The 57,671-nt window shown below is 64.4% G+C and carries 18 protein-coding genes (2 of these 18 cut by a window edge); 5 read left to right on the plus strand and 13 right to left on the minus strand.

All coding sequences use genetic code 11. From position 1 onward, the window contains the following. The 3 genes from QNJ43_RS23490 to QNJ43_RS23500 all read left to right on the plus strand — a co-directional run. Positions 1–197, plus strand: partial view of a ParA family protein gene (locus QNJ43_RS23490; protein WP_300473715.1) — the 3' end only. It extends 406 nt beyond the left edge of the window; 197 of the gene's 603 nt are visible here — the last part of the coding sequence; its start codon lies off the left edge, out of view; its stop codon occupies positions 195–197. Positions 198–518: 321 nt separating this feature from the next. Continuing rightward, complete coding sequence (locus QNJ43_RS23495) at positions 519–953, plus strand: DUF697 domain-containing protein (protein ID WP_300473718.1); 435 nt, start codon at positions 519–521, stop codon at positions 951–953. Positions 954–1,112: 159 nt separating this feature from the next. Then, a complete protein-coding gene (locus QNJ43_RS23500; protein WP_300473721.1) occupies positions 1,113–1,697 on the plus strand; it encodes a DUF697 domain-containing protein in 585 nt (194 codons plus the stop codon). 501 nt (positions 1,698–2,198) lie between these two features. Here QNJ43_RS23500 and QNJ43_RS23505 read toward each other — a convergent pair. The 9 genes from QNJ43_RS23505 to QNJ43_RS23545 all read right to left on the minus strand — a co-directional run bounded on the left by QNJ43_RS23505 (position 2,199) and on the right by QNJ43_RS23545 (position 52,004). Then, on the minus strand, positions 2,199–2,405 hold the full coding sequence (locus QNJ43_RS23505; RefSeq protein ID WP_300473724.1) for a hypothetical protein: 207 nt from the start codon (positions 2,403–2,405) through the stop codon (positions 2,199–2,201). Then, positions 2,402–3,802: an ABC transporter substrate-binding protein gene (locus tag QNJ43_RS23510; RefSeq protein WP_300473727.1), complete on the minus strand. Its 1,401-nt coding sequence runs from the start codon at positions 3,800–3,802 to the stop codon at positions 2,402–2,404. The genes QNJ43_RS23505 and QNJ43_RS23510 overlap by 4 nt, the downstream gene beginning before the upstream one ends. Before the next feature lie 5 nt (positions 3,803–3,807). Then, positions 3,808–4,674 (minus strand): prohibitin family protein, encoded by an 867-nt coding sequence (locus QNJ43_RS23515; RefSeq protein ID WP_300473730.1) that lies wholly within the window; start codon positions 4,672–4,674, stop codon positions 3,808–3,810. Between the two features lie 168 nt (positions 4,675–4,842). After that, on the minus strand, positions 4,843–24,495 hold the full coding sequence (locus tag QNJ43_RS23520) for a non-ribosomal peptide synthetase (RefSeq protein WP_300473732.1): 19,653 nt from the start codon (positions 24,493–24,495) through the stop codon (positions 4,843–4,845). Then, the gene (locus QNJ43_RS23525; protein WP_300473733.1) at positions 24,492–25,826 is read right to left on the minus strand and encodes an NAD(P)-binding domain-containing protein; all 1,335 of its coding nucleotides are present in this window, start codon (positions 25,824–25,826) and stop codon (positions 24,492–24,494) included. Before QNJ43_RS23525 ends, QNJ43_RS23520 begins: the two co-directional genes overlap by 4 nt. Further along, positions 25,823–46,369: an SDR family NAD(P)-dependent oxidoreductase gene (locus tag QNJ43_RS23530; protein ID WP_300473735.1), complete on the minus strand. Its 20,547-nt coding sequence runs from the start codon at positions 46,367–46,369 to the stop codon at positions 25,823–25,825. The genes QNJ43_RS23525 and QNJ43_RS23530 overlap by 4 nt, the downstream gene beginning before the upstream one ends. A 12-nt stretch (positions 46,370–46,381) precedes the next feature. Then, positions 46,382–48,706 carry an ACP S-malonyltransferase gene (fabD, locus tag QNJ43_RS23535; protein ID WP_300473737.1) on the minus strand — a complete coding sequence of 775 codons (2,325 nt, stop codon included), beginning with the start codon at positions 48,704–48,706 and terminating at the stop codon, positions 46,382–46,384. 8 nt (positions 48,707–48,714) lie between these two features. After that, complete coding sequence (locus QNJ43_RS23540; protein ID WP_300473740.1) at positions 48,715–50,364, minus strand: ATP-binding cassette domain-containing protein; 1,650 nt, start codon at positions 50,362–50,364, stop codon at positions 48,715–48,717. Positions 50,365–50,366: 2 nt separating this feature from the next. After that, a complete protein-coding gene (locus QNJ43_RS23545) occupies positions 50,367–52,004 on the minus strand; it encodes a cyclic peptide export ABC transporter (RefSeq protein WP_300473743.1) in 1,638 nt (545 codons plus the stop codon). 460 nt (positions 52,005–52,464) lie between these two features. Here QNJ43_RS23545 and QNJ43_RS23550 point away from each other — a divergent pair, with 460 nt between their 5' ends. Next, on the plus strand, positions 52,465–52,713 hold the full coding sequence (locus tag QNJ43_RS23550) for a phosphopantetheine-binding protein (RefSeq protein ID WP_300473746.1): 249 nt from the start codon (positions 52,465–52,467) through the stop codon (positions 52,711–52,713). A gap of 54 nt (positions 52,714–52,767) precedes the next feature. Then, positions 52,768–54,768 (plus strand): asparagine synthase (glutamine-hydrolyzing), encoded by a 2,001-nt coding sequence (asnB, locus tag QNJ43_RS23555; RefSeq protein ID WP_300473749.1) that lies wholly within the window; start codon positions 52,768–52,770, stop codon positions 54,766–54,768. Here the strand turns inward: asnB and QNJ43_RS23560 are convergent. The 4 genes in view from QNJ43_RS23560 to QNJ43_RS23575 are tightly spaced (at most 39 nt apart) and all read right to left on the minus strand, a layout consistent with a single transcriptional unit that may run on beyond the window. Beyond that, complete coding sequence (locus tag QNJ43_RS23560) at positions 54,732–55,502, minus strand: enoyl-CoA hydratase/isomerase (protein ID WP_300473752.1); 771 nt, start codon at positions 55,500–55,502, stop codon at positions 54,732–54,734. The two genes, asnB and QNJ43_RS23560, sit on opposite strands and share 37 nt — an antisense overlap. Then, positions 55,499–56,731, minus strand: coding sequence for a beta-ketoacyl synthase N-terminal-like domain-containing protein (locus QNJ43_RS23565; RefSeq protein ID WP_300473755.1), 1,233 nt, complete (start codon positions 56,729–56,731; stop codon positions 55,499–55,501). The genes QNJ43_RS23560 and QNJ43_RS23565 overlap by 4 nt, the downstream gene beginning before the upstream one ends. A 4-nt stretch (positions 56,732–56,735) precedes the next feature. Next, a complete protein-coding gene (locus tag QNJ43_RS23570; RefSeq protein WP_300473757.1) occupies positions 56,736–56,981 on the minus strand; it encodes a phosphopantetheine-binding protein in 246 nt (81 codons plus the stop codon). A gap of 39 nt (positions 56,982–57,020) precedes the next feature. Then, a protein-coding gene (locus tag QNJ43_RS23575) for a hydroxymethylglutaryl-CoA synthase (RefSeq protein ID WP_300473759.1) crosses the window boundary here: on the minus strand, positions 57,021–57,671 show its 3' portion. 606 nt of this gene lie beyond the right edge of the window; the window shows 651 of its 1,257 coding nt (coding positions 607–1,257); the start codon falls outside the window, past its right edge; it ends in the stop codon at positions 57,021–57,023.

A 57,671-nucleotide genomic window follows, 5' to 3' on the forward strand; every position in this document is an offset into this window, starting at 1 on the left:
GTGCTGACGCAGACGATGCGGGGCAGCGTGGTCTCCCGTCATGTGCGCGCCGAGTTGAAGGAAAGCGGCTTTCCGCGGCTCGCCACCGAGATGCCGAGCCGCGTCGCCTATGCGGAGGCGGGCCTGTTCGGCGCAACGCCGAGCCTGATGGCGCCGGAGGGGGCTGCTGCGCGCGATATCGCGGAAATAGCAGATGAGGCCGAAACATTGCTTTTGACCAAGAAAGAAATGAGCGCATGAGCAAGAGACTGCCGAGGACATCGCAGCAGACATTGAACGATCTGCGCAATACCGCAAGAGACACGCTGGAGGAGGAAAAGGCGACAGCTCTCGCATCGGCGGAAAATTCAGGCTCGGAGGCAGCAGCGGCGGGGACGAATGCCGATGGCCCGAAGCGCCGAAACCCGACAGAACCGGATCCGGCTGGACACCAGAACGAGGCCGCTGCGACGTCTGGCCCTGACAGCGAGGGGGCCGCGCGGAAGGCGGTGGCCCCTCGCACAGAGGGTGCTCTCACAATGCCGAACCATGCCGCCGTCAGTGACAATCCGATCGTGATGAACAAGGCCGCCTTCCTGACGTCGGCGGGGCAGCTGATCGTCGAACGTCATGCAAATTTCGCCACCGTCGCCGGGCTGATCCCGCTGCCGTGGGTCGACCTTGCCGCGATTACGGCCATTGTCGACCGGATGCTGCGCAAGCTGGCGCGCCTCCACGGCAAGCGTCTCGACGGCGAGCGCAGCAAGCAGCTTGCGGCCGCGATGCTGACGGGCATGGCCGCGCCGGGGATTGCCAGCTTCACCACGACCGGACTTTTCCGCGTAACGATCGGGCAGCATTTCATTGGCAGCACCATCACTTCCATTTCCGCTGCCGTACTCGTGCGCGTTGTCGGAAAAATCTATCTCACGCATCTGCGAGAAGAGGACAGTAGCCCGGTTATTAATGCGTAATTTTCCCTAATTACAGCGGTTAAAACGTGTTAACTCTTTTCATTTACCACCAGAAATAGTATATTCTTCTGTGAGCTGTATGCCTTTCGGAAATGCAGGCACCTTCACTCTGATCGGGCCGTTAATAGATCTGGCCCGAGTTGATCTCAGGAGATTTCTATGGCGAGCAAAGCTACCGCGAGCACTGCCGAAAAGCCCATCGAAGAAGCGGTCGATGAGGCTGCGATCGAGCAGGGTCTCGAATTCGACACCACGCGTGGCCTCACGGCCGACAACCTCATCAAGGATTACGTGATCGCGTCGGTTGCCGCGAGCATCGTTCCAGTTGCCTTCCTCGATATCGCGGCGGTCATCGGAATTCAGCTCCGCATGATCCAGAAGCTTTCCCAGCTCTACGGCAAGCCGTTTTCCGAGCGGCTCGGCCGCAAGGCGATCTACGCGCTTGCAGGCGGCGTGCTCGGCTACGGCGCCGGATACGTGGTGGCCGCCAGCGCGACCAAGATGATCCCCGGCATCGGCTGGATGGTCGGAATGGTGTCCCTGCCCGTGGTGGTGGGCGCTTCGACCTACGCCGTCGGCCGCTCCATCATGCAGCATTACGAGAACGGCGGCACGCTGCGGAACTTCAGCGCGGGCAAGATGCGCGCGTTCTACAAGGAGCAGTTCGAGAAGGGCAAGGATCTCGCCCGCAAAACCAAGGCCGCGGCGAAAGCCGAGAGCGTGGCAGAGGAAGCCGCGTCCTGATCTTTCGAACAGCACCGGGAATGCGAAATACGCCGCTTCGTGAAAATGGGGCGGCGTTTTTGTTTGTCGGAGATGGATGGGTCGTGGTGGGGTTCGGTCGGGAGGTCCATCCTTTCGATATGGCGCTGCGCGCCTCCTCAGGATGACGTTGTGGGGATGTTGCCCACCCCCCCCACACTCGGACACGTCATCCGGAAAGGCAGGCACGGAAGAGCCCCTTGCTCATGGCTGTCATCCCTGCGCAGGCGGGGATCCAGTAACCACAGGATCGGCTTTCGAGCATGATCGGCTGCGTCTCTGGAATGCTGGGTTCCCGCCCTACGCGGGGATGACAATCGTGCTTGTGTCAGCTTGGCGACGTTGGACGCGAAGATCAAAAGCGAATGGGGTGAGCACGCCCTCGAGCTAGGCTCTGAAGGTGGCCCAAAGCGCCGTCTCGAAGGGATGGGCCACGCAATCGAACCACGCGCATAACAAGCACAACAGCGCCAATGACCGCCGTCAGATCCGGCGTTTCTTGCAGCCGCAGATGGGGCGGCACCATTGGTCGCCGGCCAGCAGGACGATGATCCCCACCACCGGGCTGAAGACAAAGGCGATCAGGAAGTTGCCGATGAAGCCGAAGCGCGTGTTGCGGCCCAGCACGCCGATAATCCAGCTCGCCAGAACCCAGAGCAGGAATATCCAGGGGTTCACGATTATGGTCATTGGCCATTCCTCTCCATGTCCAAGGAATGTTCCCCATAGTCGGCCCCGGCTTGCACGGCGGATGGGGCGGCGGGGTCGCTTCCCTCGACTTTGCGCGAATAGCTGCCGGAGCCGAAATTCCGCTCCAACGGGATCTTGATGGCCGAGACCGTGTGAAAAGCGGTCCCGTCGTGCCGTACGATATAGATTTCAGTATCGGTAATCAGGCCGTTGCGGTCAAACACCAGCGGGCACGTCACGCCGACGAAGGGCCGCTTGTAACGCGCGATCTTCAACGTATCGGAGACACGATCCGCATCTATCGTCCGCGCCCGGTTCACGGCATCGCGCACCAGCATGGTTGAATCGTAGCCCAGCACCGCGTTCCGATCCGGCAGGCCGCCGAAGGCATCGCCGTATTGCTGGATGAAGGCCTTGGCGCGCTCGGAAACCGTGCTGTCGCGATCATAGAACGAAACGCCGAAGACGTCTCTCATCCCCTCCTTGCCGACCGTCTTCTCGATCACGTCGGAGAACATGTATTCCATGCCGAAGACGGGCACGTCGAGCCCGAGATTGCGCGCGCGCTTGATGAATTCCGCCGTTTCCGACAGAGATGAGGAGACGACGAAGAAGGCGTCGAAATCCGTTCGCTTGAACAACTTGTTGTCCAGAATGAACATCAGGAGATCGTCGATGGAGCGGCTCGTGCCCGACAGGTAGCTGCGGAAGACGACGGTGGCTCCGGCCCTGGTGATCGTCTCGGTGAAGAAGTTCGAGGATTCCTTCCCGTAGTCCGACTTGTCGGACAGGATGATGAAGCGGCTGTATCCGTGCTTCAGCGCGTAGGTGCCGATCAAGTTCGCATTCAGCTCGTTGTCTGGCCGTAGGGCGAAGACCGTTTCGAAAGAATGGTTGGTCAGCGAGGTCGCCGTGGCGTGGGTCGCCATGAACAGCACGTTGTTGCGCGCGTAGACCGAACTCGCGGTTATCGCCGTATCGGACTTTTCGTGCCCGACGACCGCCACGAGATTGCGGGAATGCGCGATGCCGTCGGACAGTTTCAGGGTCTTTGCGACCGTCGTTTCCAGCTCGGTCTTGGAGGTGATCTTGTCTTCGCACACGAGCCCCAGATCGAGCTCCTTGCCCAGAACCTTTTCGGGGCTGGCGTTGATATGTTCCACCGCCAGCTCCACCCCGTGCAGGAAGCTGCTCTCCTCGCGGTCGTCGGCATAGACGGCGATCAGCGAGTAGTTGTCGTCTTGCTTGCCGAAGAGACCGGCAAAGATCCGCTCCATGGCGGGCGCGAAAACGAAAAGCCCACCGGCCACGATCAAAAGCGGCAGGCCGAGCAAAAGCCGCCTCCGGGTGCGGGAGGCCTTTTTCTTTTCCTGATCTTTCGGCACGACCTCCACCATCACGGCTATCGGTCGCTGCCGAGAATGAGCGGCAGGCCGTCCTTGCCGGAGCCGATCACCACGGTCTTGGAATTGGGCGACGTCGCCAGTTCCTTGGTCGCCTGAACGCCCTGCCAGCGCAGTAGGTCCTCCGTCAGGCTCTTCTTGACGATGTCCTGGTACTTGCGGATGCCCTCCGCCTCGATCGCCTTGCGCTCGGCTTCCTTCTGCTCAATTTCCAGACGGTACCTGTAGGCCTTCTGTTCTTCTGACAGCGTGAGCTTGCGCTCGATCGCCAGCTTCACGGCCTGCGGCAGCTCCACGTTGCGCACCAGCACGTTGTCGACGATGACATAGCGCTCCTCGACGCCGGTCAGGCTGCTGATGACGACGGATTCAAGGAAGCCCAGCTGGCTGGTATAGACCTCCTCCGGGGTGTACTGGCCGACCACGCGACGCAGGACCGCCTCGGTTTCCGGAAAGACGACCTTGTCGAGATATTCCGGCCCGACGGTGACGTGCAGCAGGGGAAGGAGCCGCAGGTCCGGCTTGTAACGCACTGCGATCTGAAGCTCAATCGGCAGCCCGTCCTTGGTCAGCATCGTGTAGTTGCGTTCCTTGGTCTGCAGCCGGACGTTGTAGATGTACATCTGGTTCCACGGCCAGAGGATGTGCAGACCTTCGCCGTAGATCCGGCTCATCTCCGTGCCCGAGACCCAGCGGTAGAGAACGCCCGCCTCGCCGGAATGAACCGTAACGACGATCCTGTTCCACAACAGCGCCAGAGCGAGACCGATTGCGACGAGGAAAATGAGAAAATAGAGCTGAAACCGGCGTTGGCAATCACCTTTCAACGCGTTTTCGTATTCATCGAATTCGTCGTCATAAGCCATTCGGCCAGCTCACCTCATCAGATGCAGGGAGAACTTTGGCTATAAGATTAGTCCCGTCTGAAATCTAGTACGCAACTTGTTCGAATATAACCGTTTTACCGATCTTCCACCTTTAATACACGCAGCTATTTCGTCCCACCGACGAACGACCACGTAATTCACCGGACTTCAGACAGAACCAGTCCGGACCAGTTGCGGATCGCCGGTCAGGCTTTCGCAGATCTCCGGCACCCACGCATCCAGAGCCGGCGCTCTCAGCACCGAATAGTGATCGGCCTCAACGCGACAGACCTTCGGCGTAACGCAGGTGAGCGCCGCCCAACTCTCGGTAAAATCGCGTTTCAGGCCACCGAGCGCGCGCACCAACGTCAACGGAGCGCTGCAAGCTTGCGGCTCGTAGGCCCTGAGGAGTGCGAAATTCGCCGAGAACACCGCCAGCAGGCACCTGACGTCCTCCTCCCCGGCACCGGGAAACGCGACCTGGAATTGCGGCAGGGAACGCACGACCTCGACGACATCCTGATCGGGCGCGAGCACCATCTCGGCACCGAAGAGATCGCGGACAAAGGCCTGCCGGCAGCGCAGGTCGATATCGTCGTCGCCCGCCTCGGACGAGGCTTCAAGTTCCCGGATATCCGCCGGCGTATAGCTGTCGATGAGGCCGAGGAAGGACACCGCCTCGCCCGCCGCCTCCAGATGGCGCGCCATCTCGAAGGCGATGGCGCCGCCGAGCGACCAGCCGGCAAGCCGATAGGGGCCGTGGCCCTGCAGTTTCCGGATCTGGCCGCAATAGCGCGCGGCCATGGCCTCGATTCTGTCGGTGCGCACGCCCTCCCCCGGCTCAAGCCCCTCGGCACGCACGCCGTAGACGGGGATATCGACCGGAAGCGCATCGAGAAGCGGCCGGTAGCAGGTCAGGGTTCCGCCGATCGGATGGATCAGGAACAGCGGCGGAGCGACCCGTTCTCCCGAGGCCCGATCGGGCTGTCGGAGGGAGACAACGAGCGGGATCTCGTCCGGCGTTTTCGTCTCCGCGCCCGCACCGCTCACGCCGCGAGCACGCAGCAAACGGCCTTGCGCGGCGATCGTGGCCGCGCCGGAGAGATCGGAAACCGACAGGGCGCAGCCGAAGGCTTGCTGAATGCGGCTGAGGAGCCGGACTGTCAGCAAGCTGTGACCTCCGGCTTGCGCGAAGTCGTCATCGATCCCGAGCCCGGCTTCCTCCCGACCCAGAACCGCGCCCCAGATCTGCCGAAGCATGCGTTCCAGACCGTCGCGCGGCGGCCGAGCGGACTGAGCCTCTTGCGCATCCCCCGTTTCGTGGCGCCGCAGGGCAATGCGGTCGATCTTGCCGCTGACGGTTTTCGGCAGCCGGTCGAGCCGAACCCAGACGGAGGGCACCATGTGTGCGGGCAGGCTGTGCGCCAACTGTTCCTTCAGATCCAGATCGCCGAGGCTTCCGTCCATTCCCCCGAGAAAGGCCGTCAGAACCGGGTCCCCGACCCTGTTCCGCTCCACAAGCACCGCCGCCTCGCCAACACCGCAGGCACCAAGCGCCGCCTCGACTTCCCCCAGTTCGATCCGGTAGCCACGGATCTTGACCTGATCGTCGATGCGGCCGTGGAATTCCACCTGCCCGCCGCTATTGGGGCGGAAACAGGCCAGATCGCCCGTGGCGTAGAGGCGGATGTCACGGTCCGCGATGCGATGGGTGCAGAACTTCGCCGCCGTCAGATCCGGGCGACCGTGATAGCCCGGCGCAAGACGGTCGCCGCCCAGATACAACTCGCCGACGATCCCGTCGGGCACGAGGTTGCCGTCTCCATCGAGAATGTAGATTTCGACGCCCGGCAGCGGCCTGCCGATCGGGACGGCGTCGGTCGCTTTATTCGGTTTCACGTCATGGGTGAGCGCGGTGATCGTCGCTTCCGTCGGCCCGTAGGCGTTGACGAGCCGTATTCGCGCAAAAGCGCTCCTTCCCCAGAGATCGACAACCTCGCGCGACAGGGCCTCACCGCCGACGATCACCAACCTCAAGGGCAAGGCAGGCAGCGCGGCCTCCCGGCTTTGCCAGGCGCGCAGCAATTCGTGCAGGTAGACCGGCGGCAGGTCCGCGACCGTGATGGCCTTGTCGGCGAGCCAGGCGTGGAAAGCTTCCGGCGTCTGCAAGCCTTCCGGGCGAAGTTCCAGCGAGCCGCCGACGGTGAGGACGGGCAGGATCTGCTCAAGCGCCGTATCCACCGAGGCGGACGCGAATTGCAGTACGACGTCATCGACAGATAGCCCGTATTCGCGCGCAACGATCTGGCAATGGCGGGACAGCGCCTCGTGGGATATGACCACGCCCTTCGGCATGCCGGTCGAGCCGGAGGTATAGATGATATAGGCAGGGTCGTCCGGGCCAATTTCGACTGTGGGAAGCCTGGCGAAGCGGTCAAACAATCCGACGTTCTCGCGATCGAGATCGATGACGGGCACGTCTGCCAGCCCCTGAAGGCGGGCGGCATTTGCCCCCTTCGTCAGCACGAAGGAAGCTCCGGCGTCGCTCAGGATATGGGTCAGGCGCTCGTCGGGGAATTCCGGATCGAGCGGCACCCAGACGGCACCGCTTGCGAGCACCGCCAGAAGGGCGGCGATGGCATCGGGTTCGCGACCGAGCAGCACGGCGACCCGGTCGCCGTGCTTAACGCCGTGCCTTTGCAGCGACAGCGCAATCCTCCGGGTGCGAACGGCAAGGCGCTTGTAGGAGAGACGGCCCGCTTCCGCTGAAACGGCAACCGCACCGGGGGTTTTGCGCGCCCGGTCGAAAACCAGATCGTGCGCAAGGGTTGCGGAGGTCTCGACATCCCGCGTCCGGCTCCAATGATGAAGCGCCCGGTCGGTCTCGGACTTCGTCAGCATGGGAACGGAGAAGAGCGGTTCGGCTTGCCCCTTGGCAAGGGCCTCAAGCAGCAGGCGATAGTGATGCAACATGCGCTCCATAGTGCCGCGGGCAAACGAATTGGCATCGAAATTGGTGATGACAAGCGCACCATCGGGAGCGTTTTGCACCTCGATGCCGAACTCCGTGTCGCCGGCCTGCCGGATGGAGGGGAGCAGGCGGATATCGCCGCTCGCAACGCTCGAAAGTCCGGTCAGCTCAGCGCCGAAGCTCTGGTAGGCGAAGGTCACCTGATAGGGCGAGTCACCGGACGCCGTGCCACCGAGCTCGCGGGCGATGCGGGCAAAGGGATAGTCGGAATGGGCCAACCCCTCCGCGAGGTCGACATGGACGCGGGCCGCCCAGTCGCTCAAGCTCAAGTTCGGCTCAAGAGCGAGGCGCAGGGCGACCATGTTGGCGCAAAAACCAAGCGTTTCGGCAAAACGACGGGCGGGACGGCGCAGCGTCGGGATGCCGATCACCAGATCGCGTTCGCCGGTGTAGCGGTAAAGCAGGCCCGAGAAGGCACTCAGGTAAAGCGCGGCCTGGCTTATGCCAAGCGCTTTCGCCGTCTCGCAAAAACGGGCCGTCAGATCACGCGAGAGTTTCAGATCGAGGTTCTCTCCGGCAGTGATCGTCTTGCGGGTCGCGCCGCTGATCGTCGGCAGTCTGAGATCGGGCAAGGGATCCCGGAGCTTCTCCAGCCAGTAGGATTTCTGGGCGTCGCCTTCATCGGAGGTCGTGACCTGCTCCTCCCAGGCGACAAAATCGGCGTAGTCGGCCGCATCACCGTGCCCTCGCGGTGCGGGCTCGCCTCTCGCGAAACGCTCATAGGCCTGCCAGAGATCACGGCTCATCACGGCGGAGGAGACGCCGTCGGTGACGATGTGATGGGCCGTCAGGAGCACGACGCTCGTGTCCGGTTCGAGCCTGCCGCCGAAAACGAGATCGATACGGAAGACGCCCTTTGAGAGATCGAAGGGGATGGCGGCGCGACGGCGCAGGAAGGCTTCGCTCTCCAGTTCCTTGGGAAGCGCAACAGAGTTGATTTCAACCACGTCCGGACGCGGCACCAGCACCGGCTCGCCCGCCTCCTCTTCGAACCGGGTCGCCAAGATCGGGTATTCGCCGGTTAGCCAATCGACCGCCTTTGCCAGCGACGCGCGGTCGAGCGAGCGGCAGAGATAGGCCATCGGCACGTTGTAATCGCCGCTTTGCGGGTAAAGCGACTGGAGCACCCAGAGCCCCTTCTGGGCTTCTCCGAGCGGCCGCCGCGACGGGGTCTCGCGGGCTTGCGGTGCGAAGACGGCCGGAGCCACTGACGCACCAAGGCTTTCCAGTCGGGCGGCGAGGCTTTGCGGCGTCGGGTGGGCCTCCATGTCGGCCTGCGTCAGGGCCGCACCATATGCATCCTCGATGGAATAGACGAGCCGCATCCGCGCCATGGAATCGACGCCGAGGCTCTCGAAATCCGCATCGGCGGGAATGTCGTCCACCGGGCAGCCGAGTTCCGCCGCCAGTATCCGGCGGATAAAATCGAGCGCGCTCTCCTTGTCCCCGGCCTCGGGGGCCACATCTTCGATTTCCTCGCTGGGTGCAACGACGGGAACCGTTTTCAGCCAATGGCGTTCGCGCTTGAAGGGATAGCCGGGGAGCACGAGCATGGGACCGGAGCGCTCGTCGTCCTGGGGACTGAGGGCGGCGATTGCCTCGACAGGCTCGACGAAGGCCGGATCTTCCAGTTTGCGGATCAGGTCTTCGGTGCTTGAGGCCACGAACGTTACCTTGCAGTCGAAGCTTTCGCGCCCCAGACGCAGCGTTCGGGACAAGGCCGCAAGCGAAAGATCTTGGTTCGCGCGCAGATGACGGACCAATGCGGCCCGGAGATCGACCAGCTGGTCTTCGGTGCGCGCGGAGACGGGGAAAAGACGCGACTTCACGGCTTCCGGCGATGCCTTGGACGTCTCGACCTTCGGGGCTTCTTCCAGAATGAGATGGACGTTGGAGCCGCCCGCGCCGAAAGAACTGATCGTCGCGCGCCGTGGCTCCTGTCCGTTCGGCCCGACAGGCGCGGGCCACGGGGCAAGCTCCGTCTGCGGCCGGAAGACGGTTCCCCGGAAGGCCTCGGGCGCTCCGTTCTTGACGAAGGAGGGAAACAGTTCGCGGTGCTCGAATTGCAGCAGCACCTTGGCAAGCTGGGCAAGCCCGGAGGCACCTTCCGCGTGGCCCATGTTGGTCTTGACGGAACCGATGGCCGGACGTGCGCCCTCAGCCTTCGAGAAGGCTTCCGTGAGCGAGCGCAGTTCGATGGCATCGCCGATCTGCGAGCCGGTGGCCGCGACCTCCACATAGCCGATGGTTGCCGGGTCGATCCCGGCCCTCTCGAATGCGTCTTCGAGGAGGTGAACCTGTGCGTCCACGTTCGGCACGGCGTAACCGGCTGAATGACCGGCGTGATTGGCGAGGTTGCCCTTGATCACCGCAAGGATGCGGTCGCCGTCGACCATCGCATCCGCCTGAGGCTTCAGCAGCACCGCGCCAACGCCCTCGGCGGGCAGATACCCTGCTCCACCTGAAAAGGCGCGCGCATCCGGGTTGCCCGCAACGAGCCCGGCGCGGCTCAGGGCCTCGTATTTGCCGGGGTGAATGGAGAGATTGACCCCGCCCGCAACCGCCAGCCGACATTCGCCCAAACGCAGGCTCTGGCAGGCCTGATGCACCGCCTGAAGCCCCGACGAACACATGCTGTCGAGCGCAACGCTCGGGCCCTGCAGATCGAAGAAGAAGGACGTGCGGTTGGCAATCCCCGAATAGGAGGACAGCGCCAGAAGCGCGCGGGTTTCGAGTTCCGTGGCAAGGCCCGGATACTGGTTGTACATGGTACCGACGAAGACGCCGACGCGCTTGTCGTAATGCTCGGCAAGGTACGGCCGCGTGTGCCCGACACGCTCGAAAAGGTGCCAGGTCGTTTGAAGAAACAACCGTTCCTGCGGGTCGCTCAGATCCGCATCGCGGGGCGTGAAGCCGAAGAACCCGGCATCGAAGCAATCGACATCGGAGAGGAACGCGCCCCACTTGCAGTAGCTTGCCCCCGGCTCGCCCCTTCGCGGCGAATAGCGCGGCACGAGATCCTGACGGTCGGCGGGGATTTCGGTGACGCAATCGCGGCCCTCGCGCAGGAGGTCGGCGAAATCCTCAATCGTGTCAGCACCCGGAAAACGTCCGGCGACGGCGATGATGGCGATATCGCGCTCGTCCGGCTCAGGGGCAGGTTCGGTGCGGGCGACAGGTTCGGCGAGCGGCGGCGAGGTTTCATCGTTTTCCACCGTCGCGAACTTGTCCGTCAGTTCATCTGCTAGCCGGTTGATGGTCTGGAACTCGAACAGGATGGTCTGCGGCAGGGAGCCGAAGCTCGCCTCGAGCACCTCGACGACTTCGAGGCCTGAGACGGAATCCACGCCGAAGCGATCAATGGTGTCATCCGGCCCCAACCGATCCTCGGGAATGCCGAGACAGGTCGAGAAGGCGGCCTTGATCGCCGCGACGGTTTCCTTGCGCGTCGCCGACGCGGGCACCGGCTCGGAGCGCTTGACGGGGGCGGCCTGCGTTGCGGCCGCCATGGGCTGCGCGGGCGCATCGGCCGGTTTCATCAGACCGCGCAGACGACCGTGATCACCTTCGAGGACGAGGACCTGCGCCTCTTCGCTCGAGCCCAGAATGGTTTTCAGGGCGGCAAGGCCGGTGGCGGTTTCAAGCGGCAGCACGCCGGAGGTGCGCCTGATGGCGGAGATTGTGCGCTCGTCCATCGTCATGCCGCCGTCGCGCCAATAGGGCCAGTCGATGGAGACCGTGCGCCCGGCTCGTGTCCCGGCAGCAACTTGCGCATTGCGCCGGGCGGCGAAGGCATCGAGGAAGGCATTCGCGGCCGCATAATCCGATTGTCCGGGATTGCCGAGCGCGCCTGCGGCGGAGGCGAAGAGCACGAGGAAATCGAGCGGGCGGTCGCCGAGGGCCTCATCGAGAATGCAGGCGCCCGTCACCTTCGGGGCAAGGACTTCGTTGAAGGTCTCGTCCGTCTTGGCGAGAAGCAGCCCGTCGCGGGTGAGACCTGCACCATGGAAGATTCCGGTCAGGTGCCCATCGGTGCGCTCGATCTCGTCGAGAAGGGCCGAGACGGCAGCCGCATCAGTGACATCGACGCGTCTGTAGCGGGCGGATGCGCCGAAGGCTTCGAGCTTCTTCAGCGATTGCTCGATGGCAGGCGTCGGGCTTGAGCGCCCTGTGAGCCACAGCGACGGGCGGGTGCCGCTCGCAGCGATATCCTCGGCCACGTGAAGACCGATGCCGCCAGCCCCGCCGGTCAGGAGATAAACGCCGTTTTCCACCCACGGAGCGGCTGTTTGCGCAGAGGTGGGAGCGAGTTCGCGCCAGGTGCGGACGAGGCGACGGCCTTCCCTATAGCGGATCTCCGCCTGATCCTTTCCACACTCTGCGTCCTCGGCAAGACGGCCCGCCAGATCGGGAACGGCCCTATCCACTGCGATCAGCCTGCAGGTGAGGATCGGATGTTCGAGCGCGGCGCAACGCAACAGGCCGGAGAGCCCTTCAAACAGGCTGTCGTCGCCTGCAAGCGGCACGACGACCTGGACCACCCTCTCCTGCCGCGCCCGGGCCTGCTCCTTCAGACAATCCAGCAAACTGAGCGCGAGCGCGCCGTATCGCGCATCGAGGGCGCTCGTTTCAGGCAGATCCGGAACGACGACCTCCGCTCCCATCTCGCGCAGGGCATCGGCAAGTCCAGCATAGGCTGAGGGGAGATCGCACAGGACGTGGAGCGGCGGATTGGTCGGGAGCTGCCCCGTTGTCTCGGCCAGCCGATCCCGCCGGTCGAGGGCGAAGAGGAGCGGCAACCGGGTTTCGACGGCGGCGGGCGTCTCGGCGCCGTCGACGACAGGCAGCCAGCAATGATCCTCGGCAAAGGGATAGGTCGGCAGGCTGATCGGGCGCGGCTTCTCGTCCTCACGTAGAGCCCGCCAGTCAACCCGTGCGCCGTTGACCCAGCCCGCCGCGATATCCGAAAGCTCAGAAGAAGCTGCAATCGTCGTCGCCTGTGCGGAGGCACGGGCGCGGAAAACATGCTCCGAAGTTTCTCCGGCAAGCACCCGGTCGAGGCCCCTCTTCAGGTCGCCCATGCTCTGCGCGACGATTGCCAGCCGTTCTTCAAAGGCCTCGCGACCCTCCTGGAGGGTGTAGGTGATGCTCGGCAGATCGCTTTCGCTTAACGTGTCGAGATGGGAGCGGACCTGTCGAAGCAAGACCTCCAGCCGGTCGGGATCGCGGGCGGAGAAGGGATAGACCCTCGGGGCGACCGGCAGGAACGGCCGGGGAGCCTCAAGATGTTCGGCGATGATGAGATGCGCATTGGCCCCACCCGCGCCGAAGGAGGAAAGCCCGGCAATGCGCGGCAGGGCCTTCCCGTTGTCCATCGATTTCTGCCAGGGCGCAAGCACCCGCTGCACACGGAAGGGCGAACCCTCGAAATCGATATTCGGGTTCAATTCCTCAGCGTGGATCGAGGGAGCGAGCTGGCCGTGCTTCAGTTGCAGCAGGAGTTTCGTCAGCCCGGCCATTCCGGCCGCACTCTCCGCATGGCCGATATTCGATTTGACCGAGCCGATGGCGCAAGGTTGACCGCCCGCGCCCGCAAAAGCTTTGGTCAGGGCTGCAATCTCGATCGGATCGCCGAGATTGGTGCCGGTGCCGTGGGCCTCAATATAGCTCACCTCGCCGGGCGCAACGCCTGCCTTGTCGAGCGCCCGTTCGATCACCGCCGTCTGGGAGACGGGGTTGGGGACGGTGAAGCCGTTGGTCTTGCCGCCATGGTTGAGAGCGGAGCCGAGGATCACGCCGTAAATCCGGTCGCCATCAGCCTCCGCCTGGGCGAGCGGTTTCAGGAGGACTGCGCCGACGCCTTCAGCCGGAACATAGCCGTCGCCCTCCGCCCCGAAGGCAGCGCAATGGCCCCTGGCGGACAGGAAGCGGCCTTGAGAGAGAGCGAAATACTTGTTGGGATGGGGCGTGAGATTGACCCCGCCCGCAAGCGCCACCGAACAATCGCCGGAACGCAGGGCCTCGCAGGCCAGATGGATCGCCGTCAGCGACGAGGAACACATGGTGTCGAGCGCAATGCTGGGGCCATGGAAATTCAGGAAATAGGAAACCCGGTTGGCGATTGCCGCCGCACTGCCTGCTATCGCCGCCGGAATACCCCTGGCGTTCATCTCCGCGGCGTAGAGCTGGTACTCCTCCCACATGACGCCGACATAGACGCCCGCACCGCCGTGGCGCGCGCCATTGGAGGCGACTGCCTCGCGCGTGTAGCCCGCATCTTCCAGCGTTTCCCACGCCGTTTGCAGGAAGAGCCGTTCCTGCGGATCGAGATATTGCGCCTCACGCGGGGCGATGTTGAAGAACATCGGATCGAAGCGGTCATGGCCCTCGATGAAACCGCCGTACTTGCAGGTGGTCTTGCCGATCTTGCGTTCGGGATCGTAGTGACGCGCGTGGTCCCAGCGGGTCGGCGGGACTTCGGTGACGCTGCCGCGCCCGCTCGCGAGATTTTCCCAGAACTGATCGAGCGTGCGCGCGCCGGGATAGCGCCCGGCCAGACCGATGATCGCGATAGGCTCATTCGCCGCGACCGGCCCGCGCTTGACGGCATCAGACGTCTTCCGGGCAGGCATTTCGGGCGCCTGACGCGCCGCGCCGGTGATTTCGGCGAGCCTAACCCTATGCTTTTCGCGGAAATAGCCGATCAGCGCTTCAAGCGTCTGATATTCGAAGAACAGTGTCTTCGGCAGCGGCCCGAAATCGCGTTCCAACACGTCCATCAGCTGCATGATCAGGACGGAGTCAATACCGTAGACCTCAAGCGGGGCGGACAGCAAGACCGAAGCGGCATCCACCTCGGTCTCTCTGGCGATCAGGTCGACAAAATAGCGCTCCACCGCAGATGCATCGACGGTTCGGGGCGGAGCAGCTTCCGCCTCCGGAGGCTCCTTGCGCGGTCCCTCATCCGGCAGAAGGCGCACGGAGAAGCCTTCGATGCGAGCGGAGAGACGGCCGTCCTCATCGGCCAGATCGATATCCAGCTTGCGGACGGCTTCGCCCTGCGGACGAAGGCGCAGATGCGCCCACACGGTGTTGGCCGTGGGCGCGCAGACCTCCACCCGGTCGATGCCAAAGGGAAGTGCGAGCACGCCGTCTCCCTCAGACGAGAAAGCGACGAGTGCCGACTGGAAGGCGGCATCGAGCAGGCTCGGGTGGAGGATAAAGCCCTCGCTCGTCTCCGTCGCCGCCTGCGGTAGCCGCAGCCGGGCGAGCGCCCCGCCGTCACCGGAGGAGGACAGCTCGGCAACCGCGCGCATGGCGGGGCCGTAGTCGATGCCGAGTGCGGAATAGGTGGCGTAGAGCCAGTCGCGATCGTGCAAAACCGGGTAGGCCCGTTGCAGCGCCGCGATATCGAGGGAGGCGGGCCGGTCGGTGCCATCGGCAAGCTCGATCATGCCACGTACGAAATCGCTCCGGTCATCGCCCCGTGGCACCAAACGGAACCTTCGGCCACCGCGCACCGCCTCATCGAAGACGACGTCAAGCTCGATCTCGCCGGAATTCAGTTCGACGGGCCTGTGCCATGTCACACCGGAAAGGATCACCGGCAGCGATGTCGCGACCTTCTCTTCCAGCGCGGCCTTACAGACGATCTCGAGGCTCATGGCGCCGGGAAGAATGCGATTGCCACGAACGACGTGATCCCTCAGGTAGAAGGCATCGGCGCTCAGGCGGAACCGGAAGCCCTCGTCGGGTTGGGAACCGGGCACGGGTCCGGCGCGGTAGACGTCGCGGGCGAAGGGATAGGTCGGCAGATGCAACCGGCGGTGCGGGCCGGGATTTTGGGCCTGCCAGTCGACCTTGCCACCGCCGGTCCAGTGCCGCGCGATATCGGCGGCCTCCGCATCGGGCGGCAGATCGCCAGCGGCCGGGTCGGGTTTCCCCACACGCCCGGTGAAGATGGCCGATGCCTCGCGGCCTTCAAGAAAGCTTTCGAGAGAGGCGTGCAAATCCTCAAGACTATCGGCAACGACGGCGAGGCGCTCGGCCAGCTCCGACCGGCCGACCTGCAGGGTATGGGCGAGGTCCGGCAGATCGGCTTCGGCCAGGCGACCGCTATCGAGTTCGGCCAGGAGATTGCGCGCGCAGTCCTTCAGCCGATCTCCGTCGCGCGCCGACAGCGGCACGACCACGGGGCCGGACGGTGCGGACTGGTCGGAGGTGCGATCCTCTGCGGGGCAATACTCCTCGAGGATCACGTGGGCGTTGACGCCGCCGAAGCCGAAACTCGAAATACCTGCGCGCAATGGCAGCGCTTTGCCGTGTTCATTGCGTACCGGCTCCCAGGGCTCGGCCGCGTGCAGGATGCGGAACGGGCTGTCGGAGAGATCGATATAGGGGTTGATCGTCTCGCAATGGAGGTTCGGGGCGAGGCGACGGTGCTCGAACTGCTTCAGCACCTTGATGACGCCAGCGACACCGGCCGCCAGTTCCAGATGGCCGATATTGGTCTTGATCGAGGCGAGCGCGCAGCTTGCACTGTCCGGAGATCCCGGCATTGTCGGCAAGGCGCGGAAGGCGGATTTCAGGGCGTTGATCTCGACCGGGTCGCCCAGCGCGGTGCCGGTTCCGTGCGCCTCGATATAGCCGACGGTGCGCGGGTCGATGCCCGCATTCGTATAGGCGAAAATCAGCAGATCGGCCTGCGCGCTGGTATTGGGCGCGGTCAGGGAGTTAGCGTGGCCGCCGTGGTTGATCGCGGTTCCGCGCACTATGGCGAGGATCGGATCTCCGTCGCGTTCGGCATCCGACAAGCGGCGCACGAACAGCATGCCGACACCCTCGCCGCGCACATAGCCGTTGGCCTCGGCGGAGAAGGTCTTGCAGCGGCCGTCGGGCGAGAGCATGCCCGCCTTGGCGAAGTTGATATGCGCTTCCGGCGTGATGATGGTGTTGACGCCGCCGACCAACGCCATGTCGCAATCGCCCGCACGGATCGCCTGAACCGCGCGATGCAGCGCTACCAGCGAACTGGAACAGGCCGTTTCCACCGGCTCGCTCGGGCCGTGCAGATCGAGCAGATAACTGATCCGGTTCGGCCCGACCGACGGCACGGCACCGGTTGCGACATAGCCCTCGCCGCCGCTGTCGGCCCCGATCATTTCGCGATAGCCGCTCGACGAGGTGCCGACGAAAACGCCGACCTTTTGCCCGGCGAGGCTTTCGGGGGAATGGCCCGCATCCTCGACCGCCTTCCACGCATGGACCAGCATCAAGCGCTGCTGCGGGTCCATCAGCCGGGCCTCGCGCGGCGAGATACCGAAGAACAGCGGATCGAACTCGAACACCCCGTCGATGAAGCCACCCCAATGGATGTTGGTCTTCGTCGGTTCGCGGCGCGGATCGCCGTCGAGCGCCTGCCACGACCAGCGATCGGCGGGAATGCGGATGATGCAGTCGCGCGCGGAAATCAGGTTCGACCAGAATTCGTTCCCGTCCAAAGCCATCGGGAACCGACAACTCTGGCCGACGATGACGACGGGATCATCGTCGGGCACGGAGGTGCGCGACTGCGGATCGGGGGACGCCACTTTGGCGGAACCAACGGCAGGCGGGGCGACGGATGGCGAGATCGGTTTTACCTCAAGCCCCAATTGCGCGGCGCTCAGGTTCGGCGCGATGTGGCTCGCCAGTCGGAAAAGGGTCGCGAATTCGAAGAAGTCGGCGGGCGTCAGCGCGAGGCCCAGCCCGGCGTTTATCTCAGCCGCGAAGGTCGTCATGGTGATGGAGTCGAAACCGAAATCGCCAAGCTCGGTATCGACGTCCAGAATGGACGGGTCCACTTCCAGCGTGCGGGCCGCGATCTCGGCAACGACGGCCAATGTGCGTTCCAGCCGGTCGGCTGGCGTGATCTCTCGGACCTGAGGAACCGGGGCTTCGGAAATGGGGGCCGCCGCCTCCCGAGAGGAAACGGCGGGGGTCGTCGCAGGCATAATGAGGGCATTGGGACCCTGCCCGACCCAGTAATGGGTCTTGGCAAAAGGGTATCCGGGCAAGGGGATGCGTTTTCCAGGTCGTCCTTTTCGCACGGTGGCCCAGTCGATGCCGAAGCCGCCGACCCAGAGGGTCAGCAGATCCTCTCCCCTGCCCCGCTCGGCAAGCCCGGCGGCGGCTTCGCGCAAAGGCCCGTCGCTTTCCAGAACGGCGTTGGTCTTGCGGTTGGCCTTGACCCGGCCAGTATGGAGCGCATCGCCTTCCTCTCCCGCAAGATAGGCATTCAGGCGCTCTAGCATCTCCGCCATTGAGCCGGCGGCGAAGGCGAGGCGGAATTCCATCGGATCGCGAGTGATCTGCAGCGTGTGGGCGATATCACGAAGCTCCGCCGCCTGCCCCTCTCCGGACACGAAGTCCGCCAACCGGCGCACCGTCTCCGTCAGTTGAGCGTCCGAGCGGGCGGACAGGACGATGAGTTCGGGATCGTCATCAGCGGCGTCGGGCACGGCTGAGTCCGGGGCGCAATATTCCTCCAGAACGACATGGGCATTGGTGCCGCCGAAACCGAAGGAACTGACGCCCGCGCGGCGCGGCAGGCGGTTACCGTCGGCATCGCATACGCGGCTCCAGCGTTCCGCGGTCTGCGCCACATGGAAGGGGCTGCCCTTCAGTTTCATATAGGGGTTAAGATCCTCCGCATGGAGCGAGCGTGCGATCTTCCCGTGCCGCATCTGCAGCAGCACCTTGATGAGCCCGGCAATCCCGGCGGCCAGTTCCAGATGACCGATATTCGATTTGACCGAACCGATGGCACAAGCTTGCTCGGGGGCCGGTCCGAAGGTGATTTCGGCCTCACAGGCGAGATCGGAGAAGGCGGAGGTCAGCGCCTCAACCTCGATCGGATCGCCGAGCGGGGTTCCCGTGCCGTGTGCCTCGATATAGCCGACGGTGCGCGGATCGATGCCGGAGCGGGCATAGGCGGTGCGCAGGAGATCGGCTTGCGCCTTCGAGTTCGGCGCGGTGAGCGAGGCGGCATGGCCGCCGTGATTTTCGGCACTGGCGCGAATCACGCCGAGGATCCTGTCGCCATCGCGCTCAGCCTCTCGGAGCGGTTTCAGGAAGACGAGGCCGACGCCCTCCCCGCGCGCATAGCCGTCGGCCGTGGCGGAAAACGTCTTGCAGCGGCCCTCCGGCGACAGCATGCCCGCCTTGGCGAAGCCGACGAAGGCATCGGGCAGCAGCAGGGCGTTGATGCCGCCGGCAATCGCCGCGGTGCAGTGCCCTGCGCGGATGGCCTCCACCGCGCGGTGAACCGCGATCAGTGCGCTGGAACAGGCCGTCTCGACCGCGACGCTGGGACCATGGAAATCATAAACGTAGCTGATCCGGTTCGGCCCGAGCGAGGGCGCAAGGCCGGTCATCGAATAGCCCTCGACCGCAACGCCGCCTTGCGAGATCAGACGGCTGTAGCCTGTATCCGCCGTACCGATGAAAACTCCGGTCTTCGATCCCGCGAGCGCCGAGGGCGCATAGCCCGCATCTTCCATCACCCGCCAGCTTGCGGTGAGAAGAAGCCGCTGCTGCGGGTCCATCATCCGGGCTTCGGGCGCGGAGATGCCGAAGAAAGGCGCATCAAAAGCGGCCATGTCCTCGATGAAGCCGCCCCATTTGACGTTGCCCTTGCCCGGTTCCGACAGCGGATCGCCCCAATAGTCGCGCCAGTCCCATCGCTCGCCGGGGATTTCGCCGATGCAGTCACGGCCCTCCTTCAGCACCTGCCAGAAGGCGTCGACATCAGGCGCGCCGGGGAACTGCCCGCTCATGCCGATGATGGCGATGAGGCCATCCGTGCCGGTTGAGGGAGCCGGATGGCGCTCGGGCTCCGGGGCGATGGTCGGCCTTGCCGATGTGGGCTCTGGTGCGAACTCAGGCTCCGGCGCAGGCTCCCCTTCAACCGCACCTGCCACGCCCAGGGCCGCGGCCATTGCGGTGCTTTCCTGATCGGCCAGATATCCAGCCAGTCCGTCGAGCGTCGGATACTCGAAGAACAGCGTCGGGGTCAGTTCCAGATCAAAGCAATCGTTGAGGCGATTGGCGAACTGGGTGAAGCCGATGGAATCGAAGCCGTATTCGGTTAGTTCCTCATCCGGATCGAGATCGTCGGGCGAGACTTTAAGCTGTTCGCTCGCCTCCTCCGTCAGGCTTGCGAGAACGAGGCGGCGCAGGTGGGCGGAGTCGGAGCTCTTGCGGGATGCGGGGCCTGTCCGGGCAGGCGCTGCGGGTTGAGCAGGTGTGGTTTTCGGCTCGAAGGTGCGGCCAACGAAGCGGCGGATGCGGGCGGCATCGCCGGGCGCGATGCAGACGCGCGAGGCGTCCCCGGCCACGGCCGCGCAGAGCGCATCAATCCCGTCGCGGGTTTCCATCGGCGCAAGGCCGGTAGTGCGGCGCATCAGGTCTTCCTGAGCGCTGTCCAGCATCATGCCGCCGTCGCGCCACAGCGGCCAGGCGATCGAGCGCGTACGGCCGTGGCAGGCGCCAGCGCGCCGCCGGACCTCGCGGCTCTCGGCAAAAGCGTCGAGGAAGCCGTTGGCGGCCGCGTAATCGACCTGCCCAATATTGCCAACGACACCGGAAATCGAAGAATAGAAGACAAGGAAGTCGAGCGGCGCGGCGCCGATCGCCTTGTCGAGCGCCACCGCGCCCGTGACCTTCGGGCCGAAGGCGGCGGCAAGCTGATCCGGCGTCTTGCGAGCAAAAGCCTCGTCGTGGATCACACCGGCGGTATGAATGACGCCGTCGAGCCTGCCATGCGTCTCGCGGATCACCCGGATCAGCTCCGTGACAGAGGTCTCGACCGAGAAATCGGCACGCAGGTGATGGAGATCGGGCGTCGCCGCGATCCACTGCGCGGTGGCAGCATCCGGCGCACTGCGGCTCGCCGGAACGACGACGGCACCGGGGGCGGTTTCCAGAATTTCGCGCGCCAGAGCCTGGCCGAGCGTACCCGTGCCGCCGGTGATCAAATAGACGCCGCCCGCATACCACGGGAGGTTGGCCGGTTCTGCGGGCAAAGGAACCTCGTCCCAGGTCTCCATTGCAAGCGTATCGCCGTCCACCTCCAGGCAGGCTCCGGCCGGGGCGGTTTCCGCCTTGTGCAGGAGCGCGGCGAGATCGTCCGTTGCTTCGGGCACAAGGAGAACCTGGCCGCTGAGCTTTGGATGCTCGCGGCGCATGGTGCGGAACATGGAGCTAAGCGCGGAAAGTGGGACGCTCTCCGCATCGTCGGCCAGAACGAGCTGGATCAGGACGGGATCGCCGGAGAGCGCGGCCTGCCCGGTTTTCAGAAGCTGGTCGGCGAGGCGATGGAAGCGCCGGTCCAGCGGCGCGTTGCGATCGTCATCGAGCGTTCTGATTTCCGCATCGGGGAATGCCGATTTCAGAGCGCTCGCCTCGCCCGCACCGGCGGTCAGGAGCACGATCCGGCGGGACGAAGGCTCTGACGTCGCGGCGGATTCGAAGGGATGCCAATGCGGTTCGAAACGCAATGCGTCGGTCTCATCCGGCCTTTGCAGCGCGCGGGTGGTGAAGCCGCGTATGGCGACACGGACGGTGCCGTCCTCGCCGATGAGGTCGATATCCATACGCATGAGGCTGGAGCCGGTTTTCTCCGCCACGCGAATATCGGCCCACATGTGGGGTTCCAGGCTCCCGAGGATCTCAACAGCATCGATGGAGAACGGCAGGGCCGCTGTCTTCGGGGCGTCACCGCTTGCATCGAGCGCCAGACCGACGGCCGATTGCAGCGCGCCATCCATCAGGCCGGGATGGAGCACGAAATCGGCCAGAGTCGAGGTTTGCGCCTCAGATAATTCAAGCCGTGTGAGCACACGCGCTGCGCCGGTCGGATCGGCGGAGACGGCAAGGTCGGCGACCACGCGGTGGTTGGGACCGTAGATCAGCCCCATGCGATCGAAGGCGGCATAGATCTCGACGCGGTTGAAATGGCGTGACTCGTGGTTGCGCAGGGCTTCGAGATCGAGCGAACGGGAGGGCGAGGCTGGTTCGTCCGCGATCTTCATCTGCGCGTGAACGAGGCGCTCGCCGTCCTCCGACTGGCTGGAGATTTCGGCCCGCGCACTCCCGTCGGCGGCACGGGTGATCTCGCAGGCGATCCGCGTGGGGCTCTCCACCTTGCACGGGGCCATCCAGATGACCTGCCGCAAGACCGGGTTGGCAATGCCCTCCTTCACGGCAGCGGCGCGCGCGAGTTCCAGATAGGCGACGCCCGGCAGGACGGGAACGCCCGTCACCTTGTGATCGGCGAGGAACGGCTCGGTTCCCGTCACCGACAGGGCGTATTTGCCGGCCCCCTCGGACACCGGGCTGAGCGTGGCATGAGGCGCGGCGGTCGCCGTTTCGACCTCGGGCAGCCAGTAGCGTTTGCGCTGGAAGGGATAGGCGGGCAAGGCGATGCGGCGGGGATAGCTTTCACCGTAGAGCGCTGACCAGTCGACATCGCCGCCCGAGGCCCAGTGCCGGGCGATCTCGGGCGCCTCCTTACCGCGCGGATCGAGCGTCTCGGCCTTTTCCTTGTGCCCGTTGCGCACGATGCCTGAGACCGCGACATCCCTGTCGCCTGCAAGGTACCCTTCCATCTGCCCAAGCAGATCGTCCCGCCCTTCTGCCACGAAGGTCACGCGGTGGCGCATGGCGTCGCGGGCGATCTGGAGCGTGTAGGCGAGGTCGGAGAAATAGGCTTCTTTGGCGGCATCGCGCAATTGGGCAACGGCTGCGGTCAGAGCCTCTGCCGTCTTTGCCGAGATCGGCACCACGACGGGGCCTTGGCAGACGGCGGAGCGCGCCGCATCGTGTGGGATGTATTCCTCGATCACCAGATGGGCGTTCGTCCCGCCCGCGCCGAAGGAACTCAGCCCCGCCCGCCGGGGCAGTTCCTCGCCGTCGATGACGGGGCGGTCCCACGGGGCAGCAGCTTGCAGCAGGTAGAACGGACTGCCGGAAAGCTCCAGCAGCGGGTTGGGCTCGGCGCCATGAAGCGAGCGGTAGAGGGTCCGGCTCTTCATGGCGAGCAGGACCTTGATCAGCCCCGCGATGCCCGCCGCCGTCTCCGTGTGACCGATATTGGATTTGACCGAGCCGATGCCGGTCACGGCACGGTCGGGTGATTGAAAGCCCCAGTCCTCGTAAAGCTTACGAAAGGCCAGCTTCAGCCCTTTCGCCTCGATCGGATCGCCGAGCGAGGTGCCGGTGCCGTGGCATTCGATCATGCCGATCGAACGCGGATCGACGCCCGCCTGCCGGTGCGCCTCGACGATCAATGCGGCCTGCGCCTTTGGGTTCGGGGCGGTCAGAGAGGTTGCGCCGCCGCCGTGGTGCTCGACCGAGCCGCGAATGACGCCGAGGATAGGATCGCCGTCGCGCTCGGCCAGATCGAGGCGCTTCAGCAGCACGGCGCCGACGCCGTCGGAACGCGCATAACCGTTGGCATCCCTGGAGAAGCTCTTGCAGCGCCCGTCCGGCGCGATCATGCCGACCTTGGAGTACATGATGTGCTGCATGGGCGACAGCATCAGGTTCGAGCCGGCCGCAATCGCCATTTCGCAGCCCTCGTGACGGATACTCATGACGGCGCGGTGGATGGCGACCAGCGAACTGGAGCAGGCGGTATCGACCACCTCGCTCGGACCGTGAATATCGAGCAGGAAGGACAGCCGGTTCGGGCAGAAGGAATGTCCGAGCCCGGTCAGCTGCTGGACCTCCATGAGGCCCGCGGCATTCACCATGTTGGTGTAATCGAGCAGGTTGATACCGAGGAACAGAGAGACCTTGCGGCCCGCCAGCGCACCCGGCGCATAGCCGCCTTTCTCGATCAACGACCAGACGCATTCCATGAAGAGCCGGTGCTGCGGATCCATCAGCTCCGCTTCGCGCGGCGAGATGTTGAAGAAGCCCGCATCGAAGAGATCGGCGCCGGGAACGAAGCCGCCGTATTTGACGTCCGTGTAAGGCCCCTTCTTCGGATCGCCGTAGACGGCGCGCCAGTCCCAGCGGTCCGGCGGAATTTCCTCTATGCAGTCGTCGCCCGCAGCAAGATGGGCCGCGAAGGTTTCTAGATCCGGGCTTTTCGGGAACATGCCCTCGATCGACAGGATGGCGATGGGAGCTTCAAGCGCCGGACGCATCGGCGGCTCGAGTCGCACGCGCGGGGCCGCAGTTTTGGCCGGTTTCGGTGCGAAGGCGCGGTGGCGGCGGAGCCAGCTTTCCTCAAAGGTCCCATCGTCCGCATTGGCGGGCGGGGCGTCTTGTGCGACGGGGGCTTCTATGCGGACAGGGTCCGGCTGAGGCTCCTTGGCCGCCTCTTCCTTGGCGTAGTGCGCCTCGATGGGCTTGGCATAGCGCTCCAAGAGGATGTTGCTCAGATCGTCGAGATGGCGGGCCTCGAAGAAGGTCGTGGGGGCGACGGAGATCGCGAAATGGCGGGAGATCTGCACCATGATCTCGGTGATCGCGATGGAGTCGACGCCGAGATTGGCGAGGTTTTCCTGCGGGTCGAGTTGCTCCTCCGGCATGCGCAAGGCTTTGGCCGCGATCTGCCAGACATCGCGCGAAAGACGATCGGCGAGGCTCCGTTCGGCCTCGGGTTCGCGAGCGGCGGTTTCCGTCTTCGCATCTTCCGCCCTAGCACTGGATGCCACGCGCGCACCTGCCCGCTCGACCAATTCTTGGTCGAGGAGTTGCGCCATGCGGGCGCGCAGGTCGTCGCGGGGGGCGGAGGTCATTGGGCGGGCTCCCCTTCCCTCACCGGCGCGCCTTCAGCCAGCATTTCCCGATAGCGGCGCATGTGGGAGAGAAGCTTCCACAGATCCGCCTCCCATTGATGGCGGTAGCTGTCGATGAAATAGGTCTGGCCAAGATCGGGCACATCCTGCTTCTTGGCCGCGAGGAATTTCCGCAAGCCTGCCGTCTTGCCGAAGAAGGCGCGGGCGTAGCTCAGCACGAACAGGCCTTGCGTCTTCAGCCCGTCGCCCAATCCTCCGGCTGCGTTGATGAAGCCCATGAAGAGGATGTTGTCGAGATTGCGCGGGGTGGAGTGCAGGAAGAGATCCGGAATACTGCCCTTCCATTCCAGAAGCGCGGTGTCGAGGAAGGGAAAGTCGCGGCGGTAACCGGTGGCATAAAGGATCAGGTCGATCTCGGCCGATGTACCGTCCTTGAAATGCACGATCTTGCCCGCGAATTTCTCGATATCATCCTTGGGCGCAACGTCGCCGTGACCGATGTGATAGAGCAGCAGCGAGTTCATCACCGGGTGCGCGCCGTCGAGCGGGTAGTCCGGTTCCGGCAGGCCGTAATCGGTGCCGTCATAACCCGCCAGCCGGAAGACCTCCCGGATATAGGCGAACGTCTCCTCCTTGGTGGCGAACTTGTTGCCGAGCTCCATCATCCATTGCGGCGTCGGTTTTCCGGAGATGAATTTCGGCTGGTAGTAATAGCCGCGCCGGGTGCTGTGGGTGACGGAGGTGGCGGTACGGATCGCATCGACGGCGATATCGCAGCCCGAATTGCCGCCGCCAACCACAAGCACGTGCTTGCCGCAAAGTTGATCGGCGGATTTGTAATCGCGCGCGTGCAGCACCTCGCCGGTGAAGTCTCCCGGATAGGCGGGATCGGGATAGCGCGGCACCCGTTGCAAACCGTTGCAGACGATCACCAGCGGATAATAGACGTCGTGCCCGGCGCTCGTCTTCAGCCGCCAGCTCTCCCCTTCCTGCGTCAGGCTTTCCACGGCGGCGTTGAAATGCGCGCGCTTGTCGACGCCAAAGGCCTTTGCGTAGGAGCGGATATAGGCGAGCACCTGCCGGTGGTTGGGATAGGGCGGATAGTCCTCCGGCATCGAGAAGTCGGGCACCTGGGTGTTGAACTTCGGCGAGATGAGGTGGAGGGACTCGTAGGTCCGCCCGCAATCCGCATCCCCATTCCACACGCCACCGAAATCGGCCTCCGCCTCGTAGAGATCGACCTCGACGTCGCCGTCGATCAGTTCGCGCGCCACACCGATGCCGGTCGGACCGCCGCCGATGATCGCAACCTTGGGGGCCTCGTTGCTCATGAGCGCAGCTCCTCCTCGAACCGGATTTCCTGACCCTTTTCCGGGCCCGTCAGCCGCACGCCCTCAAGGCGGAGGGCTTCAGATCCGGTTGCATCGAACACATTGACGGTGAAATGGGACGGCGTGGGCGTGACGGGGTCGCCGGAAATCCTGACAAGCGCGCCATCGCCCAAAGGTGCAAACCCGGTGGCGGCCTCGATGGAGAGCGGAAAGCTCAGCGCATTGCCCTTCCCTGCATCCGGGACGCAGCCGGAGGCACGGAAGGTCAGCAGCCGCCAGACGGCATCGAGTACGAAGGGGTCGAACAGCATCGGCTGATGCGCGGCTGCACCTCTCGGCATGGTCAGGCGGGCCGTCAGGGTTTCGCCATCGCGGGTGACCTCCGTGACCTGCGCCATCTCAGGCGTGGGCGGGCCGGAATGAACGGCGCAACGCTCGGAGAAGGCACGGAAGGTTTCGGTGATCGCGGTTCCAGGCAGAGGACCGTCGGGGGCGGCGAATGTGCCTGGTTCACCGTGATCAGTACCCGCAACGCCCGAGCCCAGATGACAGGGAGCGCCGTCCTCACCGTCTGCCTCGATGCGGTAAAGCAAGCCCTCGGCATCCGCCATAACCGTGACGGTCAGATCGCGCGGGCGGCCATTGATCGCAACGGGACGGCCCCACAGCAATTGGCGCAAGCCCGAAACGGACCGCCCGGAAAGCCTCTCAAGGGCGTTTCTCGCAAATTCAAGCAGGAACAGGCCCGCCGCCAGCCGCTTTTCGCCGGTTACGTGGGTCGTCAGGAACGGTTCGTCGCCGTTGATGCGAAGCGTCATCCGGCCGATTTCGCCCTGGCTCGGAGGCGCTGCGAAGAGAGGCGAGAGAGCAACGCCGGAAGCCGCTGCGACTTCCTGCGGCGTATCGGCGGGCTCGATCCAATAACGGGTGCGGGCGAAGGGATAGCCCGGCGCATGAATGCGGGGGACCGCCGATTGCGGCCAATCGATATCGAGGCCCTTGGCCCAGAGGTCCGCCGTCTTCTCAAGGCGCGGGGTTTCGCCCGAACGCAGCCATTTCCCGACGAGGGTGCGGGCTTCATCGTCTGAGGTGAACACGGCAATCGCCGCCTCATCGCCCGACGAGAGATGGACGCCGTCGAGCGAGAGCCCGGCGGATACGGATAACAACTTGCGCAGGAGATCGCCGCGGCCCGAGAAGGTGAAGGCCAGACGCTCGGAGAAGGTTGCCCGACCGTGCTGGAGGGTAGCGGCGAGTGCGGTCAGGTCGAGATCGGTGGCGGCCGTCACGAAGCGTTCCATCTCCCCGGCATAATCGATCAGTTGCTCGCGGGTGCGGGCGGAGAGCACGAAGATCGGCGGGGTCGTCGTATCCGGCTCAAGCGGGGCGTGGCGGTATTCCTCCAGCACCAGATGGGCATTGGTGCCGGAAAAGCCGAAGGCGCTGACGCCTGCCCGGCGCGGCTGGCCGTTTGACGGTTCCGCCCAGTCCTCCAGCGCCGTCGTCACCGCGAAGGGCGTGCGCTCGAAGGGAATGTGGCTGTTGAGCGTCTCGACATGGACGGAGGGCGGCAATTGACGGTGCTCCAGCGCCAGCATCGCCTTCAGCGCCCCGGCAATTCCGGCGGAGGCCAGCAGGTGCCCGATATTGCTTTTGACTGAAGAGAGCGCGCAGCGCGCACCTTCGGGCACACCTTCGAAAGCCTCCGTCAGCCCTTCAACCTCGATCGGATCTCCGAGCGCTGTGCCGGTGCCGTGGCACTCGATCAGCCCGATGCTCGCCGGATCGATATCGAAGCGCTCGTGGGTGCTCTTCAGGAGGGCCGCCTGCGCCTTCGGGTTGGGAGCTGTGATGCCGTTGGTGCGGCCGTCCTGATTGACGCCCCAGCCCCGGATGACGGCATGGATCGGATCGCCGTCGCGCTCCGCATCCGACAGACGTTTCAGCACGAGTGCACCGATGCCCTCGCCGGGCACGAAGCCGTTGGCGCGTTCGTCAAACGTGAAGCAGCGCCCGTCGGCCGAGAGCATGGCGACCTTGGAAGTATCGATGAACATGTTCGGACCGACGAGCACGCAAGCTCCGCCCGCCAGCGCCATGTCGCAGGTGCCGGTGAGGAGCGCCTCACAGGCCTGCGCGATGGCGACGAGTGAGCTTGAGCACGCCGTATCGATGGAGAGACACGGGCCCCGCAGATCGAGCAAGTAGGAAATACGCGCGGCAAGGATGGAGCCGGAACTACCGAGCAGGCTGTAGGTGTTGCGCTCCTTAATCAGCTCCTCGTAACCGCTCGGACCCGACGAGACGTAGACGCCGCAACTCTTGCCCGAAAGGTCGGCAGGTTTGATCGCCGCATCCTCGATGGCGTGCCAAGCCGCTTCCAGGAACAGACGCTGCTGCGGATCCATCAATTCGGCTTCGAGCGGCGTGATGTTGAAGAAACGGGCGTCAAAGGCCGCCGGTTCATCGAGCGCGCCCATCCACTTGCAGTAGGATTTTCCCCGCGCCTGCGGGTCCGGATCGTAGAAGCGGGCGATATCCCAGCGCGATGACGGCACCTCGTCGATGCAATCGCGCGCGGAAGCGATGTTGCGCCAGAAGGCTTCGAGATCCTCCGCCTTCGGGAACTTGCCCGATGCCCCGATGATGGCGATGGGCTCCGGCCCCGACGTTTCTACGAGCGGCTGCGGTGCGGGCGAAGCCGGAATCTCAACGTGAGGTCCCGGAGTGGGGGGCGTTTCCGCCGCGGGCTTCTCGGCAGCAAGCACGAGCCCGGAGATATGGCCGATCAACGCGCCGACGCTCGGGTATGCATAGACGGCGGTTGCAGGCAGATCGATGCCGTATCGCTTGTTGAGGTTGCGGATCCAGGTCACCGCCAGGATGGAGTCGAGCCCCAGATCGAGGAACCCGGCATCCTCTGCGATATCGGCCGGATCGAGCATCAGATCTTCGGCCAGCGAGGCGATGATCTCGCGGCGCAGGTTTTCGCGCGGTGCAGGCGCAGCCGGCTTGGGCGGAGCGGCCGCTTCCGGTATGCGCGTGGGCTCGGCGACAGGTTGCTTTCTCGCGACCAGTTCCGCGACATGCGCCGTCAGGGCCTTGACCGTCGGATAGGCATAGACGGTGGTTGCGGGTAGATCGATCTCGAAGCGCTTGTTGAGGTTGCGGATCCAGGTGACGGCCAAAATGGAATCGAGACCGAGATCCAGAAAGCCATCCTCGGCACGAATATCGCCGACCTCGATCATCAGATCCTGCGCCAGCGAAGCGACGAGATCTACTTCGAGCGCAGCACTGTCGAAGGCGGGCGTCTTTTCCAGCTCAACCATATCGGCGGCCTCCTCCGCCGCGTCGAATTTCTCCGCGATCCGGGCCCGCACGCCTTCATTGCCGATGAAGGTCCTGTCGTGCATCGCAAGCTCACGTTCCAGCACGGTCTCGAGCCGTCCGCGCAACAAGGCGGCGGCCCGGTTCTTCGCCGCGACGAGATCCTCGCGCGTGGCGCAGGCAAGTTCTCGGGCCGCGGCCAGAGCGGTGCTCAGAACGTCTCGCCCCGGCCGGACCAGCACGCGCGACGACCGCTCCCCAAGCTCGCGCCCCCGGAATTCGCGGGCGGTGAAGAGGATCTCGCGGCCGAGATCATCGCCGAGGCGATAGGGGAAGATCAGCGTCGCACCGGCGCCAGGCGTAAAGCCGTACCAGAGGTAATTGCTGTGATAGACGGCCTCGGCGGCAAGGATCGTAAGATCGCAGTAGAGGCCAAGCGACCAGCCCGCGCCGATGCCATGGCCCTGCATGGCGGCGATGACCGGCAGCTCGCATTCGAGCGGCAGGGAATAGATGCGCCGGTCGGTGAAGTGGCTGTCGCCCTTCTGGAGATCGGCCAGCCCTTCCCGCGTGCCGCCGCAGGAGAAATAGCCGTCATGGCCCGTCAGGACGGCGACCTTCGCCTCCGCCAGGGCGGCGATTGTCGCGAAGGCTTCCTCCAGCCCGTCCATGAAGGCCGGGGTGAACATGTTGCGGCCTTCGCGCTCTTCCATCGTCAGCACCGCGATGCCGTCCTGATAGAGCGCAAGGCTCATGACGTCAGTTGTCAGCGGAATGGTGCGTGGCGAGCCGAGGATATCGCCGGGCCCGTCGGCAGGAAGCGCCAGCGGGCACGCGACCGGCCGGAAATCGGCCAGAAGCAGAGGCAATTCGCGGCGCATGTGCCGTTTCAACAAGACAAGCGCCTCGCGCGGGCCTTGGGCGATCTGACGGGCAAGAGCGATTGCGGCGTCTGGCACCTCGGCTGCGGGGACGCGCGGGGCGCCGGCATCGCCCGCCAGGCGCCTGTCGACGAGATGGGCGGTGAGCTTGCCGGAGGCGGCAGGGATATCCTCGAACCGCACCTCATCATCCGCGACGAGGAAATCGGCCAGCAGAGCCATCGCGCCAGGTTGGCCGGAGACGTGACCTCGCACAGCGACAACCACCGGAACCGCGCAAGTCAGAACGCAATCGGGCGCGAAACCGAGAACAGCTGTCGAGGCGGATTGCCAGAACGTTTCGCCGGTGAGGATGACGGCGCGAACCGTTTCATCAGCGCCTGCCGCTTCCAGCTCACGGGTGAGCCCGGTTGCCAGCGCCTTGCCCCATGATCCGGTGAGGGTAAGGACGCACACGCCCTCCTCATCCGCGCGACAAATGATCTCTCCGGCCTTTTCGACCTTCGCCGGTGTGGGGTCGAGAGGCGGCAGGATGACCTTCGCGGAGCGCACGACGGCGGGCGATTGCACAGAAGCCGCTATCGCGGCCGGAGCAACCAGCCTCACGGACAGACCGGTCGGCTCGCTCGGCGCAGCAACCGCTTCTTCCGGTGCGATGGGAATGCTGGCTTGCTGTTTCGACGGCCTTTCGGCGTTCACCCAATAGCTCTTGCCCGCGAAGGGATAGGTCGGCAGCGGCACACGGCGGCGCGGATTGACGAACAGGGTTTTCGCGTCGAGAGAACCGCCGGACAGGAACCGGCGCGCAAGGGCGTTCAGATCCTCGGTCCTGCGATCTCCATCGGCACTTTCGGGAACGATTGGAGCGGCATCGGTATCCCCCGCCGCCTGCCCCGTCTCGACGCCGCAGTTCGGATCGCCGGAAAGCCATGCTCTCAGGGACGTGGCTAGCGTTTCGAGATCATCCGTCACAAAGGCGAGACGATGCGAGAAGGCGCGTCGTCCCGCGATCAGGGTGAAGGCGACGTCCTCGGACAGCAGATCGGGATGGATTTCGAGATGCGCGGAGAGATGCTCGGCCTGCGCTCTCAGCTGATCCTGCGTGCGGGCGGAGAGGACGAACAATTGACTCTTCGCCGGTTCACGCACCGAGGTTACCTGTGGGGCCTCTTCCACGACCACATGGGCATTGGTACCGCCGAAGCCGAAGGAACTGATCGCGGCGCGGCGTACGTGCCCCGGCTCAGGAGCCCAGGAAACCGGGGCTGTGTTGACCCGGAACGGTCCCCTGGCGAAGTCGATGGCCGGATTGCCGCCGTCGAAATGCAGGCTCGGCGGGATGGTTTCCTCGCGAAGACTGAGCAGCACCTTGGCAAGCCCTGCGAATCCGGCAGCCGTCGTCGCGTGGCCGATATTCGATTTCACCGAGCCGAGGACGATTTCGTGATCACTCACGTCGGCAAAGGCGCGCACAAGTGCGGCATGTTCGATCGGATCGCCAAGAACCGTGCCGGTGCCGTGGGCCTCCACGTAACCGAGGGTCCCGGGATCGATATCATAATCCTCGTAGACCTGCCGGATGAGGCGTTCCTGCGAGCTGGCACTTGGCGCAGTAATGCCGTTGGTCGTGCCGTCCTGATTGATGCTCGAGGCAACGACGAGCCCAAGAACGGTGTCGCCGTCGGCCAGTGCATCGGCGAGCGGCCGGAGCAGGACGGTGCCGACCGCCTCGCCCGGCACCATGCCGTCCGCGCCCGCGCCGAAGGCCGCGCAATGCCCGGTCGGCGAGAGCATGGCGGCGGCATTGGCATAGCGGAAGAAGCGCGGCGAGCATTGCACAAAGACGCCACCTGCCAGCGCCATTTCGCATTCGCCGTCGCGCAGACTCCGGCAGGCGGTGTGGAGAGCCACGAGCGAGCTGGAACACGCCGTATCGATGGCGACGGCCGGGCCTTTCAGATCGAGCAGATAGGAAATGCGCGAAGGGATCAGCGAGGTGGTGTTGCCCCAGAAGGCTTGGCCCGGTGGCTGTTCGGTGAAAAGCTCCTGATAGTCGCCGTGCGCACAGCCGACGAAGACGCCGATGCGGCGCCCGACCATGTCCTCGCCGCCGTGCCCCGCACTTTCCAGCGTCTTCCATGCCTCTTCGAGGAAGAGCCGTTGTTGCGGGTCCATGTAGGTGGCCTCGACGCCCGAAATGCCGAAAAAGACCGGATCGAACCGGTCGATACCATCGATAAAGCTGCCGTGGTGGCCGTAGGTGCCCGGCTCGGCATCCTTGTAGAAGGGCGTGAGATCGAAGCGGCTGACCGGCTCGATCAGATCCTCGCCCGCCTTCAGGTACTGCCACAGGGCGTCGAGGGTTTCCGATTTCGCAAACCGGCCGCTCGCGCCGACGATGGCGATTGGCGCGTGCGCCTTATCGCGACCGGCAGAGATGGTTTGCTGCGGCTGGGCGACGGCGGCGGGAGGCGCTTGCGGTTTGGTGAGGGCAAGCTCGCGTTGCTCACCGAGGAGATGCTGCTCCAGCCGGGCGACATTGGCGAAATCGAACAGGTCGGTCTGGTCGACCTCGATTGTGAGCGCCTTGCGCAGACGGTGAACGAACTCCGCGCCGAGAATGGAGTCGAGCCCGTAATCGGCAAAACTGCGCGCCGGATCGATGCGCGAGGGCGCCATGTTGAGCGTTTCGCCAAGAGCTGCGAGAAGTCTCTCACGCAAGGCGAGGCCCGGTTCCGACGGCTCTTCAAGTGGCGTGGAGGCGACGGGTTTCGAAACGGCCGCGCCGCTCGCACTTGCCACGATGATCTGCTGGCCGAGCGCCTGTTCTGCGTGCGAGGAGACCGCCTCCCATTGGAACCCGGAGGCCTCCAGCCCGGCCTTCCAGTTCTCCGCCGTCAGCGAGGGTGTACCCGGAATGCGCCGGTCCGGATCGGTGAAGCGCCACCAGCCCTCAAGCAGGCCGAAGGTGACGTGCGTGAAGAGAGTCGGCCTGCTCGTCTCGTTCAACAGCAGTACCGCGCCGGGCGCCATCGTCTCGCGCACGCGGGCGAGGGTTTCGTGAATGTCGGCGGTGGCGTGCAGCACGTTGGCGGCGATGACGAGATCGTGCGCGCCCGGCTCGACGTCCTGACCGGCGAGCGGCTTCTCGATATCGAAGAGCGCCGTCTTGAGGCCAGGAACGCGGCCTGAATAATGACGCTCGGCGTGGATCAGAAAGGCGCGTGAGACATCGGTGTAGACATAGGCAGCGATGCGGTCGGCGAAGGTCGCGAGCGCATCGAAGACCGGCTCGCTGGTGCCGCCGGTGCCCGCGCCGATTTCCAGAATACGGAGTTTGTGCGAAGGCTCGCTCCACCCGGCCGCGACTTGCACGGCAGCCTCAGCCACCGTGCGGCTGAACCGGGCGGCAACCTGGTTTTCCTTGTAGACGGCCTCGACGAGCGTCTGATGACCTTCGGGAAAGAGGATATCGGTCGCACGCAGCTTTCCTGTCAGGATCTCCGGCAAGGCCCGCAAGGCGGCTTCCGCGAGATCCATCTGCGCCGAAGGCCCGCCCGCCTGACGGAGAGCTTCCCATGCGGCCCACGCCTCGGAAAGCGACAGGCTTTCGCCGTCATGCTCTGAGGCGAGAAGCCCCCTCGCCGCCTTGAGCCAGGCGCGGTAGGAGGGATTGACATCCGGTTCCGAAAGATCGCGGAGGGTCTCCCCGAGCACCTGCGCGAGGGCTGTTTCCAGCGTCTCAAGCTCGGTCTTGAGCGCTTGGTCTCCGGAGCGAGCTTCGATGACCCTAAGGAGGCTGTCGGCCCCTTTTGTGTCAGGCGAGAACCGTAACGCGGAGTTGATCCCAAGGAGGTCGGCGGGCAACCAATAGCGGGTTTTCTCGAAGGGATAGGTCGGCAGGGAGACGATGCGGGGGGGAGATGTCCGGCGCAGATCGGGCCAGTCGATATCGGCGCCCTCGAGCCAGAGCCCCAGGACGGCTTCAAGGCGCCCCGCCTCCCAGGCGCGCGCAACGACTTCGTGGATGACGGCATCTCCGGCGAGCGCGGCCAGGGCGCTGCGTTTTCCGTCCGCCTTTCCGGACAGGACCGGGATATCGACCTCGCGTCCCGCCAGCCAGGCTTCAAGCGCTCTCGTCAGGTCTGCAACGCTTCCGGCCAGAACCGCGAGCCTGCTCTCCATCGCCTCGCGCCCGACCTGCAGCGTATAGGCGATATCGGCCAGCTTCAGCGCGGTTTCCGGTGGGGGCGCCTCGCCGCCCTTGGCGCAGACTGCCTCTGCCAGACCGGTGACGGAGCCTGCCAGGTCCAGTTCCGCCGGGCTTACGGAGGCCCCGAACGAGGCTTCGCACCATGTCCGCAAGGCCGGGATATAGGAGGCATCAAGGCCGAGCGCGTCGAATGTCTCATCACAATCGATATCGGCCGGATCGACATTCAAAAGGCGGCCGATTTCACCTCTCAAAGCCTCGCGCGCCTTGGCCGGATCGGGCAACGCTTGCGATGCTTGCGGGGGCGTCTTCCGCAAGAACGCGATCAATTGGCGAACCTGTTCCTTCAGCCGCTCGTCGGTGCGGGCCGAGAGGACGATCGCCTGCGGGCCGGAGCAGGTTTCCGCATGCCGGGACGGATCCTGCGGCTCGGCCCATTCCTCCACGATCACGTGGGCATTCGCACCACCTGCGCCGAAGGACGAGATACCGGCACAGCGCTGGCCGGAGGTCGTCCACGGGGCCGCCTCGCGTTGCAGGGTGAACGGCGTCTTCGCCAGATCAATATTCGGGTTGATCCGCTCGGCATGAAGGCTCGGCACGAGCGTGCGGTTTTTCATCTGCAGGACGACCTTGGTCAGCCCCGCGATACCGGCCGCCGCCTCCAGATGCCCGATTGAGGATTTCACCGAACCGAGCGCGCAGATGCCTGTCGCGGTTGTGTCGCGCGCAAAGGCCTGCGTCAGCCCATCAACCTCGATCGGGTCGCCGAGTTCCGTGCCCGTTCCGTGCGCCTCGATATAGCCGATCTGATCGGCGCTGAGGCCTGCGCAATCGAGGGCGGCGCGCACTACGTCGCGCTGGGCGGCGGGGCTCGGCACGGTGAAGCCGTTGGTCCGCCCACCGTGATTGACCGCCGTTGCCCGGATCAACGCGTGGATGCGATCGCCGTCGGCCAGGGCTTGCGACAACGGCTTGAGGAGGACGCAGCCCACTCCCTCGCCCGGCACGAAACCGTCCGCGCCCTCGCCGAAACTGCGGCACTCGCCGGAGGGGCTCAGCATATGCGCCGCGCTCAGTTCGACGTAAGTCGAGGAATGCAGGTAGAGATTGACGCCGCCCGCGATCGCCATGGCGCAGCTTCCGCGCCGCAAATGCTCGCACGCCTCGTAGATCGCCGTCAGGGACGACGAGCACATGGTATCGACCGGCATGCTGGGACCGGCAAAATCGAAGAGATGGGAGACCCGGTTGGCGATGCTCGCAAACGACGTTGTCGGGCGCACCCTCGCCCCGCCTTGTGTGCGGTACGGGCCGTAGAGAGCATAGCCCGTCTTGGTGACGCCCGCGAAGACACCGACGCGCGCGCCCTCGTGCTCACATCCTGCGATCTGTTTCAGACGGGCACGGGCGTAGCCCGCATCTTCCAGCGCCTGCCAGGCGCTCATCAGAAAGAGACGTTCCTGCGGGTCCATCGCCGCCGCATCGCGGGGCGATAGCCGGAAGAACAGCGGATCGAATTCCGCAAAGCCTTCGAGGAACGCGCCCCGGCGGGAGTAGCTCTTGCCCTCGGCTGCCGCTTGGTCGGGATCCGGCTCATAAAAGCCATCCATCGACCAGCGTTCGGCCGGGATATCGTGCACGGCATCATGTCCGGAGACGAGATTTTGCCAGAAGGCATCGAGATCCGGCGCATCCGGATAGGTGCCGCTCATGCCAATGATGGCGATGGGCTCGTCCCGCGACACGGTGGTTTCGGGGGCCGAGGGCGCGAGTTGAGCGGCGGCGCGGACCGGAGCAGGTTCCGCAATCCCGCACCAGCGGGCGCAAGATGCGGGCTGGGCCACGACGAGATAGTCCGAGACGGCGGCAAGCGTGCGGTGGCGGAAGAACAGCGTCTTCGGCAGATCCTCGAAGATATCGCCGAGCGCGTTGTTGAGCCGAGTGATCATCAGGGAGTCGATGCCGTAGTCTTCCAGCGGCACTTGCGCGTCGATGGCCGAGGCCGTGAGGCCGCTCGCTTCGGCGAAGAGCGCGGCGAGCCTTGCGCGGGTCTCGGCCGCGAGTTCCTGCGATGGTGCGTGGTCTTGGACGGGAAGCATCGAAAGACGCGAAGGTTCCTCCGCACTTCCGGCGAAGAAGGTGCGGATACGCTCTCCGGCGCCTGCGACCACTGCGATTTGGGTAGCCTCCTGCCCGAGTGCGCGACGCAGTGCCTCAAGCCCGGCCTCCGTTTCCAGAGGACGCTGGCCCATGCGACGGAAGAGAGCCTCGCGGGTCGGTTCATCGACGCGCATGCCACCATCACGCCAGAGCGGCCAATCGATGGCCTTGATCCGGCCGCTGAAGGCGCGGGCAAGCGCGTCGAGGAAGCCGTTGGCGGCCGCATAGTCCGCCTGTCCGGCATTGCCGAAGGGACCGGCCAGCGAGGAGAACAAAACGAAGGCATCAAGGTCTAATCCGGCGCAGGCCTCGCGGAGCGCCACCGCGCCGTCGATCTTCGGAGCCAGCACCGTCTCGATATCGTCGTCGAGCTTGGTTGCGATGAAGCCGTCGCGCAGCACGCCTGCGCAATGGAAAACGACGTTCAGCCCGCCGTGGACTTCGACGACATGATCGACCAGCTCCTTGACCGCGCCCGCGTTCGTCAGATCGACTTGCCGATAGGCTGTGACCGCTCCGAGGTCGCGCAGGTGGGCGAGGAATGCCGTACGGTCCTCATCGAGCGGACGGCTTCCGGCCAGAACCAGCACCGCGCCCTTTGTTGTCTGCGCGATATGCTCGGCCAGCAGACGACCGAGCCCGCCCATGCCGCCCGCGATCAGGTAGACGCCACCATCGCGCCGGCTTTGCGCTGGGGCGGACGCAGGGATTTCCAGCCAGACGCGGATTTCGCGTCGGCCGTCACGGTGGCGGATATGGCTACCGGTCGGGGCGCCACTGTCCTCGGACAACCAGCGGGAAATCTCATCGCCCGCATTCTCGGGAACCTCGATGACCTGACTGCGGATGCGCGGATCTTCCTGTGCCGCGCTTAGCAGCATACCGCCGAGGCCGCTCAGAAGGCTTCCTTCGCCGTTTCCGGGAACGACAAGTTGAACGAGAACGGACTCATGGCCGGAAGCAGCCATTTCCGCGCGCAGGAGACCCAGCACTTGCCGGGCAGCGTCCTTGTATCTCACGCCGACATCGTCTCGCGCGAGACTCAGGTAATAGACTTCGGCAGCGTCGCTTTCGGGAATTGAGACGCCGCAGCCGATGACGATCCGTCGCCCGGAGAAGGTTTGCCCCAGCACCTCGGCTTTCTGCCAGTCGGCGGCGAAGAAGAGCGTTTCACTTTCGTCGCTCGCTGTCTGAATGCCCGGCAACCAGAAGCGCGTTTCGGCGAAGACGCGCGGGGGCCGCGGGTGACGGTTTTCCCCGCTCGGCCGGTCATAACTTTCCAACACCACGTGGGCATTGGAGCCACCGAAGCCGAAGCTGCTGACCCCGGCGCGCCGGGGGTGTTCCGGGCCCCCGTCCGGCCAAGCTTCGCGGCTCGTCACGATGTGGAACGGGGTGCCATCGAGATTTATGTGCGGATTGAGCGGCTCGCTGTGAAGCGTCGGCGGGAGTTCGCCGCGCCGTATGGCGGTCAGAACCTTGATGACGCCGGCAAGCCCGGCGGCCGCCTCCAGATGACCGATATTGGATTTAACCGTGCCGAGTCCAATGGACGGACCAGTCGAGAAGCCATCGCCCCTCAGGTCCTCGAAAGCCCGGCTCAGACCGTTGATCTCGACGGGGTCACCCAGTTCCGTGCCTGTGCCGTGGGCCTCGATATAGGAGATACTCGCCGGATCGCTCCCGCGCATCGCCTCCTTGATGAGAGCGCCTTGCGCCTTTGCGTTCGGGGCCGTCAGCGCGCCGGAGCGGCCGCCGTGATTTTCCGCCCCACCTGCGATCACGCCCAGGATGCGATCGCCGTCGCGCTCCGCATCGGCGAGGCGCTTGACCAGAAGCGTGACGACGCCCTCGCCGCGGGCATACCCGTCCGCCGCCTTGCCGAAGGTGTGGCAGCGGCCGGTGGGCGACAGCATGCCTGCCAGTGCCGGGCCCTCGAAGCCTTCCAACGCAAGACACAGGTTCACGCCGCCGACGATGGCCGCATCGCATTGCCCCGCCAGCAACGCATCGCGGGCGCGCAGCAGGGCGACCAGCGAGCTTGAGCAGGCAGTATCGATCGACTGGCTCGGCCCGTTCAGATCGAAGAAATGCGACAGGCGATTGGCGGCCATGGCGAGCGAGTTGCCGGTCGCCAGATATCCGTCGCTCGCCAACCCTTCTGCACGCCAGAGCGAGGCATAGTCGAGCGCCGAGATACCAACAAAGACGCCCGTGTCGCGCGGCAGATCCTCAGGCCGGTAACCGGCATCCTCCAGCGTCCGCCAGGTGCTTTCCAGAAGCAGGCGTTGCTGCGGATCCATCCGCTCCGCCTCGACCGGTGAGACCTTGAAGAGGGCAGCGTCGAACCGGTCGACACCCTCCAGAAACCCGCCGTGCCGGGTGAAGCCCGCCTTGCGCAGATGCTCCGCGTAAGCGGGCGAGTAGCGATCCATCGGCATGTCGCGCGTCAGGTCGCGACCGGCCAGCAAGTTATCGAAGAAACTCTCGATATCCGGACTTTGCGGGAAACGGCCCGCCATGCCGATGACGGCGATGCGGGTGTCGGCAGTCCCAGAAGAGGTTTTAATGGCCGGCATTTCACGGGCGACGACGGGGGCTTTCGTTGCAACGGTGGCCGCGGCCGGGGCTGGCTCCTTCGCCCTTTCGGAGACGGTCACGCCGTGGCGCTTGATCAGATGATCGGCCAGCGCCTCGATATGCTCGCATTCGAAGAAGATCGCAGGCGACAGATCGATGCCATAGGTGGCGCTGAGGTCGTTGGCGTAGCGGGTCAGCGAGATGGAATCGAAGCCAAGATCGTGGAAGGTATCGCGCATGCCGATATCAGCGGCCGCGAATTTCAGGATGTCTGCTGCTCTGCGCCGCAGGTCATCGCGAAGCGATTGCGAGGACGGCGTGATTGGCGTGGCTTGCTCGTTTGTCTCCGGCACACTGGAGAGGATTTGCGCCTCCTCGCCCATCGCGATGCTGGACAGCGTCCCGACGACGCGGCCGGTTTGATCGAGGAACTGAATGTTCAGGATGCCGGACGGCTCCGGCCTGCACAGCACGTTCGCGATGTCGCCGCCGGAAAATACGGCGCCTGCCATGCCGTGCAGCGCTGCACCCGCGCTCTCCGGAGAGCTCAGAAGCATCGCCTCGAAGGCGGCACCGAGGGCCAATGCGGGGCACAGCGTGTTCCGCTTGAAGAAATCCTGCTGGGGTTGGTCTTCGCGCAAGGCGCAGAGAATGCCGCCGTCGGGCAGATGCCAGAGTTCCCGGATGCTTTCGAGATAAGGTCCGAAGGACAGGCGGTGTGTTTTCAGGGCCGCGTAGACGGCCTTGTGATCGAGCACCTCGACGGCTCGAGCGCGCAACGCCTCGAGATCGATCTGCGATTCCGATGTGGGCTCCGCATCCGTGACGTTGGCCCGAACCCAGCACGACCGCATTCCCTCGACCGTCACCAAGTCGATGCGGACGGCTCCTCCCGGCTCCACCGCGATTTCCAGATCCCGGACGTTGGGCCAGTCTGGGTTCATCTCGATCCGCAGGTCTGTCACCCAGGGATGGACCGCAATGCCTGCGATCCTCGCGGCGGCCGCGACGATCTCGGGGGCCACGGTCGGCAGGACAGTTTCGCGGCCGCCGTCGAGCCAAACGTAGTCGCGCAGTTCCTTCAGGTGGATCGCGGTCGTGTAGCGCAGGCCGCTCGCATCCGAGCGGTTGAGGCCGATGAAGGGATGGAGTTTCGAACGCGCGCCCATTGGATTGATGACCGACGGGACATCCGGCTCGGACTGATACCAGCAGTGGATCTTCTCGAACGGATAGGCGGGCAGCGAGATCCGCCTGACGTCCCGCCCCCGATTGAGGCGATCCCAGTCGATCTCCGCGCCGTTTACCCAGGCGGCGCCGACACGTTCCAGACGGCGCGCGGCGCAATCGGCGGTGATCGCCTCCCGGTCCTGCGGCGGATCGACATCGAGGATCGAGGGCACATGGACCATGCCGGGTGCGAGGGTGCCATCGCGGAGGAAAGCGCAGATCGCGGCAAGCACGTCTGCCCCGTCGCGGGCGACGAAGGCCAGACGGGCGGTCAGTTCGTTGCGGCCAACCTGAAGCGTGTAGGCGATGTCGGAAAGGCGGGTGTCCGGTTGATCTTCGAGGAAGGCGGCGAAGCGGTCCAGCACGGCGCGGAGCCGGTCAGAAGTCAGGGCGGAGAAGACCAGCAGGTCCGGCTCGTGCCGGTCCTCAGTACGGGCAGGCGCGCGATACTCCTCGATGAGGATGTGGGAGTTCATGCCGCCCGCGCCGATGGAGGTTACTCCGGCACGGCGCGGCAGTTCTTTTCCGCCCTCGTCGAGCAGCCTTTTCCAAGACGCAAGTTCGCGCTGGACGTAGAAGGGTGAGGTCGCAAACGGAATATCGGGGTTGAGCGTTTCGGCATGGAGCGAGGGGGCAAGCTGTCCGTGCTTCAGTTGCGCCAGAACCTTGACGATGCCCGCAAGTCCCGAAGCCCCGAGGAGGTGGGCGACGTTGCTCTTCACCGTGCCGATCGGGCAGGTCTGCACAGCCCTGGTGTGCTTGCGGAAGACCTGTGTCAGCGCCTTGATCTCGATGGGATCACCCAGCGCCGTGCCCGAGCCGTGGCCCTCGATATAACCGATGGTTTGCGGGCCTATGCCCGCATCCTCCAGCGCGCGCTCGATGGCTGCGGCCTGCTGGTTCGGGTTGGGCACGGTGAAGCCGTTGCGCACGCCCGCATTGGAAATGCCCGATCCGGTGATCACGCCGTAGATGTGATCGCCGTCGCGCTCCGCATCGATAAGCGGCTTCAGAACCAGCGCGCCGACACCCTCGCCCAGAATGGTACCCTCCGCGCCGAGGCCGTAGCCGCGGATGACGTCGGCAGACTTGGTGGTGAAATGCTCCTGCGAGGTGGCGATGAGCTTTTGCGGGTGGAGCAGCAACGACACGCCGCCCGCCAGCGCCATGCGGCAGCGGCCTGCCCTGAGCATGTGGACTGCCTCGTGCACGCAAGTGGAGGAGGCCGAACACATGGTGTCGAGGAAATAGGACGGGCCGGTGAAGCCGTAATAGTAGGACACCATGTTGGGCACGGTGCCGGTGTAGCTGCCGCTCGCCAGCGAGCCGCGCATCAGCATGTTCTGGAAGCCGTAGAGATCGTACTCGTTGGTCATCGAGCCGACGATCACCGCAACATCGCCGCCCATCCGTCGCGCCATTGTCTCGCGCGAATAGCCCGCATCCTCGAAGGCCTCGACGCTTGCCTGCAAGAACAGGCGAACCTCCGGCGACATCAGTTCGGCTTCGGCCTGCGAGATGCGGAAATAGCGCGGATCGAACTTGTCAATATCGGGCAGAAAACAGCCGGTTTTGACCACCGTCTTGCCGAGAACGTCGCGCTCGAGATGATGGAGCGCGGCGTTGTCCCACCGCTCCGACGGCACCGGCTCGAACCCATCGATGCCCTCCGACAGCATCTTCCAGAAGGCTTCCTGCGTATCGGCATTGGAGACGTGCAGCGACAGGCCGACGATGGCGACATCATGCCGGTCGTCGTGCTGCGGCTTGAAGACCTCGGGGCCTTGCTCTTCGCTGATCGGAGGAGATGTCACGACGCTCACCGGTGCGGCGTTGACGGCGACGGCTTCACGGTCGGTCTCCAGCGGAGGTTCCTCGCGCTCGAGCTCGTCAGCAAAGAGCGCGCGCAGAGCGCCCCCACGCTCGGCGACCAGATGACCGGCGACGCCTTCCAGATCGACATATTCGAAGAATAGCGTCTTCGACAGCGGCCCAAGCCCCTCCTCCAGCCGGTTCGTGCTCTCCACGATGGCGATGGAATCGAGGCCGTATTCCTCCAGCTTGCGGTTGGCGCGGATGCGGGTCGCGTCCATTTCCAGAACGTCGGCCAGGATATCGCGGAGGTGATCGACGGTCCGTTTCAGGAGCGCCGCGTCGTCGATTTCGGTGGCGCCTTCCGAGACCGTTGATTGCGGGGCCGAGGGTTGGGCGTTATCCGGGGCACGGCCATAGTCATCGAGAACCCCGTCGATGCGTTCCAGATCGCCGTAGAGGACGGTGCTGCGCGGCGAGCCGGGACCTGAGAGGATCGTTTCCAGCGCCACCAGCCCGGCCTCGCGAGGAAGCGGCGACAGGCCGAGGCGGCGGCGCATGACTTGCCGGGTCGCCTTGTCGGCGGACATGCCGCCGTCCGCCCAGAGCGGCCAGGCGATCGCGACCGTCTGGCCGTGACACTTGCCTGCGGCGACTTCCGCCGCGCGGCGTTCGGCGAAGGCATCCATGAAGGCATTGGCGGCTGCATAGACCGATTGCCCGGCATTGCCGAAAACCGAGGCGATCGAGGAACACAGCACGAAGAAATCGAGCGGCAGATCGTGGGTCGCCCGGTCGAGATTGAGTGTTCCGGCAACCTTGGGCGCGAAGACGGCAGCTGCCTGCTCCGGCTCTTGCGTCAGGATATAGCCGTCATCCAGAACACCCGCCGTGTGGATGATGCCTTTCAGCTTGCCGTGGTCGCGCGCGATCTCGGCCGCGACGGCCTCGACCTGCGTCCCATCGGCGATATCGCAGGGGCGGTAGAAGATCTCGATTCCGGCCGAGTGTTGCGCCTCAAGCCAGATGCTCGCAGGTGCATCCGGCTCGGCGCGTCGGCCGGTCAGGAGCAGCTTGTGTGCGCCGCGGGAAATCAGCCAGTCGGCAAAAATCCGTCCCAAGCCGCCGAGGCCGCCGGTGATCCAGTAGACGCCGTGCAGATCGATGGCCCGCATGTTCGTGTCGCCGCAAAGCGTATCGGAAACCGGCAGCCACGCGCGGCGGATGCCGCCTGCATCGTACCACAATTCCGTTAGGGTATCGCGGGCGCGGCTTTCGGCCGATGTGATGGATTTCAGCCGATCCGGCGTGACGTCGCCCGCGATCCGGATCACCCGCCCCGCGAGCTTCGGGCTTTCGATATGCACGGTTTTCAGAAGGCTTGCGAGTGGAGCCGTAGCGGGGACGGTATCAGTCGTGAGGACGATGAAATTGACCGGCTCGGAGGATCGATCTCGCAAGGCTTCGCGAACCGATGCGGAGACAGTAGTGAAGAGCGTCTCGACGGCCTCCGCCTCGCCAAGTGCAGAGACATCGGGCAGGATCTCGACTGTCCAGCCCGGTTCGCGCGCAAGGGCAGCCTTGGTCTCGGCATCCGTTCCGGCGAGGAGCACGCGGACGTTCGCTTGCGGCGCGTCCTGTCGCAGATCGAGCGGCATCGGCTGCCAGCCGCCGTCGGTGACGAAGAGCTGCATCGCCGTCTCGTCCCGCGGCTCGGACGCCGGAGCCGTTTCGTGCTTCAAGACGCGCAAGGAGAGATCGCGGAAGACGATACGCCGTACGCCCGCTTTGTCGAGGAGATCGATATCCATGGTGCGCACGGGCGCATCGGCGGCCTGACCGGAGCGCAGGCGCACATGGGCCCACATGGTCGCCTCACATGGCCCGGAAACTTCGACCCGACCGCAGGCAAAGGGGACGGCAGCACCTTTCGGGGCCTCGGTGCCCGTTGCCACCCACGCCTGAATGGCGGCATCGAGCAGAACGGGGTGAAGCGGCATAGCGTCTAGCGAGAGCAACAGGCGGCGCGGCAAGCGGAGCTGGGCGAGAACCTCACCTTCCCCGTTGCGATTGACCCGGGCGAGTGCGCGGAAGGCCGGGCCGTGATCGACACCGCTGTTGCGCAGTCGATCGTAACAGGTATCGACCTTGACCGGTTCGGCAATCCGGCCTTTCAGGGCGTCGAGATCGACCGGCCCGGGCTGCCCGTTGTCCTGATCCTTGATCCGCCCCGTGGCGTTGGGCTGCGCCTCCTCCGACACGGTGCGGACGGAAAAGCGGAGCTCTCCGGCATCGCGGCGCTCAAGTGCCGTTTCGACCGTGATCGCGCGCCGGTCCTCGATCAGGACGGGGCGGCTCCAGACGATATCCTCCAGTGCGAAAGCGCTTCCGCTCAGCCCTCCGGCCAGCGTTGCCGCCGCGCGCGCCATCTCAAGACAAGCGACGCCGGGCAGGACCGAGCGGCCGTCGACATGGTGATCGGAGAGAACGAATTCATCGCCAGTCAGCCGTGTCTCGAAGCCGGCGCGCTCGAGACCGGACGTATTGCGATGGAGGAGCGGATGGGGAACGGGTGTCTGATCCTTCGCGCCCAGCGACAGGTCCATCCAGTGCCGCTGCCGCTCAAAAGGATAAACCGGCACATGGATGCGCCGCCCGTGCGATGGCCAATCGACGTCCTCGCTTGCCGCAAAGCGCCGGGCCAAAGCGATGATCTCCGCGTCCCGGCTCTCGGCGGTCGCCTCGATACCGGCCGGGAAAACGCCGCCGTCGGCGCCGTCGATCAGGAAAGCACGGAGCGCTTCGGCCAGATCTCCCAGATCATGCGCGAGGAAGACGCAGCGCGCCTCCATCGGCTCGCGGGCGACTTGATACGTGTGGGCGATATCTGCGAGCGGGGCCGTCTCGGGCGTTGCCTCCTCGACAAAGCGCAGCAGCATGGCCGCGTAATGCGCAAGACGTCCCTCGTTCGCGGCACTGAGCGGCACGGCGCGGAGGGTCGGAGCGTCGATTTCAGGTGCGGGGAGCTGAGCGGGCCCCTCTTCCAGCAACACATGACCGTTGCTGCCGCCGAAGCCGAAGGAACTGACGCAGGCGCGTCTCGGATGCCCGTCGCGGCGGGGCCAGTCGGTCGCTTGCTTTTGGATACGGAAGGGCGTGCCGGAGAGATCGATCAACTGGTTCTGCTGATGAAAGCCGACATTGGCGGGAAGGCGTTCGTGCTTCAGGGCGGCCAGCACCTTGACGATACCGGCGACACCGGCCGCGCTTTCCAGATGGCCGATATTCGTCTTGACCGAGCCGATGCCGCAGGTCTCGGGCTCGAAACTCACGCAGGCTTCGGCGGCCAGCGTCTCGAAGGCCTGTTTCAGGCCGGAAATCTCGATCGGATCGCCGAGCGGCGTTCCCGTGCCGTGGGCCTCGACATAGCCGATCGTGTCGGGACTGATCCCGGCCTCGCGCTGAACCTCGCAGATCAGGTCGGCTTGCGCGGCGGGGTTGGTGACGGTCAGCGAATTCGTTCGCCCGCCGTGATTGACGCCGATGCCGCAGATGACGGCGTGGATCGGGTCCCCGTCGGCCTGTGCCTTTGAGAGCAATTTCAGCAGCAGGATCGCGCCGCCCTCGCCCCGCACATAGCCGTCGGCCGCCTCATCGAAGACCTTGGCGCGGCCGTCGCGCGACAGCATCCCGGCCTTGGAGAAGGCGACGAAGTGGTTCGGCGACCAGACGAGATTGAAGCCGCCCGCCAGCGCTTGATCGCAGGTGCCATCCTGGATCGCGCGCACGGCCTCGTAGATCGAGGTCATGGAGGCGGCGCAGGCCGTGTCGTTGGTGACGCTGGGCCCATGAAAATCGAAGAAATGCGAGATCCGATTGGCGATGATGGAAAAGGCGATGCCCGTCGGCGTGTAGGCATCGACGCTCGCCAGATGCTTTTCCAGAAGCTCGGCGTAGTCCCAATGGCACACGCCCATGAAGACGCCGGTGCGACCTCCCGCCAGATCTGACGCGCGGTAGCCCGCATCCTCCACCGCCTGCCACGCCATCTCCAAGGCAAAGCGCTGCTGCGGGTCCATCCATGCGGCCTCGCGCGGCGAGATGCCGAAGAATTCCGCGTCGAAACAATCCGCATGCTCAATGAAGCCGCCGCGCACGGCGGTCGTCCGACCGTCCGCAAGGCCCTTCGGGTTCCAGCGCTCAAGAGGCACGTCGGAAATCAGGGAGCGTTCGGCGGCCAGATGCTCCCAGAAACCGTCGAGACTATCGGCGCCCGGCAGGCGCAGGCCCACCCCGACAATGGCAACAGGTTCGCGTGGAAGATTTTTTGCCATGCCCCGCCGCCCCTATCGCACCAGCGCCGAAAGGCGGCCATTCAGAAGATCGGCCGTTTCTTCCAGCAGCTTCAGGCCGATCGTATCGGCATGACGATTGCGCCAGGATTGCAGCTCGGTTCCCGCCACCCATTGATTGAAAGCGCCGAGGGCCGGGCCACAATGGATCTGGAAATCGACCTTGTGCGCAGTCTCCCCCCTCAAGGCCCAGTCGGTCGTGTCGCGGTAATAGCGCTTGAAGACCAGCGCCATGCGGTGCTTGGGCATGCGCTCCGCCCGCTCGATCTCGGCAGGCGGAAAGACGCGGGCGATCTCGGCGAAGACCTCGTCGAAACTGCGACCGAAATAGCGTTCCTCGATCTGCTTGCGCTGCTTGCGCTCGATCGCCTCCAGCCCCTCGTGCTGGCGGTAGAACGAGACGAGCTTTTCCGCGCGCGCCGGGAAGAACACGCCCTTTTTCAGAACCTGGATCTTGGAGCCAAACTCGAACATCTCGCCGGACGGCGCATAGGCGGTGTCGTAGACATTGATACCTTCCAGCATATCCTTGACCGCATCGCTTGTGCCCGCCTCGGCCGTACACTGGTTGATCGATCCCGTGACGATGAAATCGGCGCCCAACACGAAGACGGCCGCCGCCGCCTCCGGCGTGCCGATGCCGCCCGCAGCGCCCACAAACAACGGCCCGAAGCCGGGAAAGCGCGCCTCGGCCTGATCCCTCAGTTTCAGGATCGGCGGAATCAGCGCAAACGGCATGCCCTGATCGGTGTGACCGCCGGAATCGGCCTCCACACAGATCGCATCTGCCATCGGGACCTGGCGCAGAAGATCGGCCTCTTCTGCCGTGACGGAGCGATCTTTAAGAAGCTTTTCGACGACCGCCTCGGGCACCGGGCCGAAGAATTGCGCGGCGACATCCGGGCGAGAAACCTTGGCAATGACCCGGTTTTTCGCCCGGACCTTTTCGCCTTGTCGCTCAAGGCTCTTCGCACGGTAGCGCACCAGCGCGGGCGTCACCTCCATGAAGGCGGAGGCCTCGACGATATCGACGCCTTCCTCCAGCAGCAGGTCGGTCAACTCGTCTTCGAGATGCGGCCGGTTGAGATGGGCGATGAAATTGACACCGAAGGCGGCGCCTGCCGGGATCTGCGCCCGGATTTCGTGGATGGCGCTCCGGATCTCCGGGATGGACAGGCCGGCCGCGCCGAAAAAGCCCAAAAGGCCCGCCTTCGCCATGCGGATGACGATGCCGATTGAGGCGATGCCCTGATACATCGATCCGCTGACATAGGGATATCTCAGGCCGAAAGCCTCGCAGAAGGCGCGCGAGCCGAGATTTTCCATCGTCACCCGGCCAAAGCCGACCGAGGCCTCGTTCAGCCCGTCCGGCGGATTCTCCTTCGGGGCTTCGGCCAGATGATCCGCTTCGGTATCCTCCCGCGCCGCGGCAGCCTCCTCCTCGGCGGCAAGGGCTGCGGCATCGAGCGGGCCCGCCTCCAGTTCGGTGCGCTTGAACATCGGTCGGACGACCGGCGGCCCGTCGGGGCCGATTTCCACGGTGTCGGCAAAGGTAACGCCCTTGGCCATCAGGTAGCGCAGACTCTCGCTCCAGCGCACGGGCGCGGTGATCTGCTCGATCATCCGGGCGGAGATTTCGCCATCGACATGCGGACGTGCGGTGACGTTCGAGATCACCGGCACCTGTTGACATGCAAACATGAAGCTCTTGATGAACTCGGCGAATTGAGCGCGCGCCTCTTCCATGATCGGCGTATGGAACGCGCCGCTGACGGGCAGCACCTTGTAGTGGCTGGCGCCCGCCTTCAGGAAAAGCTCTTCGGCTTCGGCCACCGCCTGGCGACGGCCGGAGACGACGATCTGCTTCGGCATGTTGAAGTTCGCCGCATGGATGTCGGTGATACCCTCGTTGCGCAGAAGATCCTCGATCGCAGCACCTTCGAGGCCGAGCACGGCCGCCATGCCGCCTTCGCGCGCTTCCGCCATCAAGGCTCCGCGCTTGGCGACGAGGTTCAGGCCGGAGGCGAAATCGAGAACACCGGCGGCAAAGAGCGCAACATATTCCGAAACGCTGTGGCCGAGCAGATAGTCCGGCGTCTCGCCCGTCTCCTCCACATGCCGGAGATAGCGAAGCGCATTCACGACATAGAGGGCGGGCTGGGTATATTCGGTCTGGCTCAGTTTTTCGATCGGGCCGCCCGCGCACAGCGCGGCGATGCTATAGCCGAGAATATCGTCTGCTTGCTGCGCCAGTTCCGGCAACCGGACAAACTCGTCCTGCCCCATTCCCAACCGTTGGGCGCCTTGGCCGGGGAACATGCAGACCTTCATTCTGCCTCCAACTCGGCTCGGGTCCTGATCCACTCGATTTCGCCCAGATCCAGCTTGACCACGCGGTCCGCCAGTTTCCGGTATTGCTCGTCGTGGGTCGTCGCAATGACTGTCTTCCCCTGCTCCCGGAGCCGGGGGATCAACGTGTTATAAAAATGGTCGCGAAACAAAACGTCCTGCTCCGCGGACCATTCGTCGAAAACATAGACGGGACGATCTTCAACGAGGGCGGCGATCAGCGCAAGACGTTTACGCTGCCCCGTGGACAGGTGAAGTCGATTGAAACGCCCATCTTCAAAGGTGACCTTGTCAGAAAGACCCATGTCGGCAATCAGCCTGTTTACCCGTCCGGGATCGACGTTCTCCTGACCGTACAACCGGTCGAAGAGATGGAAGTCGACGAAGACGGACGAAAACAGCTCCCGATACCCCGCAACCGCCTTGCCCGAGACGGCAGCATCGTCCACCCCGATCCAGCCGGAGTGGACGGGATAGAGCCCGGTCATCATGCGAAGCGCGGTCGATTTCCCGCTGCCATTGCCGCCGACCAGAAAGATCACCTCGCCGCGCGACACGTTGAGATTAAGCGGGCCGACGACATAGGCTTCCGGATCCTTGAGATCGTAGCTGAAGCGGATGCCGTTGAAGGACAGCGTCGAGAAATCGAGGAACGCGCCCGCGTAGCGACGTGCTTCCTCCGGCGTCGTCGAGGCACCCTGCGACAATTCCCGGTCGATCGTCAGGATCGAGTTCAGCCCGACCTCGGCGCGCATGAACATCGGCGACTGGGTGACCGTTTTACCCAGCGTCCCCATGCAAAACAAGAGCACCGGCACGATCTGGAAGACGGTCGCCTTGTGCCCGGCGACATAGTCGGGAAAGGCGAAGGCGACGATGCCCAGCATGGTGAACATCGTGACGCTGCCCAGCATGATCAGCGACACCCAGTGCTCGACCGAGCGCACAAGCAGGAGTTCCAGAACGACGGATTTCTTGCGGTAGGCAGCCGCGACCGCCTCGCTGCTCTGCGTGTTGAGGCGCAGCTCCTTGCCGCCGTGGATGATGTCGAGAATGGCGTCGAGCATCCGCGCCTGCATCTTCTCCACCAGCCGGAGGATGGCGCGGTAGCGGTTGTCGATGATTTTGTAGCCGAGGACGCCCGCCCCCACGGTTGCCAGGAAGACGAAGAACGCGGGCGGCGAGAGATAGAGGAGGAACAGCAGCGAGACCAGCAGCAGAACGATCTGCTGGATGGCGTCGACGATCAGCGGAAAGGTGACCGACAGGTGGTTGGTTTCCTTGGCCACCAGATTGTAGAGGCGGCCGCGGTCCAGCCGGTCGACGACGAGCAGTTCCGACTTGCGCAGCTTATCGGCGATATCGAGCCGGATCCGATTCAGCAGGTCCTCGATGATCACCATGGAGCGGATGAGCGCGAACTGGTTGGTCACGTAGTAGAGACCGAAAATGCCGAGGAAGGCGGCCCAGGCGAGCACTCCCGGACGCCCGGCGCCTGCAACCGTTGCCGCGACATTGGTGACCACCACGATCAGCCCGGCATTGGCGCAGCCGGCGATCAGCGTCAGCAGCCACATCCAGCGCCGCTGTCCGGGATCGGCCCGCCTGATGAAGTCGAAAAGGTCCATTCCTACCCCTCCCCGTCTTCGGTGAGGATCTCGCCGAGATCCAGCGACAGACGGCGGTCGCAACGGTCCCAGTAGCGATCGTCATGGGTCACCGCGATGATCGTCTTGCCGCGCGCTTTGAAATCGGCGAGCAACTCCGTGTAGAACACCTCGCGGAAATGGGCGTCCTGATCGGCGGCCCATTCATCGAAGATGTAGACCTCGCGGTCCTCCAACAGGCTGACGATCATCGCCAGGCGCTTGCGCTGGCCGGTGGAGAGCTCGCGCGCGGTGAAGCGCCCGTCCTCAAAACCCACCTTGTCGGCCAGTTCCATGCGCTCGATAAGCCGCTCCACTTCCTGTGCGTCCACGTCCTCCAGCCCGTAGAGCCGGTCGAACAGGTAAAAATCGGTGAAGATGGCGGAGAAGATCTCGCGAAATTGCTGCCGGTTTTCGCCCCCGATCGCAACACCATCACACAGGAGCCTTCCCGATCCGGGCTTGTAGAGACCGCAGAGCAGCTTCAGCGCGGTGGACTTGCCGCTGCCGTTTCCACCAGTCAGGAACACCGTTTCCCCGCACCTCACCGACAGGTTCAGCGGTCCGGTGGTGAAGGTGATGTTGCCCTCTGCGTCGAGATATCTGAACGTGACGTCGGCCAGTTCGATCGTCTCGAAATCACGGAAGGGAGAGTTCTCCCGCGGCGCGTCCCCGACCGGCAGCGAAGTGCCTTCATCGAGACGCTTTTCCAGTGCGTAGACATGGCCGAGTCCGGCCTCCGCACGGCCCACCAGCCGGACGACGGAAATGATCGCCGCCATGGGCCCCAGCGAAAAGACCGACGCCGCGGTGATCTTGTAGATCGTGTCCGTGTAGCCCTCAAAGAACATCGGCAACACGAACACGACGACGCCGACCAGCAGGAAGATGAAGGCGTTGGAGAACTGCAAAAGCGCGACCCAGCGCCTGCCCAGCCGGACCACCACGTCGCGCAGACGGCCGGTGACGGAGGTGAAATGGTTGAAGAGCGCCTCGTTCTTGTCCGCGTTCAGTCGGATTTCCTGAAAGCCGAGCGTGAAATGCATCAGGCTGTCGAGCATCTCCGCTTCCCGGTGATGGACCTCGGAAAGGGAGGCTGCCAGGGCGCGCTGGCGGGAGACGAAGAAGCGAACGCCGAGTGCTGTGAAGACGGCGATCGCGACGAAGGAAACCAGCGACAACGTCGCGATATAGAGGAACAGGAACAGCACCAGCAGGGCGCTTTGCGCCGCCCCGATCAGGAGCGGCAATGTCTGGGACAGGTGATCGGTTTCCTGCGCCACGGTTACATAGACATCGCCCTGGCCCAGACGCTCCAGCGTCCTGAGATCGGCCTTGCGGATCTTGCTCACGATACGCCGCCGCGTCGCCTCCAGCCGCGATTGCACGAAGCGGTTGGCCTGATGCAGGGCGGAACGATTGGACAGCAGAAAGAACGTCAACGTCACGACGTAGATGACGAGGAGCTGTAACTGAACCGGCGCTCCGGTCAGCGACTGTTCCGCCGCCTCGTTGACCAGCCCGACCAATCCGGCATTGCCGAAGCTCGCAAGGGTGGCAAGAACGGAGATCAACCGACGGCTCGCAGGCGGTCCGTCCCTGAGCAGGCGAAGGATATTCATGCACAACCTGCCATTGACGCCCAGTCCGCCCCACTACCGGAAATATCCACCCCAACAGGTGCTTCATTTTTCATGATCGCATCTGCGACAGTTTCATGATCGCATCTGCGACAGGACCGTTGCCAGATGGCAAAGATCCCTTCCGATCTGCTTGCAATGCTATTGGGCTGTCATGACGCACGCAAGCACGCGAACCCGTGTCTGCACACTATATTGTAGTCGTCATAGGTAAAAATATGGATGAATCACATGCGATAAAATGCAATACAAATCATGTATAACGTTTCGTTATCCGGAGTTTGTTTTCCAGAATATTTTTCGTGCAATCTTTCAAATTACCGCTGTCAAGGACTGTCCCTTGAGCGCCCGATTGGCTAACGTGGTTGCGGGCCGAACCGATTGAGAACCCAAATGAACTCCGGTTCAAGATGCGGGCCGCATTCAGAGCGTTTCGGATACCATGGAAAAGATACGTCATTTCATTGAAGAACAGTTTTTGATCGAGTTCGACGAAAGCTTTCCCGAAGACTCGGACCTCTTCAAGGAAGGGGTGATGGACTCGTTCGGTTATATTCAGTTGATCCGCTTTCTGGAGCAAGAATTCGACATCAAATTCTCGGAGGCGGAAATAACGGGCGGCGTGATGGTGAGCCTGCCCCAAATCGAGCAATCGGTCGCGCAGAAGATCGCCGGGCGCGCCGCGGAATGACCTCAGGCTATCTCCTCTCCGGAGCGCCGGTCCCCACAAACAGGTAGAAGCTCCATGTGCGGTATCGCGGGGATTTTCGATCCTGCCCTCCCGGCCGAGGCCCTCGGCTCCAGGATCAAGCACATGCTGGCCTTCATTGGCCATCGCGGGCCGGACGGCGCGGGCTACGTGGTCGATGACGGCTTCGCCATGGGAACCGTGCGGCTGGCGATCCTCGACCCCGGCGCAGGCGCCCAGCCTTTCGGCGATCCGAGCGGGCGTTACTGGCTGTGTTACAACGGCGAGATCTACAATTACCGCGAGCTGAAGGCCGAGCTGAAGGGACTGGGTTGCCGGTTTTCCACCCAGTGCGATACGGAAGTCGTTCTCAACGCCTGGATCACCTGGGGGCCGGACTGCCTCACCCGCTTCAACGGTGGCTTTGCCTTTGCACTTTACGACAGCGAGACGGGCGACGTCTTTCTGGCGCGCGACCGGTTCGGCAAACGGCCGATGTTCTATGCAAGGCGCGGCGACACCCTGCTGTTTGCCTCGGAAATGAAGGCGTTTCTCGCGGTTCCGGGGTTCGAATTCGAACAGGACACCGATCAGCTCTCCTCGATCCTCGGGCAATGGACGCCCCTGCCGGACCAGGCCGGCTTTCGCGGCATCGAAAACCTACCGATGGGCCAGTGGCTGAGCTTTCGAAACGGCGTGCTGACCACCCGGACCTATGCGGAGCTGCGCTTCGGTGAAGGACCGGAGGTGGCGAGCGAGGCGGATGCTCTGGACCTGATCCGCGTGCGGCTGATGCGTAGCGTGGAACTGCGCCTTCGAAGCGACGTGGAGGTGGGCGTCTATTTGAGCGGTGGGGTCGATTCCGCGATCGTGGCGGGCCTTGCCAAGGACTTCGCCTCCAAGCCGCTTTCCACGTTTTCCGTCGAATTCGAGGATGCGGAATTCGACGAGTCCGAAGACCAGTGGCTCGTCTCGGACTATCTCGGCACCCGGCACCACGCCCAGCGCATCACCCACGCCGACATCGCCCATCAGACGCCCGATGCGATCTATCACGCGGAAGTGCCGGCATTTCGAAGCGCCTTCGTGCCGATGTACATCCTCTCGAAACGCACGCAGGCCGAAGGGATCAAGGTCATTCTTTCGGGCGAAGGGGCGGATGAGGCCTTCCTCGGCTACGACCTCTTCAAGGAGACCCTGCTGCGCGATGCCTGGGACCGGCTTCCCGATGATGTGCGCCGGTCGCGGCTTCAGAAGTTCTATCCGCACCTTGCCCATTACGGGCCGGAGGATATCGCCGCCGTCACGGGGCTCTATCACCAATTTTCCAAGGAGACGATGCCGGGGCTCTTTTCCCATGAGCTGAGGTTCCAGAACGGCCGGTTTTCTGCCCGACTTATGAAAGACCCGGGCGAACCGTTTGCGGCGATCAGCCGTCTGGTGGTATCCGAACAGGAAGGATATGCGGATCTATCGCCGGTTGAGAAGGCGCAGTGGCTTGAATACAAGACGCTGCTGCCGGGCTATCTGCTTTCCACGCAAGGCGAGCGCATGAGCCTTGCGCACGGGGTGGAAAACCGCTGCCCGTTCCTCGATCCGGACGTTTTCGCACTGGCGACCTCGGTCAATCTGAAGTTCGATGACGGCTTCACCGAAAAGCGGCTGTTGCGCGAGGCGTTCCGCTCACAATTGCCGGACAGGATTATCGACAAGCGCAAGTTCCCCTATCGCGCGCCCGATGCCGCCGCCTTTGCGGCCGAGCGGCCCGACTATCTCGATCTGATCCTCAGCGACACGGAGCTTGCGGCCATTCCGTTCGTGAACGCCAAGTTCGCACAGCGGCTGGCAAACAAGGTTCTCAACCGACCGGCCAGCGAGATCAGCACGAAGGAAAACCAGACCTTCCTGTATCTCTTGTCGATTTGCCTGCTGAACCGCACGTTTGTGCGGCGCGAGGGACTGCGCGCCCCGAAGCTGCCGCCGCTTGAAAAGGTCATCAACCTGAAGCAGCAGGTTGAGACCTATTCCTCCCAGGGAAACGCAAGATCGCTCACATAGCGGCGAATACCGGCCAGCACCTGCGGGTCGGAGAAGATCGCCCGATTGGCCTCAAGCGCACGATCCCGGTCGCGACCGGGATCGCCGGGGTTGCCCGCCATGTAGGACTTGTAGCGGGAAACGGCCTCTTTCTTCAGATGCCTGAGCCGCGACACGTGCTGGCGAAGCGCAGCCTCCCCGTTCTCCGCCACCGTATCGACGAGGCCTGAGGCCCGGGCATCGGCGGCGGTGACGGGCTTCGTCATCAAGGCCATGTAATGCGCGCGCTGGCGGCCCGTGCGCCGGATCAGGAACGGCAGCACGCAGGCCGGATAGAGCCCGAAGAGCAGTTCGGAAAGCGCGAACGTCGCCGTCTTTTCCGCGATCACGATGTCAGACGCCGCAACAAAGCCGACGCCGCCCGCATTGACGCGCCCCCTGACGAGGCTGATCGAGACGAACGGGCCTTCGGCCAGTTTCAGCCAGAGATCGTAGAGCGGGGCAGGATCCCCGGCCGAGCCGTTTTCCGCGACCGCCTCGAAATCTCCGCCCGCGCAGAAGACCTCCTCGCCGCCCTCGATCACGACGATGGTGACCGGCTTGCCGTCCTCGCCCACCCCGTCCGCACAGAGATCCAGAACGCCCGACAGTTCCTCGATCATCCGCGCGTTGATCGCATTTCCGACATCCGGGCGATCAAGCGCGACGCGGCAGAGGCCGTCGCGGATCGTTACCTTGGGGGTCTCGTAGGTCATTCGGCCCGCCTCTCAATGTCCGGAGCGGCAATCACCAGCGCCGTATCGATGCCGCCGAAGCCGAAGGAGAATTTCAGCGCGTGGCGAATGTCGTGGAGGACGGCCCCCGCTCCGGGCCCGACCCAGTTGAGCCCCGCATCGAGCGGATTGTCCAGATTGCGGGTGGGGTGAAGGTGGCCTGCCTGCATCTGAATCAGAACGGCAGTCGTCTCGATCGCCCCGGCAGCGCTGAGGCCGTGGCCGAAGATGGACTTGGTCGCGTTGATCCGCGCATGGGCAAGATCGAGCGCACGCCAGGTCTCCAGTTCGGCGATATCGCCTGCGGACGTACTCGTGGCGTGGCCGTTGACGTAATCGATATCGGCGGCAGCGAGCCCCGCCTCGCGCAAGGCCAGTTCGGCCGCCCGGACCTGACCGGCGGAATTCGGTTCGGGCCCGCGCGTCCCGTCGGCAACGTGCCCCGCGCCGAGAAGGGTGCCGTAGATCTTGCCCGCGCCCGCCCACTCGCTGCGGGTGAGAACCAGCGCGGCGGAGGCTTCGCCATAGATGAAACCGTCGTGATCAGCATCCATCGGCCGACAGGCCCGGCCCGGCTCCTCGGAAAAGCGCGCCGATCCCATCGCCCCCAACGAGCGCATGGCGTGGAGATCGTGAGCGGAGAGATCCTGCAAGGCGCCGAGCGCGATGCAAACATCGACGCGGCCCGACCGAATGGCACTCATTGCCTCGATGATCGCAACCGAACCGCTGGCGGATGCGGCCCCCACTGTCTGGCAAAAGCCCCGGATCGGAAAGCGGGAGGCGCAGAGCCCGCCGATATCGGTATCGAGGAACATGTGCCCGTGGCGCGGCGGCACGTAGGCGAGACGATCCGCGTAAGAGCGGGCCGCCAGCGCCTGTTCGCGCGCCATCAGGTTGGTGCCGCCGACAACGAGACCGATGCGGTCCGGGTCGATACCGTCGAGCCCCGCGTCGCTCCATGCCTCTTCCAGAACGGTGAGTGCGACGCGGGCCGGGAACGAAGCGGTGCGGGCCAGGCGCGGCGGCAGGGTTTCGGGCAGATCGAGCAGTTCCACGCCGATGAAGGGTATCTCGCCGTCGGCCGCCTCCCGCCCTTCCCGTTTCAGGACAGAGAAGAGGTTCGGCGCATCGAGCAGTCCTTTGCGGAAAGCGGTCTTGCCGTATCCGAGCCCGCAGGCAACGCCTATGCCGGTGACCGCGATTGCCACGGCATCATCCCGCGCTTTTGTCGAGGATGAGATCGGCCAGTTCGCCGATGTTCTTCGGCCCGTGCAACTGCACCATCGGGATCTTCACGCCGAGCTTTCCCATCGTCGCCAGGATGACTTCGCTGCGCTCGATGGAGTCGACGCCGAGTTCCGCCATGGAATCCGCGCCCGTGATCGGCTCGTCTGCCAGTTCCGGCACGGTTTCGCGGATCTCTGCGATGATCATCTCAACGATCTTGCTGCTGTCCAACGTCGATTTCCCCTGAAACGGGCCCCGGTGTCGTGCGGATCAGATCCAACTGTAATTTCGGTGGTAACCCGCCACGCCATCCAGAACAAGGCGATCCCCTGCCCCCGACGCGGGCCAGGCGCCGGGAATGATCTGATGGTCGAGTTCGGCGTCCTTCGTGCCGAACCGCACGACCGCCTCGCCGGAAAGCAGCGCCTCGTATTCGGCGATGGAAAGCCGATAGCGTTGATCGAGCGCTTTCGAGATCTCCACCGCCTGAAGCCGTTCCTGGCCTTCCGGCAAGATGACGCCGGAGAAGAACTCAGAACAGCAGCCCGAACCGTAGGAGAAGAGACCGACGCGTTGCGGCTCGCCAAGATCGACGCTGTCGATGGTTCCCGCCAACGCCACGAAGACAGAGCCGCCCGCCGTGTTGCCGACGCGCTTTCCGTAAGCAAGGCTCGGTCCCAGACGGGCCTCGAAATCGGCTGCGATTTCCGCGGGCGGAGCCTTGTAGAGCTTGCGCATCAGATGGCGATGCGCGCCCTTGACCATGCCGCCGAAGGGCGTGTGAAAGCAAAGCTGCGAGAAGGTCTGCCGGAAATCGGCCCCCTCCACACGGCGGGCATAGTCGTCATAAGCCCCGGCGCAGCAATCGAGATAGGCCATCAGCGACAGGTCCGCATCGCCCGCTTCCGTATCGGGGCCTGG

The organism is Breoghania sp., from assembly GCF_030066895.1.
Lineage (GTDB): Bacteria > Pseudomonadota > Alphaproteobacteria > Rhizobiales > Stappiaceae > Breoghania.

Coding starts and splice junctions, on each gene's coding strand:
- QNJ43_RS23495 (WP_300473718.1), top strand. CDS start 519: ATGCCGAACCATGCCGCCGTCAGTGACAATCCGATCGTGATGAACAAG.
- QNJ43_RS23500 (WP_300473721.1), top strand. CDS start 1,113: ATGGCGAGCAAAGCTACCGCGAGCACTGCCGAAAAGCCCATCGAAGAA.
- QNJ43_RS23505 (WP_300473724.1), bottom strand. CDS start 2,405: ATGACCATAATCGTGAACCCCTGGATATTCCTGCTCTGGGTTCTGGCG.
- QNJ43_RS23510 (WP_300473727.1), bottom strand. CDS start 3,802: ATGGTGGAGGTCGTGCCGAAAGATCAGGAAAAGAAAAAGGCCTCCCGC.
- QNJ43_RS23515 (WP_300473730.1), bottom strand. CDS start 4,674: ATGGCTTATGACGACGAATTCGATGAATACGAAAACGCGTTGAAAGGT.
- QNJ43_RS23520 (WP_300473732.1), bottom strand. CDS start 24,495: ATGACCTCCGCCCCCCGCGACGACCTGCGCGCCCGCATGGCGCAACTC.
- QNJ43_RS23525 (WP_300473733.1), bottom strand. CDS start 25,826: ATGAGCAACGAGGCCCCCAAGGTTGCGATCATCGGCGGCGGTCCGACC.
- QNJ43_RS23530 (WP_300473735.1), bottom strand. CDS start 46,369: ATGGCAAAAAATCTTCCACGCGAACCTGTTGCCATTGTCGGGGTGGGC.
- fabD (WP_300473737.1), bottom strand. CDS start 48,706: ATGTTCCCCGGCCAAGGCGCCCAACGGTTGGGAATGGGGCAGGACGAG.
- QNJ43_RS23540 (WP_300473740.1), bottom strand. CDS start 50,364: ATGGACCTTTTCGACTTCATCAGGCGGGCCGATCCCGGACAGCGGCGC.
- QNJ43_RS23545 (WP_300473743.1), bottom strand. CDS start 52,004: ATGAATATCCTTCGCCTGCTCAGGGACGGACCGCCTGCGAGCCGTCGG.
- QNJ43_RS23550 (WP_300473746.1), top strand. CDS start 52,465: ATGGAAAAGATACGTCATTTCATTGAAGAACAGTTTTTGATCGAGTTC.
- asnB (WP_300473749.1), top strand. CDS start 52,768: ATGTGCGGTATCGCGGGGATTTTCGATCCTGCCCTCCCGGCCGAGGCC.
- QNJ43_RS23560 (WP_300473752.1), bottom strand. CDS start 55,502: ATGACCTACGAGACCCCCAAGGTAACGATCCGCGACGGCCTCTGCCGC.